Genomic DNA, 57,671 nt, shown 5'->3' with positions numbered 1-57,671 from the left:
GCTACAAAAGGTTCAACAGAAGTAATGAAAGTTACAATGAAATAATTGCAATATAAGAGGAATCCGTTTCGTATGAAATGGATTCCTTATTTTTGTTGCATGTTCAGCATGTATGTTAAAATACTCTAGGCACTTGGAAATAGGGTTTCACATATATGTGGATAAGGCGCATTTTTCTTAGAAAAAATATAAGAGAAATGCGCCTTTTGTATATTCACATTTCTTTTGTTCTATTCTAATGTAAGTTATGATGAATGGTAAGAAATCGAATATAGGGGTGGGTTTGAATGAAACGAGTGTTATTTGTTTGTACTGGCAATACATGTCGTAGTCCAATGGCTGAGGCGTTGCTTCGTCATCACGGAGGAGATAAGTTTGAAGTGCAATCTGCTGGTGTTTTCGCCTATCCTGGGAGCGATGCATCGGTACATGCGAAGGAAGCTTTAGCTGAAAAAGGAATTTTAATTGATCATGCGGCGCAGCAAATAAATGAAACTTTGCTTGATTGGGCTGATATTGTCGTAACGATGACAGAAAACCATAAGCAAATTGTACTTGGGCATTATCCGAGCGTTGAAAAGAAATTAAATACGTTATATGGATTAACTGAAGGTATAGGCAAGGACATTTCAGATCCATTTGGAGGCTCGCTTTCTATTTATAAAGAAACGTTAGATGAGATGGAAAAACTTGTACAAACTTTACTGAAAAAACATTCAGTAGGTTGATGTTTCGTGTATAATACGATATTGGAGATCACTTCTTCCTATGTGAGGTAGCGAGTGTGAAATGAAGATAATTGATTGAAACTTTGGAGGGGTAAAAATGAAAGTAGTAATAGCATCTGATCACGGCGGTATGAATATCCGCAAAGAACTTGTAAGTTTATTAGAAGAGTTAAATATTGAATATATTGATTTAGGTTGTGAATGTGAAGCTGGTTCTGTTGATTACCCTGACTTTGCGTTTCCAGCAGCTGAAATGGTAGCGAATGGTGAAGTAGATCGTGGTATTTTAGTTTGTGGGACAGGCATTGGTATGTCAATCGCAGCAAACAAAGTAAATGGTATCCGTTGTGCGTTAGTTCATGATACTTTCAGCGCGAAAGCAACGAGAGAGCATAATGACACTAATATGCTAGCGATGGGTGAGCGTGTAATTGGTGCTGGTCTAGCGCGTGATATCGCGAAAATCTGGTTAACAACTGACTATGAAGGTGGTCGTCACGAAAACCGCGTAGGAAAAATTAAAACATACGAAACAAAGTAATAGATTCTAACTATCAGTAGTGTGAAATATAATTTGGTGAACCAACCTGTGAAAGGAAGAGGCGTAATGACAGAAATCGTAAAGGTAAGAGAACAGCTACAAATGTCGCTTTCTGATTTCCAAGAACAAGCTTCATTACAAAGCGGTCAAATTTTTGTAGTGGGTTGTAGCACGAGCGAAGTGCTAGGCGAAAGAATTGGAACATCAGGAACGATGGAAGTAGCAGAGGCGATTTTCTCTGAGTTAAAACAATTTCAAGAGCAAACAGGTATTGAATTAGCGTTTCAATGTTGTGAGCATTTAAACCGTGCTTTAGTAGTTGAGAGAGAAGTAGCGATAAAATATCAATTTGAAATTGTAACAGTTACGCCTGTTAGATCAGCAGGTGGTGCATTGGGGACATACGCGTATCACAATTTGAAAGATCCGGTAGTAGTTGAGTTTATTAAAGCTGATGCAGGAATGGATATTGGTGATACATTTATCGGTATGCATTTAAAGCATGTAGCTGTTCCGGTTCGTACAAGTGTGAAGGCAATTGGAAGTGCGCATGTAACGATGGCCAAAACACGTGGAAAACTAATTGGTGGAGCGCGTGCTGTCTATGCGGCAGTGGAAGAGACTATCACTTGCCGTTAAATATGAGAAATTAGGAAGTCATATAGTAACTGTTTATCATAAGATAAAAGGTATGTTGTCTGACTTTATAATAGTAGAAAGAAAAGACCGATTTTCGGTCTTTTTTTTCTTTTATGATATAGAAAGTCATGTTAGAATGTAGTTGAAAACATGAAGGTTCGAAAGAATTACAACCTGAATTTTCGTTTTTTCTGAATAAATAAGAAAAAACTGTTGGGAATCGATGTAATTCGTTCAGAAAAGGGGGATTTTGGTGGATCATTTAAAACGTCAAGATGAAAAGGTATTTGCTGCAATTGAGGCAGAACTAGGAAGACAGCGTTCAAAGATTGAGTTAATTGCTTCGGAAAACTTCGTAAGTGAGGCAGTAATGGAGGCACAAGGTTCTGTTTTAACGAATAAGTATGCTGAAGGATATCCTGGAAAACGTTACTATGGTGGCTGTGAACACGTAGACGTAGTAGAAGATATCGCACGTGATCGCGTGAAAGAAATTTTCGGCGCAGAGCACGTAAATGTTCAACCACACTCTGGTGCACAAGCGAACATGGCAGTATACTTTACGATTTTAGAGCAAGGCGATACAGTACTTGGTATGAACTTATCTCATGGTGGTCACTTAACACACGGAAGCCCTGTTAACTTCAGTGGAGTACAATATAATTTCGTAGAATATGGCGTGGATGCTGACTCTCACCGTATTAATTACGATGATGTATTAGCAAAAGCGAAAGAACATAAACCAAAATTAATCGTTGCAGGTGCAAGTGCATACCCTCGTGTTATCGATTTCAAGCGATTCCGTGAGATTGCAGATGAAGTGGGCGCTTATTTAATGGTTGATATGGCACATATCGCTGGTTTAGTAGCTGCTGGTTTACACCCAAATCCAGTACCACATGCACATTTCGTTACAACGACAACACATAAAACGTTACGTGGTCCGCGTGGTGGTATGATTTTATGTGAAGAGCAATTTGCAAAACAAATTGATAAATCAATCTTCCCTGGTATTCAAGGTGGTCCACTTATGCACGTAATCGCTGCAAAAGCTGTTGCATTTGGTGAAGCACTTCAAGATGATTTCAAAACATATGCACAAAATATCATTAACAATGCGAACCGCTTAGCTGAAGGTCTTCAAAAAGAAGGACTTACACTTGTTTCTGGCGGAACAGACAATCACTTAATCTTGATTGATGTTCGTAACTTAGAAATCACAGGTAAAGTAGCAGAGCACGTATTAGATGAAGTTGGTATTACAGTGAACAAAAATACAATTCCATTTGAAACAGCAAGCCCATTTGTAACAAGTGGTGTACGTATCGGTACAGCAGCTGTAACATCTCGTGGTTTCGGTTTAGAAGAAATGGATGAAATTGCGTCACTTATTGCTTATACATTAAAAAATCATGAAAATGAAGTTGCATTAGAAGAAGTACGTAAGCGTGTAGAAGCGTTAACTAGCAAATTCACAATGTATCCAAATCTATAATAGATTGAAGAAGACTGCCGAGACTTAATTGTTTTGGCGGTCTTTTTTGTGGACATATATTATTTTTAAAGTATGTATACAAATGATGAATAAATTTTGGCGATATAATGAAGGATACAGCTCCCATAATTGGTAAAGATACTAGATAGATTCATCGTAAAATCATGATTTTGCCAAATTTGCCCTTGAATATTAGTAGCGTTTTCTTTACAATCGTAAATAGTGTAAAAAAGCGTGCAAACGCATGAATATCATCTAAAGGAGAGATTCACATGGGAAAACTGTATGTATTTGATCACCCGTTAATTCAACATAAGATTACATATATTCGCGATAAGAATACAGGTACGAAAGATTTTCGTGAATTAGTGGACGAAGTAGCAAGTTTAATGGCTTTCGAAATTACTCGCGACCTTCCACTTAAGGACATTGAAATTGAAACACCTGTAAGCAAAGCGACAACAAAAGTGATCGCTGGTAAAAAACTTGGTTTAATTCCGATTTTACGTGCAGGTTTAGGAATGGTTGATGGAATTCTGAAATTAATTCCAGCAGCAAAAGTAGGACACGTTGGTTTATACCGTGACCCTAAAACATTGCAACCGGTAGAATACTATGTGAAACTTCCAACGGATGTAGAAGAGCGTGACTTTATCGTACTAGATCCGATGCTAGCAACAGGTGGTTCTGCGGCTGAAGCAATTAACTCTCTGAAAAAGCGCGGTGCGAAACAAATTAAATTAATGTGTATCGTTGCAGCTCCAGAAGGGGTAAAAGTAGTACAAGAAGAACATCCTGATGTTGATATTTATGTAGCAGCATTAGATGAGAAATTAAATGACCACGGATATGTAGTACCAGGTCTTGGTGATGCTGGTGACCGTTTATTCGGAACGAAGTAAGACAACTGACGAGCAGGGGAGATTCCCCAGCTCGTCTTTTTTGTTGTAAGCAAGTAGGGGAGGGGGAGAGGATAAATATACATCGTATATACAACATAAGTTGCATACACCTCACATATAATATAGAAGTCTTACGTCTGAGGAACACTATATTATGGAAGAAAAGCGTTATATCTCGAAAATATAATAGTGACAAACTTGTGAACATTTCCTTCTATTATAAAGAGAAAACTGTTAGAAATTGCATATATGTAACCAGTATTTAGAAGGGGAACGTTTTCATTTTTGGGAGGAAATGCCTAATACTCAAATTTTTAGATTTTTTACGATTTCTCGTTGACACTGTTAATACCCTATTGTATGCTAACAACGGGGATAGATGGTAGGGCTTTCAGTGACAAAATTACATCTATTCCGTGACGAAAATGTAAACTTTTTGTTTTGTATAGGATTTATGCAAAAAAATGAGTTATTATTAACACATCGTGAATGAGGGTTACATATTGGAGGGATGAATCCTTGCAAAAAAACGATCGCAGCCATATAAAAGCTTATGCTTTAATGTCAGGTATTCTTGCTCAATTAGTCGGTTCTATTCTTGTTGGAATCTTTGGTGGGCAGTGGATTGATAATAAGGTTGGAACGTTTCCGTTGTTTCTTATTATAGGGTTATTACTCGGACTAGGAACAGGGGTATACGCAATGATTCGACTCATTCGACATTACTATTCGGGAGAGCAATGATGATAGACGTACATGGACTTGTCCAAAGACAAAAGAAATATATGTACTACTTGCTTGCGCTTCTAGTGCTAGGATGGGGATTTACCTCTTACAAGGATGTATTTCTTGGACTGATTATCGGGACGATTTTCAGTTTTCTTAGTTTGCGCATCATTGCACGTAGAACAGACAAGCTGCTAGATCGCGTAACAAATGGAGAAAACGTGAAGTTCAAGGCAACAGCGGTAAGTACATATTCAAGATTCGCCACGATTGGGTTATTAATTTTATTTGCAGCCAAATATCAAGAGTTAATCGCGATGTGGGGCCTAGGTGTAGGATTGCTGACAGGATACCTTGTCATGATCATAGATTTTCTTTATTTAGAGTATAAGAGCAGGGAAGAGAGGTGAATTACTAGTGGAACACGGTAAATTAGTTGAATTTCTAGGTTTAACGTTCGATTTGTCATCAGTTATGATGGTTACTGTAGCAGCAGTTATTGTTTTCTTAATCGCTGTTATCGGAACTCGCAGCTTAGCTCTTCGCCCAACCGGGATGCAAAACTTCATGGAATGGGTGTTTGACTTCGTGAAAGGGATTATCAATAGTACGATGGACTGGAAAACAGGTGGACGTTTCTTAACGCTTGGCGTTACGCTTATCATGTTTATCATCGTATCGAACTTCCTTGGTTTACCATTCATGTATTCAGCAACTGAAGCTGGCGAACATATTGCATGGTGGAGATCACCAACGTCTGATCCAGCAGTTACATTAACATTAGCCGTGATGGTAGTTACCCTCACCCATTATTATGGAATTAAGATGAAGGGTACGAAAGAGTACGTAAAAGGTTATTTCCAACCTATGAAATTCTTATTCCCATTAAAGGTTATTGAGGAGTTTGCTAACACATTAACGTTAGGTCTTCGTTTATTTGGTAACATTTATGCAGGTGAGATCTTGTTAGGATTACTTGCTAAGTTGGGCGGAGCATCAGTCCTTGGGGCATTAGGTGCGCTTGTACCAATGTTAGCATGGATGGGATTCAGTGTATTCGTTGGATCAATCCAAGCATTTATTTTCGTTATGTTAACGATGGTTTATATGGCTCATAAAGTAAGCCATGACCATTAATATAATTTAAGTAAGAAAAAATTTATTTTTTTATAATACAAAGGAGGACAAATTAAATGAGTTTAGGTGTAATCGCAGCTGCAATTGCAATTGGTTTATCAGCATTAGGTGCAGGTATTGGTAACGGTCTTATCGTATCACGTACAATCGAAGGTGTTGCTCGTCAACCAGAATTAAAAGGCGCACTTCAAACAATTATGTTCATCGGGGTTGCTTTAGTTGAGGCACTTCCAATCATCGGTGTAGTTATTGCATTCATCGTAATGAACAAATAAGGGAGACTCCCCTTACATAGATGGCGAAGAGTGTTTTTCCGAACTTTCTTCGCCATTGCTTTATGAATGAAACGTATGTCTTTTTTTTCATATGATCAATTTAGATATTTTGAAGGGAGTGAATCCTTGTGCCAACTTTATTATTAGGTGCTGCCATTCCATTTGGAACGATTGCTTATACATTGTTCATTTTCTTACTTCTATTAGTAATGCTACGCAAATTTGCGTGGGGTCCTTTAATGGGAATTATGAAAGAACGTGAAGAGCATGTTACTAATGAAATCGACGCTGCAGAAAGAAGTAATGCTGAGGCGAAGAAATTAGTAGAAGAACAACGTGAAATGTTAAAACAATCACGTGTTGAAGCACAAGAGTTAATCGAAAGAGCGAAAAAGCAAGCTGTAGATCAAAAAGATGTTATTGTTGCTGCTGCGAAAGAAGAAGCAGAATCAATTAAAGCATCTGCTGTACAAGAAATTCAACGCGAAAAAGAGCAAGCAATTGCTGCTTTACAAGAACAAGTTGCTTCTTTATCTGTTCAAATTGCTTCTAAAGTAATTGAAAAAGAATTAAAAGAAGAAGATCAAGTGAAGTTAATTCGCGATTATATTAAAGAAGTAGGAGAAGCGCGATGAGCAATGGGATTGTAGCAAAACGTTATGCTGTCGCTCTTTTTAAAATTGCTAAAGAAAAACACGTATTAGAAATGTTTGAAGAGGAATTACGCCTTGTACAAAACGTTTATGTAAAGAACGGAGAACTACATAGCTTTTTAACGCAACCGAACATTTCAAAGGAACAAAAGAAAACGTTTCTTGCAAACGTATTCGGATCTGTTTCTGAATCTATTTTAAATACGTTATATATTTTAATTGATAACAAACGCATTGATATCTTACCTGAAATTGCAGATGAATATGTTGTTCTTGCTAATGAAGAACGTAACGTAGCGGACGCAACTGTATATTCTACTCGTCTTCTATCAGAAGAAGAGAAGCTTAACATTGCTGAAGCATTTGCAAAGAGAACGGGAAAAGATGCAATTCGCGTGAAAAATGTTGTAGATGAAGATTTACTAGGCGGAATTAAAGTACGTATTGGAAATCGCATTTATGACGGAAGTTTACAAGGAAAATTAGCACGTATTCAGCGTGAATTAATGAAGAATAGATAGGGGTGAAGCACATGAGCATCAGAGCTGAAGAAATTAGCGCACTGATAAAGCAACAAATCGAGAACTATCAGTCTGAAATCGAAGTTAGTGATGTTGGTACAGTTATCCAAGTTGGTGACGGTATCGCGCGTGCTCATGGTCTTGATAACGTTATGGCTGGTGAACTTGTAGAGTTCTCTAACGGCGTTATGGGACTAGCACAAAACTTAGAGGAAAACAACGTAGGTATTATCATTTTAGGACCTTACACAGAAATTCGTGAAGGTGACGAAGTTCGTCGTACTGGTCGCATCATGCAAGTACCGGTAGGAAAAGAACTAATTGGTCGTGTTGTAAACCCATTAGGTCAACCAGTTGATGGTTTAGGCCCAATCAATACAACAAACACTCGTCCAATCGAAAGTCCAGCACCAGGTGTAATGGATCGTAAATCTGTTCATGAGCCACTTCAAACAGGTATTAAAGCGATCGATGCTCTTGTACCAATTGGCCGTGGTCAACGTGAGTTAATCATTGGTGACCGTCAAACTGGTAAAACAGCAGTTGCACTTGATACAATCATTAACCAAAAAGATGAAGACATGATTTGTATCTACGTAGCAATTGGGCAAAAAGAATCAACTGTACGTAACGTAGTAGAAACACTACGTAAGCACGGTGCATTAGAGTACACAATCGTTGTAACTGCATCTGCTTCTCAACCAGCTCCATTATTATACCTAGCTCCTTACGCTGGTGTAACAATGGGTGAAGAGTTCATGTACAATGGTAAACACGTATTAGTAGTATATGATGACTTATCAAAACAAGCAGCGGCTTACCGTGAGCTGTCATTACTATTACGTCGTCCTCCAGGTCGTGAAGCTTACCCAGGGGATGTATTCTACTTACATTCTCGCTTATTAGAGCGTGCAGCAAAATTAAGTGATGCAAAAGGCGGCGGTTCTTTAACTGCACTACCTTTCATCGAAACACAAGCAGGGGACGTATCAGCATACATCCCAACAAACGTAATTTCTATTACGGATGGACAAATCTTCTTACAATCTGACCTATTCTTCTCTGGCGTACGTCCAGCGATCGATGCGGGTACTTCTGTATCTCGTGTAGGTGGATCTGCTCAGATTAAAGCAATGAGTAAAGTATCAGGTACACTTCGTCTTGACCTTGCATCTTACCGTGAGTTAGAAGCGTTCGCTCAGTTCGGTTCTGACCTTGATAAAGCAACTCAAGCGAAATTAAACCGTGGTGCTCGTACTGTTGAGGTATTAAAACAAGGATTACACAAACCATTACGTGTAGAGAAACAAGTTATCATTCTTTACGCTTTAACACGTGGATTCCTAGATGATATCCCAGTAGTAGATATCACTCGTTTTGAAGAAGAATTCCATGCTTGGTTAGATTCTAATGCGACTGACTTATTAGAAGAAATCCGCACAACTAAGAAACTTGCGGATGACGACAAATTTGCAGCAGCAATCAATGGATTTAAAAAAGTATTTGTAGCTTCTGAATAATAAAAGCGAAAGCGGCTCGTTGTGAATGTGAGGGGGATGGAGCTTCTGACGAAGAGGCGGTGTTTGCCTCGTAGGAAGAAGTGAAGCCACCGAGCATTCAAGCCGCTGGAGCTAGATAGTATATATAAAAGGCATCTCGGGCTCTGAGATTGCTAAAGGTCATGTAAAGGAAAAGAGTAGGTGCACCTATTCTTTTCCTTCAATCATGAGCAAGAATATCTTGCAACGTAGATTAGGAAGAGGATTCTTACTAATCGTGCCAACTTCCGGAAAAAAGGTGGTGAAAACCTGTGGCATCTTTACGCGATATAAAAGCGAAGATTAACTCGACAAAGAAAACGAGTCAAATTACGAAAGCGATGGAGATGGTATCTGCATCTAAATTAAACCGTGCAGAGCAAAATGCTAAATCTTTCGTTCCGTATATGGAAAAGATTCAAGAAGTAGTAGCGAGCATTGCGCAAGGAAGCAAAGGGATTAATCATCCAATGCTAAATGCGCGTCCTGTAAAGCGTACAGGATACATCGTTATTACGTCTGATCGCGGACTAGCAGGTGGTTATAACAGTAACGTATTACGTACAGTAAGTAACGTAATTCGTGAACGTCATAATATGGATTCAAACCAATATTCTATTATTGTGCTTGGACGACTAGGACGTGATTATTTAAAACGTCGCGGCTTTAACATTATTGATGAAGTAGTTGGATTATCTGACCACCCATCATTTACTGATATTAAAGACCTTGCTTCTCGAGCAATTGCGATGTTTGCAGATGGTGCTTATGATGAGCTGTACATTTACTACAACCATTACGTAAGTAAAATTTCACAAGAGGTAACGGAAAATAAAATTTTACCGCTTACTGATGTGGCGTCTGACAAACCGACGACAGCTTATGAATTCGAACCTTCTGAAGAAGAAATTTTAAAAGTACTATTGCCACAATACGCAGAAAGCTTAGTGTACGGTGCATTACTAGACGGTAAAGCAAGTGAACACGCAGCGCGTATGACAGCAATGAAGAGTGCTACAGACAACGCAATGGAAGTTATCGATTCACTTACACTTTCATTCAACCGTGCGCGTCAGGCAGCGATTACGCAAGAAATTACGGAAATCGTTGGTGGAGCAGCAGCGTTAGAATAGTATTAAAAGGCGGAAGCGGTTCGTTCAGAATGAGAGGGGGATGGAGCTTTTGACGTAGAGGCGATTTGTGCCTCGTAGGAAAAAGCGAAGCCACCGAACATTCTAACCGCTGGAGCTAGATTCAATAAAAAGCGGAAGCGGCTCTGTCAAAAGAGTCGCGTAAGCTATAAACCAATAAAAAATTAAAAGCTAGCTGCTCGTAGAAAGTTGGCTAATTAAAAGAAAGCTAGGAGGGAACCCGATGAATAAAGGGCGCGTTACGCAAATCATGGGTCCGGTTGTAGACGTTAAGTTTGATGGCGGAAAGCTACCAGAAATCTACAACGCCCTTACGGTAAAACAAAGCAACGAAAACGGAAGTATTAACTTAACATTTGAAGTTGCACTTCATTTAGGTGATGATACAGTTCGTACAGTTGCGATGTCTTCCACAGATGGACTTGTTCGTGGCACAGAAGTAGAAGATACTGGTAAACCAATCTCTGTACCAGTTGGTGATGTAACACTTGGTCGCGTATTTAACGTATTAGGTGATGCAATTGACTTAGATGGTGAGGTTCCTGCAGATGTACATCGTGATCCAATTCACCGTCAAGCACCTGCATTCGAAGAATTATCTACTAAAGTAGAAATTCTTGAAACTGGTATTAAAGTAGTAGACTTACTTGCTCCTTACATTAAGGGTGGTAAGATCGGCCTATTCGGTGGTGCCGGCGTAGGTAAAACAGTATTAATTCAGGAATTAATTAACAACATCGCACAAGAGCACGGTGGTATCTCTGTATTCGCTGGTGTAGGTGAGCGTACTCGTGAGGGTAATGACTTATACCACGAAATGAGCGATTCTGGCGTAATCAAGAAAACTGCGATGGTATTCGGACAAATGAACGAGCCACCTGGAGCACGTCAACGTGTTGCATTAACAGGTTTAACAATGGCTGAGCATTTCCGTGATGAGCAAGGACAAGACGTACTTCTGTTCATCGATAACATCTTCCGTTTCACGCAAGCGGGTTCTGAAGTATCTGCCCTTCTTGGTCGTATGCCATCTGCGGTAGGTTACCAACCAACACTTGCAACAGAAATGGGTCAATTACAAGAGCGTATTACATCTACAAATAAAGGGTCTATCACGTCTATCCAAGCGGTATATGTACCAGCCGATGACTATACTGACCCAGCACCAGCTACAACGTTCGCTCACTTAGATGCAACAACAAACTTAGAGCGTCGTTTAACGCAAATGGGTATTTACCCAGCCGTAGATCCATTAGCATCTACATCTCGTGCACTTTCTCCAGAAATCGTAGGAGAAGAACATTATGAAGTAGCTCGTCAAGTACAGCAAACTTTACAACGTTATAAAGAGCTTCAAGATATCATTGCTATCTTAGGTATGGATGAGTTATCTGAAGAAGATAAGTTAGTTGTACATCGTGCTCGTCGTATTCAATTCTTCTTATCTCAAAACTTCCACGTAGCTGAGCAGTTTACAGGTCAAAAAGGTTCTTACGTACCTGTAAAGAATACAGTTAGTGGTTTCAAAGAAATTCTAGAAGGAAAATATGATGACCTTCCAGAAGATGCATTCCGCTTAGTAGGTGGCATTGAAGAAGTTATTGAAAACGCGAAGAAAATGATGGCGTAAGGCCTTAGGAGGGACGAAGTATGAAGACATTTCCAGTCAGTATTGTAACTCCTGATGGACCGGTTTACGAAAAAGAAGTAGAAATGGTAAGTGTAAAAGCAGAGAGTGGGGAAATGGGGATCTTACCAGGTCACATTCCAACTGTTGCACCATTAAAAATTAGTGCAGTTCGTCTGAAAAATGGTGGACACACTGATTATGTAGCAGTAAGCGGTGGCTTTATCGAAGTTCGTCCAGATAAAGTGACTGTATTATCATCATCTGCTGAAGAAGCAAACCATATCGATATCCATCGCGCAAATGAAGCGAAGCGTCGCGCTGAGCAACGTCTGCAAGATAAACAAGCACATGTTGACTTTAAACGTGCAGAAATGGCATTACAACGTGCCGTGAACCGTTTAAACGTTTCCGATATGAAGTGAAAAAATCCGTAAGGGCTTTGCCTTTACGGATTTTTTTTTTGTGTATTTTATGGATAATTTTACAAAACTGGTATAATTATATTGATGCTTGTATAAGTAGAAGTGTACAACAATTTATATTTCATAAAGGGGATGAATCAATGATTGGTGAAATGAAGCGAGAAGCATTGTACTCTTTAAAGGGAAAATGGGGACTAGGTGTTGGATCAACAATTTTATATTTTATTTTAAGTTATGTCGTTTCGATGGCTGCAATGCTTATACTATTAATTCCAGGAATTATTATATTTCTCTTATTTGCTGGTCTAGCAGGTTCACTTGAAGGGCAAACAATATCAAATGGAGCAAGTGTTACATTCGGGATTTTTTATTGCATTATGATAATTTTGAGTAGCGCATCGTATGGGATTACATCATACGGTTATACAAATGTATTTTTACAGATCAGTAAACGAGAAGATGCTAAAGTAGATTACTTATTTGAAGGATTTCGTGGCTTTAAAAGAATGATGAAAACAATGTGGGCAATGCTTGCAATTTTATTATATACAGGTACATGGATTCCGATATTGTTAGTAGCCTTATTTGCATTTTTTGGTGAAGAAGGAAATGCGTCGTTTGCTATTGCTATCTGTGTACTACTAGCAATTTCAATTGTTGGTATGATTGTGATGTATTTTTCTTATGCACTGACGTACTATGTGATGATTGAAAATCCAGAATATAGTGTTTCGCAGGCGATGAAGGAAAGTAAGAATCTTATGAAGGGTCATAAGCTAGATTTGTTTCTTTTATGGCTGAGCTTCATAGGATGGGCTATTTTAGCGCTTCTTACTTTTGGAATAGGATTTCTTTGGCTTAGTCCGTATATGAGTACGACGACAGCACACTTTTATCGCTATATTTCAAAAGGTGAATTTCAATAGTAACATGCTATACTAATAGAATTATTGTGTATAGGAGGCGAGGCTACGCATGATTAGTGATTTAAAAGGAGAAGCACTAGATTCATTAGAAGGGAAATGGGGATTAGCTGTTGGAGCTACACTACTCATTTCAATTCTTATCACGGCTTTTAGTTTTAGTGTTGATTGGGGATTTTCTTTAATTTTCGGTTGGCAAAAAACAAATGGTTCACTTTCAACGAATATTCTTACATTTTTTGTTACTGGACCGTTAACTTTAGGTGGATATTACCTTGGTTTAAATATCCTTCGTGAAAAGCAAGCTAGTATTGGTAATATATTCATTTGGTTTTCAGAGGGAAAGAGATTTCTAAAATCATTTTTATTATATTTATTAGTAAATCTTTATCTTTTCTTATGGACGTTATTGTTCATTATTCCAGGTATTATTAAATCTTTTTCTTATGCGATGACATACTTTATTATAAACGATCATCCTGAGTATTCACTGAACCAAGCTATTACAGAAAGTCGTCGTATGATGGATGGACATAAGATGGAGTATTTCATTTTATGTTTAAGTTTTATTGGCTGGTTTATATTAAGTTGTATTACATTAGGAATTGGATTCCTGTGGTTAATTCCATATTTCTATACGACATCTGCAGCTTTTTACGAAGAGATCGCAGAAGAATATTATGAGAAAAATATTTAGCATTATAAAATCCCCAGTATGAATTATTTGTTCATACTGGGGGTTTTTTGTAGAAATTTTATAAACTGATTACTAGTAAGTGGTTTACTGAAATAGTAACCTTGCATATATTTACAGTTATGTTTTTGCAGAAACTTAAGCTGTTTTTCGGTTTCAATTCCTTCGGCAACGACTGAAAGATTTAAAGTATTTGCGAGGGAAAGTATTGTAGAAACGATGGCTCGTTCTTCAGGACGATGATCAGCTAATTGTGTAAATTCTCTCGGTACTTTTAATGTGTCGATTGGAAAAATTGATAAATAAGCAAGAGAAGAATACCCAGTACCGAAGTCATCAATGGAAGTTTGGATACCGTATTCTTTTAATTGCTTCAGTCTTAATAACGTTTCTTTCTCGTCAATCATTGCAATCCTTTCTGTTAACTCAAGGGTTACATATTTTGGATCGACTTGCACGTCGTTTAATATTTGTGAAATGTTTTCGATTAATTGATCTTGCCGGAATTCTTTTGCGGATAAATTAACACTTATTTTTAAATTTTGGTAGCCAAAGGTATGCCATATTTTTAATTGGAGACAAGCTTCTTGTAATACCCAATGTCCAAGTGGGACTACTTGTGGCGTCTCTTCTACAATTGGAATAAACTCACATGGTGAAATGTCACCTAATAGTGGGTGTTTCCAACGTATTAAAGCTTCAGCACCGATAATTTTATTTGTTGTCGTATCAATTTGTGGTTGATAAACGAGATAAAATTCTTTGTTTACTAAAGCGATTGGCAAATCTTTTTCAATTCGAGCTTTTCGTTCCATTTTTTTATATAGTTCTTTCGTGTAAAGAGAGCTACCGTTTTTTCCTTTATTCTTTGCTTCGTACATGGCCATATCAGCATGCTGCAAAATGGATAGCGCATCTTCACCTGCTTCAGGATATATTGCAATTCCGATGCTCGGTGAAATTTGTAAATGTTGATTTTCGATTTCAAATGGCTCATTCATGGCCGCTACAATCCTATCAGCTATTTTTTGGACATCTGGCTTTTTTTGGTAATTCTCGATAAGGATTGTGAACTCATCCCCAGCTAGCCGCGCGAGTTTCATATTTGATGTTGCTATTCTTTCGAGCCTTTTTGCTACTGCGATGAGCAATAGGTCTCCTACTCGATGACCGAGGGTATCATTAATAACTTTAAAACGGTCTAGGTCGAGAAACATAACAGCAAAAGGCTTTTTCGATATTTTTGCTCGTGCAATTGCCTGTTCTAAATGTTGATGAAATGCACGTCGATTTGCAAGCTCTGTTAAAGTATCATGGTATGCTAGGAAATTAATTTGTTCTTGTTGTTGTTTGCTTTCCGTAATATCTTTAATCATTAAATAAACCCCAGAAATTTTCTCCTTTAAAAAGATCGGTACGGCGGTAACGTGCAAGTAGTAAATATCTCTGTTTTTATGGTACGCCCGTATTTCTAAAGAGATAGAATACCCCTTTTTCACGCGATGAAAGGCGTTAATCATTTCTTCTAAATCTTCTTCGTATATGAGTGAATAGTAAGGCTGGTTTAATAATTCATTCGTTTGATAACCGAGTAAAGTAGTACCAGCGTTATTTACTTTGAGAAAATTACCGTACAAATCTAATGTGAAGATTGGATCTGGATGATGCTCGTATAAAGATTTAAACATTTGTTGATTATGATAGAGTTCATTTTTCTGTTCTACTAAATCTTCTGTACGTAGTTTAATTTGTTTCTCGAGTTCTGAGTTGAATTGCATTTGAGCTAGCAATAAGATTTTATTTTGTTTTCGAACTAAACTATGACGTATGAGAACGAAAGAGAAAGTTATTATAAGTCCGATTACTATAATAGGCGCAAAAACGGATTCAACTAATATGAAAACAATAAGCATTACTACCGAAATATACGGTAATGATAATCGGATTGATTCACCAATTTTAGGTGTTAGTAGTACTTGTTCTTGTTTTTCAGGCTTTTTTGTATGGAGAATACAGGCGATTGCTACTAGTACTAAGGTTACTTGATAGAAAGGAGTAACTGTAAACATAGAATACTCTGGTATGAAGTATTTTATATACGCATAAATCGCATCTGTAGTAGCATATAAAATTAAAGCACTGCCAAGAAGTGCACCGACCTTTTTAGGTAATAAGGATAGTGGTTTGAATAAAAGGTTGATTCCTATTAAGAGAAAGAGTAAATCAGCCATTGGATAGGTAAGTTGAACAAATATGTCGATATAGGATGTTGTAAAGATATGAATAGTTCGTTCAATAAGTAAGTAGTAACTTAAAGTAAATTGGGCTGTAACGATAATACAAATATCACATAGCATAAAAAGTTTTTCTAATAAATCTCGGTTATAAATGATTTCGTATAGAAAGGCAAACGTAAAGCTAAATAAAAAAAGTAAGTAAAAAAAGTCAGATGGATCAACGAACGTATAGAAGTCCTTTACAATTAAACGCTGATAGGCAACGACTATATCACCGATAAAATAAGAGAGAGCTCCAACAGATAATATGATCCAAAATAAACGAGATAGCCCTTCTTTCATGTTTGAAAAATAAAGTATATAACTACAAGCGATAATATCAATTAATAGGGTACTCGTTCCGATTAATAGCTGAAAAGAAAATGAGTATTCATATAGAAAAGGCATCGCTACATAGTGAAGCGTTATAGACAGCAATACAATGCTTATAAGAATACTTACATGTGTTTGTTTTTTCATTTATATCACCTACGGTTTCTTGAAAAGCATATATAAGTTTATATTTATTTTGCACAATTATAGCAAGTTGTAAAGATAGATTTTAATAATTCTTGTTTCTGCCTCCCAACATATCGACATAGGAATTTGAAGTTTGCTATAATGGTTAGAATAGTTGCATTATTTAGAAAAATTTAAAAATAATAATTACTGCAACTAGGACATATTGTTTACTATGTGAACTTGTTCTTAATTTAGGGGGGAGGGTTTCACAATGGCAAGTGTATATGAAAATAGTTATATGATCGTTTTGATTTTCTTGCTATTAGGTATATTGCTGCCGGTAGTGGCTCTTACATTAGGAAGGATGCTGCGCCCAAATAAACCAAGTGCAACAAAGGCGACGACGTATGAGAGTGGAATTGAGCCTTTTCATGATGCAAATATTCGGTTTCATGCTCGTTATTATATTTTCGCTTTATTGTTTGTGATCTTTGATGTAGAAACTTTATTTTTATATCCTTGGGCTGTTGCGTATGACAAGCTAGGTTTATTTGCATTAATTGAAATGCTCATCTTTGTTGTAATGTTGCTAGTTGGATTAGCGTATGCTTGGAAAAAGAAGGTGTTACAATGGTTATAAATTTTGAGGAATTACATCCAAATGAGCGAGCAGAATTAGAACGAAATATCTTTTTTTCTACATTGGAACAGTTGAAAGGATGGGCGAGGAGCAATTCTTTATGGCCGATGACATTCGGACTGGCGTGCTGTGCAATTGAAATGATGGGAGTAGGCTCATCACATTATGATTTAGATCGATTTGGGTCATTTTTTCGGACTTCACCAAGGCAATCGGACGTCATGATTGTATCGGGAACGGTAACGAAGAAGATGGCTCCTATTGTTCGGCGTTTATATGATCAAATGCCCGAACCGAAATGGGTTATTGCGATGGGATCTTGTGCAACAGCAGGTGGTCCGTATGTAAATTCATATGCTGTTGTGAAAGGTGTAGACCAAATTGTACCAGTTGATGTGTATATTCCTGGTTGTCCCCCAAATCCAGCTGCTTTAATTTATGGAATTAATAAATTAAAAGAAAAAATTCGTTACGAAGCAAAGACCGGGAAGCAGGTGACGAATAAATGAGCAATCCAAATAAAGATTTAGAGGAGCTGAAAAAAGAAGCAGCTAGGCGTGCAAAAGAAGAAGCGAGAAAACGCCTTGTAGCGAAACACGAGGCGGAAATAAGTGAGCTTGAGGAAGAAGATCAAGAAAAAGAGAAAGCGCTACCAAAAAACGATGATATTACTATAGAAGAAGCAAAAGCGGCAGCGTTAGCGAAGCAGAAAAGAGAAGGAACCGAAGAAGTGACGGAAGAAGAAAAAGCGAAAGCCAAGGCGAAGGCAGCAGCAACTGCAAAAGCAAAAGCGGCAGCGTTAGCGAAGCAGAAAAGAGAAGGAACCGAAGAAGTGACGGAAGAAGAAAAAGCGAAAGCCAAGGCGAAGGCAGCAGCAGCTGCCAAGGCAAAAGCGGCGGCGTTAGCGAAGCAGAAAAGAGAAGGAACCGAAGAAGTAACGGAAGAAGAAAAAGCGAAAGCCAAGGCGAAGGCAGCGGCAGCTGCCAAGGCAAAAGCGGCGGCGTTAGCGAAGCAGAAAAGAGAAGGGACAGAAGAAGTAACGGAAGAAGAAAAAGCGAAAGCCAAGGCGAAGGCGGTGGCAGCTGCCAAGGCAAAAGCGGCAGCATTGGCGAAGCAGAAAGCCTCGCAAGGTGATGGGGATTCGGGAGATGAAAAGGCAAAGGCAATTGCAGCGGCAAAAGCGAAAGCAGCAGCGGCTGCAAGAGCGAAGACAAAGGGGGCTGAAGGTAAGAAAGAGGATGAGCCGAAGCAGGAAGAACTGTCCGTAAATCAGCCGTATTTAAATCAGTATGTTGAGGCTATTAGGGAGAAGTTAGGAGAGGGTGTATTAGTAGATTCCTACATTAATAAACTGTCAAAGGATGTGCCAACTCTTGTGGTGGATCCCGAAAAATATTATGAAGTGATGGAGTCACTGCGATTCCATGAGGGACTTGCTTTTGATTATATGTCAGAGCTACATGCGACGGATTTTGTGACACATATGGAAGTGTATGTTCATTTGTTTTCATATAGTAAGAAACAATCGGTAGCGGTGAAGGTAAAGCTAGACCGAGAAACGCCGCAAGTCGAATCTGTGACAGCGCTTTGGAAAGGGGCTGACTGGCCGGAGCGAGAAGCATACGATTTGCTCGGCATTATATTTAAAGGGCATCCGAATTTAACACGTATTTTAATGCCAGAGGATTGGGTAGGATATCCGCTTAGAAAAGACTATGAACCGTATGATGTGGAGGTGTAGCTATGATCCGCACGGAAGAGATGCTTTTGAATGTAGGACCTCAGCATCCGAGTACACATGGTGTGTTCAGGCTCGTAATTAAGATTGACGGGGAAATTATTAAAGAAGCTACACCTGTTATTGGGTATTTACATCGCGGGACGGAAAAGATCGCTGAGAGCTTACAGTATACGCAAATTATCCCTTATACAGATCGAATGGACTATTTATCAGCTATGACGAATAATTACGTCATTTGCCATGCTGTAGAGACGATGATGGGGCTTGAAATTCCAGAGCGTGCCGAATACTTGCGAGTACTTGCGATGGAGCTAGGAAGAATTGCGAGCCATCTCGTTTGGTGGGGGACAAATCTTCTTGATATAGGAGCGGTTAGCCCGTTTTTGTACGCTTTTCGTGAACGAGAGATGATTATAAATTTATTAAATGAATTATGCGGGGCACGGCTTACTTTTAACTATATGAGAGTTGGTGGTGTGAAGTGGGATGCGCCAGATGGTTGGATTGAAAAGGTGGAAGAGTTTGTTCCGTATATGAGGGAGCAACTGGCAGGTTATCATGATCTTGTTAGCGGTAATGAGATTTTCTTAAATCGTGTGAAAGGCGTTGGTATATATAGCGCGGAAGAAGCGATTTCGTATTCTTTAAGCGGAGCAAATTTGCGGTGCACTGGAGTAAACTGGGATCTTCGCAAAGATGAGCCGTATTCGATTTATGATCGTTTTGATTTTGATATTCCTGTTGGAAGCGTGGGAGATGCTTGGGATCGCTACGTTTGCCGAATGCAAGAAATCGAGGAGTCTTTAAAGATTGTTGAGCAAGCGGTTCAGCAGTTCCCGAAAGATGGAGCTGTGCTGGCAAAAGTACCAAAAATTATTAAGGCACCTAAGGGAGAAGCATTTGTACGTATCGAATCGCCGCGCGGAGAGATTGGGTGTTATATCGCTAGTGACGGAAAGAAAGAGCCGTACCGTTTGAAGTTTCGTAGGCCATCTTTTTATAACTTGCAAATTTTACCAAAGTTATTGAAAGGTGAAAACATCGCTAATTTAATTACGATTTTAGGTGGAGTTGATATTGTACTTGGGGAGGTTGATGGCTAATGATTGAGACGCTCTTACAATCACCTTCAAGCTGGACGAATTTCTTCATTTTTTTCGGATTAGCGGTACTTCTACTATTTGCAGTCCTTGGCTTCGTTACATATGGAATCTTGGCAGAACGGAAAGTGATGGGGTTTATGCAAGGGCGGATTGGCCCAAACCAGGTTGGAGGCCGATTTGGTTTACTGCAAACGGTAGCTGATGTTTTAAAACTATTATTGAAAGAAGATAGTATTCCGAAAGCAGCAGATAAACCGCTGTTTATATTAGCACCTGTCATTGCATTTGCACCAGCATTTATGGTGCTTGCAGTTATCCCGTTCACTGATAAATTTCAATTTGCAGATATTGGAGTCGGGTTACTTTATTATATCGCTGTTTCCGGTATTACGACGATAGGTGTTGTAACTGGGGGATGGGCATCGAATAATAAATATTCCCTTTTAGGAGGGATGCGTGCGGCGGCGCAAATGATTTCTTATGAGATTCCGCTCGTAATGAGTGTAATTGGTATCGTTTTGCTAGCTGGTAGCCTGAATTTAAATGAGATTGTAGCGGCGCAGGAGAAGGTTTGGTACATTTTCGTACAGCCAATTGGCTTCGTCGTTTTCTTAATCGCAGCAGTTGCAGAGTTAAATAGAACGCCATTCGATTTGCCAGAAGCGGAGTCAGAACTTGTTTCTGGATATCATACGGAATACTCAGGGTTTCGCTGGGCGTTTTTCATGCTTTCAGAGTACGTATATTTCTTCGGGATGGCATCGTTAATTACAGTGCTCTTTTTAGGCGGATGGAATCCAGTCATGTTTCTTGGATTTATCCCAGGTGCCGTATGGTTTGCTTTGAAATTTAGCAGTGTAGTCTTTCTATTAATTTGGTTCCGCGTTACGTTCCCGCGTATAAGAGGTGACCAGTTAATGGAGTTTGGTTGGAAAGTATTATTGCCGATTGCACTTGCAAATATTTTCTTAACGGCATTGATTAAGGAGTTATTCTTCTAATCTATGAGGGGGGTGCCAGTAAGAGATGAAAGGACTATTTAAAGGATTAAAATATACATTAAGTAATTTGAGCAAGAAGAAGGTAACGTATGATTATCCAAATCAACCGTTGCCGTTGCCAGACCGTTTTCGAGGAATTCAAAAATTTTATCCGGAAAAATGTATTGTTTGTAATCAGTGCTCTAACATTTGTCCGACAGACTGTATTCAGTTAACAGGAAAGAAACATCCGGATCCTACGAAAAAAGGAAAAATTATCGACACGTATGATATTAATTTTGAAATTTGTATTCTTTGTGATTTATGTACAGAAGTTTGTCCGACAGAGGCAATTGTCATGACAAATAACTTTGAACTCGCGGAATATTCACGTGATGACTTATTTAAAACTTTGCAGTGGCTTGACGAAAACGACGAAAACGTCAGGAAGGAGAATAAGGCATGAATGGCGAGTTTGTAGCATTCTTTATACTATCCTTGTCTGCAATTATCGGCGGTGTTCTTATGTTGAACTTAACGAAAGTTATGCACATGATGCTAGCTCTCGTTCTGACATTTCTCAGCATTGCAGGTTTGTATTTTCTTTTATCAGCTGAATTTATAGGCGTTGCACAAATTTTACTTTATTCTGGTGCAATCACAATTATTATGATTTTCGGCATTATGTTAACGAAACATAACGCGGAAAATGAATCGCGTCTTACTCTTCGAAAATGGATTATCTTCTTTGCAGTTGTAGCATTTGGAGCGGTTATGTATTTCGCTGTTAATAATGTTGATTTTGCAAATGAAAGCACACAAGGAAGTTTACCTCTCCATGAAAACAACACACTTCAAATCGGTACGCTTCTCTATTCAAAATATATTATCCCATTTGAACTAACTTCAGTTATTTTACTTGTAGCACTCGTTGGCGCGATTGTACTTGCGAAAAAGGATGAGAAAGAGGAGGATTCCAATGAGTAGCGTTCCAGCTTCTGCATATTTAACACTTGCGATTATTTTGTTTTGCATCGGTCTATTTGGAGCTTTAACAAAGCGGAATACAGTAATCGTATTAGTTTGTATCGAATTAATGCTGAATGCTGCCAATTTAAACTTAGTGGCGTTTAGCAAATTAGGCTTATTTCCGAATTTAACAGGTCAAATTTTCTCACTGTTTACGATGGCTGTAGCGGCAGCGGAAGCGGCGGTAGGACTCGCTATTTTAATTGCTTTATATCGTAATCGTACAACAGTTCAGGTGGATGAAATGGATACGCTTAAAGGATAGCATTGTGACCGAAAAAGGGGGAAGGAAACAATGATCGATTATGCATGGCTCATACCGCTTTTCCCACTCGTTTCGTTTTTGTTACTTATTATATTCGGGAAGAAAATTAGAGAAGGAAGCAGCGTACTTAGTATTTTTTTCGTCTTTCTCTCCTTTATACTTGCGGTACTTGTGTTAATAGAAAGGTTTTCAGAAGCAAGCGTGAAGCATAAGTGGGTGTGGCTTAGAGCTGGAGATGTGGATATATCATTCGGCTTTGAAGTGACTGCATTAGGAGCTTTAATGTTATTTATCGTAACGCTTGTGAGTCTACTTGTACATGTGTATTCGAAAGGTTATATGAAAGGTGATGAACGATTACCAACCTTTTACGCATATTTAGGACTCTTTACATTTGCGATGTTAGGGCTTGTTATATCAACGAATTTATTACAGCTTTATATATTTTGGGAATTAGTTGGCCTTGGTTCATTTTTACTTATCGGTTTTTATTTCTTTAAAGAAGAAGCGAAGGCTGCTGCAAAAAAGGCTTTTATTATGACCCGTATTGGGGATGTTGGTTTATTTATCGGGATGATTTTAATTTTTTGGTACGCAGGTAGTTTTGAATATGACGCAATATTTAGGGCGATTTATACAGGGGATCTACCTCCTTACATGATTACAATAACAGCGATATTAATTTTTATCGGGGCGATGGGAAAATCAGGTCAGTTCCCGCTTCATACGTGGTTGCCAGATGCAATGGAAGGGCCAACGCCCGTTTCGGCACTTATTCACGCGGCGACGATGGTCGCAGCTGGCGTATATTTAGTAGCGACGATGTTTCCTCTATTTTCAGCAAGTACAGTGGCGATGCAGACAGTGGCAATCGTTGGAGCTTTCACTGCAATCTTTGCGGCCTCTATCGGTCTTGTGCAAACAGATATAAAGAGGGTGCTTGCTTATTCTACAGTTAGCCAGCTCGGGTACATGATGCTCGCGTTAGGTTCTGCCGGTTATGTAGCTGGTATATTCCATTTAACGACACACGCTTTTTTTAAAGCACTACTATTTTTGGCAGCAGGAAGTGTAATTCATGCTGTGCATACGCAAAACATTAATAAAATGGGCGGTTTACAGAAGAAGATGAAAGTAACTGGTACGCTATTTTTAATAGGTACCCTTGCCATTAGCGGTGTTCCGCTGCTTTCCGGTTTTTTCAGCAAAGATGAAATTTTAGCGGCGACGTGGATGAATGGCAATTACGTTTTATTTACTTTAGCAGTAATTGCGGCGTTTTTAACAGCATTTTATATGTTCCGCCTATACTTTCTTGTCTTTACTGGAGAAACGAAGACGAAGGAAGAAGTGCATGAATCGCCTCGCGTTATGACGTATCCAATGATTGTTCTCGGCGTTCTTGCGGTAGTGGCAGGATATATAAATACACCATGGTTTGGGACATTTCTCGGAGATTGGTTGACGAAAGATGTAGGGTTTAAGGTTGAAGAAGCGCATGGACCAGTTTGGATTATGATTGTTGCGACACTCGTTTCATTTGCGGGAATCGCTCTTGCATATTTCATATATTGCAAGAAATCAATTTCTAGAGATTGGGCTGGGGGTACGGAAACATCTCTTTATAATCTTTTGAAAGAAAAATATTATGTGGATGAACTATACAACATGACGGTGATCCCTATTACGAAAGGAATCGCTCATGTGCTTCGCTTATTTGAAATGTATGTAGTCGAAGGAATTGCAGTTTTAATTGGAAGTGTAGTTAAAGGCACAAGTAATCTTGGATCGAAACTTCAAAACGGGAATGTACAAGTGTACGGTACTGTAACGGCGGTTTCGCTCGCTGTACTCGTCATTATTTTGCTCTATACGGGAGGGGATTTACGATGAATGATTTGTTGTTAACGTTCTTCATTTTTTCCCCGCTTTTAGGAATTTTATTGCTTGTATTAACACCGAAAAAGGAATTGCGTACAGTGCGGGCGCTTGGCTTATTTGGGACGGCACTTCCATTTGGAATCGCTATCGTCCTCGCTTGTACATATGCTTCTGGAAAGAATTTGTCCCTATTTGATGAAAAGGTGAAATGGATTAAGTTTGGAGATTTTACAGCGGTGGATAAAAGGTGGTTTTCTATTTATTACGAGCTCGGTATTGATGGTTTGTCGCTTGTCATGATGGTACTGACGGCTCTTCTAGCGATGCTTGCAGCAATTGCAGCCTTTTCTATTAAAAGAAACTTAAAAGCATTTTATATGCTGTTACTTATGCTAGAAATAGGAATGCTCGGCGTCTTTGCTGCTCAAAATTTAATGTTGTTTTTTATCTTCTTTGAAATTACGTTGCCACCAATGTTCTTATTAATTGGAAAGTGGGGAAAATTGTCGAGTGAAAAGGCTGCGTATAGTTATTTAATATATAACGGTATTGGCTCAGCTATTTTGCTCATTGTTTTCTCAATTTTGTTTGCGAAAACAGGTACAACAAATATTGTGGAGCTGAAAGAGATATTAAGAAGCATAAACGCAGAGGGAGCACTCGTCATCCCAAGTAGCTTGCAGCTTAGTGTATTTATTGCCATAATGATTGCTTTTGCAATTAAACTACCTGTTTTTCCGTTGCACCGCTGGATGGTCAATGTACACATAGAAGCGCATCCAGCTGTAGTTATGCTTCATGCGGGTGTTTTGCTAAAGATTGGAGCGTACGGTATTATTCGCTTCGGGAAAGGGCTATTCCCGGAATATTTTCACGATGTTGCAACGCTAATTGCGATATTAGGCGTAATTAATCTACTATACGGTGCCTTTTTAGCGCTCATCCAAACGGACTTTAGGAAAGTACTGGCTTACTCTAGTATTTCGCATATGGGAATTGTGTTAATGGGACTTACGTCACTTAATGCACTTGGTACACAAGGAGCGCTATTCCAAGTTGTATCACATGGTTTAATTGCAGCCTTGCTCTTCTTTCTACTGGGTGTTATAGAACAACGATTTGGAACTTCGGATATTACGGTGCTAGGCGGACTTGCGAAAAGTGTACCGATACTTAGCGGATTCTTTTTAGCAGGAGGAATGGCCTCGCTTGGATTACCAGGGATGTCTGGGTTTGTTAGTGAATTTCTTGCCTTTCTCGGTTTATTTCAAGGAGAGCCCGTCATTGCTGCAGTCGGTGTGATTGGCATCATTTTAACCGCTGTATATGTATTAAGGGCGACACTTCAAGTGACATTTGGAAAGAAAGAGTGGGAAGCAAAAACTGATATACACGGATGGGAGTATGTCCCTGTTTTACTACTTATCTTTTGTATTATTGCAATTGGAGTTATGCCAGAAATACTAGGGGATCCGCTTCAAAATACATTGAAAACATTGGGGGTGAAGTAGGATGGATATGAATACGTTACTTAGTTTATCGTGGCATCTAATGGTGCCAGAATTTATTATTCTCGGCGCCGCCATCCTTCTTTCCATATGTGATTTGTTTTTTAAGCTGAACCATAGATATGTAGCTTTTGGTGCGATTGCTGCTATCGTATTAGCAATCGTGTCATTAATTACGCTATATAGCGAACCAGCTGGAGATATTTTAAACGGATCGTTTGTGTTAGATGGATTTTCAAAAGGGTTTAAAACATTGCTATTAGGTGCCTCAGCTCTTATTTTATGCACCGCAATGAGCGATGATAAGAAGAATCCAATTGAAGATAAGGGTGAATATTATTACTTATTTTTAATGGCACTTCTTGGTGCGATGTTCATGGCTTCTAGTGTTGATTTCATTACCCTTTTCGTTGGTTTGGAGTTACTTTCACTTTCTTCTTATATTTTAGTAGGAATACGAAAAAAGAGCCGTGCATCAAATGAAGGGGCAATGAAATACGTCATTAGCGGAGGAATTGGAACGGCGATTACGCTCTTCGGAATGAGTTATTTATACGGTATTACAGGTTCAACTAACATTGTAGATATGCAAAAGGTACTCACTGGGGAACTCGCTAGTGGTATTCAGTTATTGTTAGCTCTCGCATTTCTTTTATTGCTAGTCGGTCTCTCATTTAAAATTGCCACAGTGCCGTTTCATATGTGGGCACCTGATGTATATGAAGGAGCGGCTACACCAGTTACTGCTTTTCTTGGAACGATTTCTAAAATTGCTGGTTTCCTACTCATTATTCGTTTGTTCCTTATGGTTTTTGCAAGTGTATTAATACAAGGAGATATGCAATCTTTATATGGGCATATGAGTATATATATTGCGGTGCTAGCAAGTATTACGATGATTGTTGGGAATGTAGTCGCGTTAAAACAATACAATATAAAGCGTTTATTTGCTTATTCGGGCATTGCTCATGCAGGGTATTTACTCGTTCCACTTGTGGCATTATCACCATTTACGATGGATAGCATGTGGTTTTATATGCTGGCATACATGCTTATGAATATAGGTGCATTTGCTATCATCCACGGCTTAATCTTACAAAATGATGAGGAAAATATAACGATTTTCACAGGTTTATATAAAAGGTCACCATTTGCAGCGATTATGATGACAATCTTTATTTTATCGCTGGCTGGGATACCAGGAACGGCTGGCTTCATTGGAAAGATTAACATCTTTTTAGGCGCGCTTCATGTAGAGCCAGCACATTACGTACTAGCTTCGATTATGATGGGTACGACAGTTGTTTCATTCGTATATTATTTCCGTATTTTACAACAAATGTTTTTCCGCACAGGAGAGACAGAAGAGAGGATACGGTTACCGTTAAATATAAAGGTTGTTATGAGTCTTTGTGCAATTTCGATTGTAATACTAGGGATTATGCCGATGATTGGGTACAATTTCTTTTATGAATATTTTCCATTAATGAAAGATTTCTTCTTCTTAGGGAACGTGGTACAATAGTGAAAATAAAAGGTGTGGAGTCAGTACTCTGCGCTTTTTATTTTGTGTTAACTTGTAATGTAGATATACGTTTTTGGAAAGAAAATCACGATGTAAAATGTAAGATGTCTATGTGCATTTGAAAAAGTGTAGCTCCTACTTATTATGGTATCGTTTTTATATTCTTTCATAAGTAGTAGCTGAGTAAAAAGGGGTCGATTTTTTGGCACAACTTTTAGGGCAACAAGCACTGATTGCCATTGTTTCGCATTTATTGTTTATTACCATTACGTGGTGGGCCTTACAAGGCATTCACATTGAGCGTTTAATGAAGTCCGGAAAAGTGCTGCAGACGCGAGTATTACTCATCTTAATTACAATTGCAATTGGGACATCTGTAAGTAACTTTTTCCTTGATTATTTAGGCTATTCGAAGAGTTTAACGTATTTAGTAAAGTAAGTGTATAGAACCTCAAATCTCCGTTAACAATGGGGATAGGAGGGGATGAAATTGAAGCTTAAAGCCATTCTTATTGTTGCACTTAGTGTTGTTTTATTTTTGGTTGGATATAGAGAGATGAAACCGATAAGCGATGAACAGAAAATGGAGAGCATGATCAAGGCTTTAGAGAAAAATGATGCTAAAGTAGAAAAATGGTCATGGTTAGCGAGAGAAACAAAAACAATTTCTAACATACATACGTTTCAAAAGTTGTTAAACGATGTGAAGGAAAAGGCAAATATTCAAAAGTGGGAAGTAGAGCAATCTCCAGATGGATATAAAGCTACATCCTATAAAAAGCTTTCTTCTTATGAAGAACGAGTAGTAGTAACTTGGAGTAAAGAAAATACTAAAGAAAACACTTTCATTATCTTTGAAGTAAGTGGGGCGAAATGGGACCCGAAGTATGTTCAAAACATGAATAAAATTTTTAGTGAAAAACCTATAATTTACACTTGTGTTCAAGGTGTACTGAATGATAAGATTGAAGGTGTTTTGCAAAATAAAACCAATCAGGTTTTGAAAGATCTTTCAGCAAGAGCGATCGAACAAGTAGAAGAAAGAGCATTTGTGTCAGTCTCCGCATACAATAAAAAGTGGGATGACGCTCTTTCAACAAATAGAGAGAAAATAAATGTGCAAATAGCAATACGTTCTACAGACAACAAAGATACAATTGTGGTTGGCACACCGATCATAACTTCTGAGTATTGAGTGAATAGATACTGAAAAAAGGACACGGAGGGGAATAATTTGGAAAAGATCATCGTCCGTGGCGGAAAGCGGTTAAACGGCACAGTGCGTGTTGAGGGCGCAAAAAATGCTGTATTACCTATAATCGCTGCAGCCCTATTAGCGAGTGATGGAAAGAATGTACTATCTGAAGTACCAGTTTTGTCTGATGTATACACAATTAATGAGGTATTACGTCATTTAAATGCTGAAGTCGTATTTGAAAATAATCAAGTAACAATCGATTCTTCTAAAGAACTAAACATTGAAGCACCATTTGAATATGTACGTAAAATGCGTGCATCTGTTCAAGTAATGGGACCATTATTAGCACGTAACGGTCGTGCTCGTATTGCACTTCCTGGTGGATGTGCAATTGGTTCACGTCCAATTGACCAACATTTAAAAGGCTTCGAAGCAATGGGAGCAAAAGTACAGGTTGGTAACGGTTTTGTTGAGGCATATGTTGAGGGAGAACTAAAAGGAGCTAAAATCTACTTAGACTTCCCAAGCGTAGGCGCGACAGAAAACATTATGTCTGCAGCTACATTAGCAAAAGGGACAACAATTCTTGAAAACGCAGCGAAAGAACCAGAAATCGTTGACTTAGCTAACTTCTTAAATGCGATGGGAGCGAAAGTACGCGGAGCTGGAACTGGAACGATTCGTATCGAAGGCGTTGATAAATTATATGGTGCAAACCACTCTATTATTCCTGACCGTATTGAAGCGGGAACATTCATGGTTGCAGCAGCAATTACTGGTGGAGACATCTTAATTGAAAATGCTGTACCTGAACATTTACGCTCAATTACAGCGAAAATGGAAGAAATGGGTGTTAAAATTATTGAGGAAAACGAAGGTGTACGTGTTATCGGCCCAGATAAGTTAAAAGCGGTTGATATTAAAACTATGCCTCACCCAGGTTTCCCAACAGACATGCAATCACAAATGATGGCATTATTACTACAAGCTGATGGAACAAGCATGATTACAGAAACGGTATTCGAAAACCGCTTTATGCACGTTGAAGAATTCCGTCGTATGAATGCTGATATTAAAATTGAAGGTCGTTCTGTTATTATGAACGGTCCAAACAGCTTACAAGGTGCTGAAGTAGCAGCAACTGACTTACGTGCTGCAGCTGCATTAATCTTAGCTGGTTTAGTATCAGAAGGTTATACTCGTGTAACTGAGTTAAAACATCTTGACCGTGGCTATGTAAACTTCCATAAGAAATTAGCTGCATTAGGTGCAACTATTGAACGTGTAAACGAAAAAGTAGAAGAAGTGAAAGAACAAGAAGTTTCTGATCTTCACGCTTAATTGAAATAGTCTCTATGTCTTTTGACATAGGGGCTATTTTTTTGGGTTATTACTGTTATAGTCAATAAATTCTATACTTATGCACGTACCAGTAAAAATATTTAGAAAATTTCTGTTTTATACTCTTCCCCTTAAGTATGTTCTAAAAGAAAGAGTTGTTCCATAAGAATGAATGGAGTAAAGCTTTTATATTGGGGGAAAATAGGATGAAATTTTCAAAGCCACTTTTTATTACAGTAGCGCTCTTAATAGCGCTCGTTATCATTGTACCTGCAGCCCTTGTTATTCCATTTGCGAAAGCAAAAGTAGGGGAAGAAACGGCCTCTAAAACTCCTCCAGCGATAGAAAGCATACCAGCTCCAGGAAAAGTAGATACAGCTGTTCAAGTTGCTGTATATCGCGAAAAACAGAAGAAGGTAGAAACATTACCAGTGGAGGAGTATGTGACAGGTGTAGTAGCTTCTGAGATGAATGCCAGTTTTGAAATAGAGGCACTAAAGGCGCAGGCATTAGCAGCGAGAACATTTGTAGTACAACGTATGCTAAGCGGAGGAAAGAAAAATAATGCGGACGTGACAGATACGGTGAAAGATCAAGTGTACAAAAGCAAAGATGAATTGAAGAAGCAATGGGGTAATAACTACGAAAATAATTTGAAGAAAATCGAAGAAGCCGTTTCGAAAACAGCAGGACAAGTTTTAACGTATGATGGAAAACCAATTTCAGCATCCTTCTTTTCAACGAGTAATGGCCGAACAGAAAATGCAGCTGACTATTGGGGAAATGATTATCCGTACTTGAAAAGTGTAGATAGTCCGTGGGATCAAGCCTCTCCAAAGTTTACGAGCGAGCAAACATTTACAGTAGCTGATTTTCAAAAACGTCTCGGTGTGAAAGTGCTAGCAGACGGGAAGGTTGGAAATATTAAAGACCTTACGGAAGGAAAGCGCGTAAAGGATGTAGCTTTTCAAGGAAAAACATTAACAGGAAAAGAAGTTCGTGAAAAGTTAGATTTACGTTCTTCTGATTTCACGTGGAAACAACAAGGAGATAAAATCATCGTTACAACGAAAGGCTTCGGTCACGGCGTTGGTATGAGTCAATACGGGGCGAACGGCATGGCAGCGGAAGGAAAGAAATATACAGATATCGTCGCTCATTACTATAAAGGCGTTGAAATAAAGACGATGAATGATTATGAAGGAAAACTGATGGTGAAGAAATAGGTGCAGAACTCTGGCACCTATTTTTTTCTGTTTAAAATATCATAATTTTCCATTAATTGTTTGATATAATAGGATAAAAAGGCATTTGGGGGAGATGAAATGGCGTTACTAGAGTTGAAACAGTTAGGGAAGACGAACCAGTTACCAGAAATTGAGCTAAAGGTTGAAAAAGGACAATGTATTGTTTTGCAATGCAATAATCATACAGCTAAAGTGTTACACCGCATTATTATTGGTGAAGAAGAAGCTTCAACTGGCAACGTACTGTTTGAAGGGGAAGCAATTGGAAAGAAAAATTATTTCCGCATCGGCTTTTGTTTTTTGAAAGATGAAGCATATGATCGTTTGAAGGTGAAGGAATACTTTAAGTTTCTATTAGGACTTTATGAATCAAAGGTAAGTATAGAAGAAGTCGTACAGTATGTTGGTCTCCTAGATAAACTAAACGTTAAAATAGAAAAATTGTCATTTTCAGAGAAGCGCCGTCTTCATATAGGACGAATTATGATTCATAATCCGGATTTAATCATTTTGGAAGAACCAGAGCAAAATGTAGATATAGAGAGTACGGTTATTATTCGAAAAGCAATTATGAAAATGAAAGAACAAGGAAAGGCAATTTTTATTACGTCATCTTTCCTATCGGATGCCCTTTCGTTAACAGAGGATGTATACATATTAAACAACGATGGTGTGAAAAAAGTAGAAATTGAACAAGAGGAAGTGGAAGAAGTCGATGAAGAGAAGGTCGTTCAAATAATTCCGCAAATGAAGTTAGAAAGAATACCTGCGAAGGTGAACGATAAAATCATTTTACTTGATCCGATGGAAATCCATTTCATTGAAACACAAAACGGAGTAACACATATTCACGTTCGTGAAGGAGATTTCGTATGCGCTTTAACATTAGGTGAACTAGAAGCAAGGTTAACAGGTTTTGGTTTCTTTAGATGTCATCGCTCGTACCTTGTGAATTTACAAAGAGTGCGAGAAGTGATTACTTGGACTCGTAACAGTTTTAGCTTAATTTTAGACGACGAAAGAAAAAGTTCAATCCCGCTTTCAAAAGGACGAATGGATGAATTAAAAGGTGTTATTGGACTATAAAAGTGCTCCAATAAGCTCAACATGCGATTCATTCACCGGTAAAAATACTCCTTTTACCGGTATTTTAATGCGCCTACCCTTTGTTTTTCATATGATTGAGTCAAGAAAGCGAAACAAACGAACGAAAAGCGCTAAAGCGACTTTCATCTATAAAGAAGAAAAACAAAGGGGATGAAGAAATGACATTGGCAATTGAAATGAAAGATGTAATGAAAAGTTTCAGTGGAAAAACGGCACTTCGAAATGTAAATATTGAGGTGAAGCAAGGAGAGATATTCGGATTCCTTGGACCGAGTGGATCTGGTAAGACGACAACAGTAAAAATTTTAACTTCTCAATTGCTTCATAGTGTTGGAACGGTAAGAGTATTAGGGAAAGATATTACAGGACCAAGTTGCATCGATTACAAACGAATTGGTATTTTAACAGATAACAGCGGCTTATATGAAAGACTTAGCATTTATGATAACTTACTATTATTTTGTGACTTATATGATTGCAAAAAAGAACGAATCGATGAAGTACTAGCACAAGTGAATTTATTAGATGATAAAAAAACACCAGTAAAAAAATTATCAAAGGGAATGAAGCAACGCGTCACACTAGCAAGAGCAATCCTTCATAAACCAGATATCCTCTTCTTAGACGAACCAACATCTGCACTTGATCCAGTAAACGTACAAAATATTCATAAAATCTTAAAAGACTTAAATAAAGAAGGAACGACGATTTTCTTAACGACTCACAACATGGACGAAGCAGAAACGCTTTGTAACCGCATTGCCTTCCTGTGTGGCGGAGAGATTGTAGCACTTGATACACCGGAGAACCTTCGCTTACAATACGCGAAAGATCAAATACAAGTCGTGTTAAAGGATAAGAAGAAAGAAACGGTACAAAAAGATGAATTAGGTGCAAAACGTATTTCAGAATGGATGAACAAAGGAGAATTACTATCCATTCATTCACACGAACCAACTTTAGGCGATATCTTTATTGAAGTTACTGGGAGGGGATTATAATGACATTTTCAATGAGACGTGTATCAGCTATTTTTAGAAAAGAAGTACAAGATTTTAAGACAAATTCACAAGTGCTGTTAATGGCATTTTTACCAATTATACTTTCATTTTTGTTTAGCAGATTTGGAGCGGGAAAGGAAATGTTAGGCATTACTACTATAACGGCCTTCCTATTTGTCGCAGGCTTTGTTCAATCTATGGTAATTGCAGAAGAAAAAGAAAAACATACATTGCGTGTATTAATGCTATCACCGGCATCTTCGGTTGAAGTTCTACTTGGAAAAAGTATATTAACAGCATGTTTGACATTGGGCATTTGTATTGTGAACTTATTTATTTTGGATCAATTCAGTGGAAATCTATTATTGCTAGGATTTATTTTCTTATGTGGAACAATTCTATTTATTGTGATTGGAACAATGATTGGATTGTTAGCTGCATCTGTACCACAAACATCAATAATTGGAATGCCGATATTAATGACGATGTATTTGGCTGTACAGTTTGAGCCAATGGTTGAAAATAAAGTAATTAAGACGATGATTGGATATCTTCCAACATCCCATATTGTGAAAGCACTTAACAGCTTAGTAGGTGGGGCGGGATTTAGTAGTATTAGTGGGCATGTATTAAATGTTGCAGTTTGGCTTATTATATCGCTCTTTGTATGTTTAATCGTATATAAAAAGAAACAATTAGACTAAAAACTGAGCCGAAACGCTCAGTTTTTTCTTTTTTCTATCATTTCCTCGGAAATTTTACAATTCTTATACATATTTTTACAGATTTTGTCGAAAAGTAATTAGTTATACGTTGTATAGGATACGTGAATATTGTTCAAAATGATTGCTGAGGTGATGATGGAATGCGAGGAAGAAATAATAAAAAGTCGCAAAAGGTAGTACATTTATTTCAAAAAAGATGGGTGTTTCCGGCACTATACATTGCTTGTGCAGCGGTAATCTTAATGGTTGCGCTATGGTTCCAAGGAGCTAATCCGAAGAAGACTCCAAACCACGATCAAGCAACACCGTATACACAATCGGAAGATCCAGCAGTACCAGTAACAAAATCTTCAGAAGTAGTGAAAATGCCAGCTGCCGCGAATGCGGAAGTAGTCATACAGAAGAAATTCTATGAAGATGCAGCAACTGAGGCGGAACAAGAAAAAGCACTTGTCTTTTATAACAACACATATTCCCCGAACAAAGGAATTGACATTGCTGCGAAGAATGGAAAAGAATTCAATGTTGCTGCTGCTTTAAGTGGTACAGTAACGAAAGCTGAAAAAGATTCACTTCTTGGTTATGTTGTAACAGTTGATAGTGGAAATGGTGTAGCGGTATCTTATCAAAGCTTAGGCAGTGTGAAAGTAGAAAAAGGTGCAAGAGTTGCACAAGGTGAAGTATTAGGAACATCCGGTTTAAGTGCAATGAATAAAGAGGCAGGTTCTCACGTTCACTTTGAAGTACGTAAAGACAATGTGGCTGTGAACCCTGAACGTTACTTAAATAAATCAGTAACAGAAATTAAAGCTGATGCAGGTGCTGCAAAGGCTACGAATGCTTCTGGTAAAAAAGCTGATGACAAATCTCAAAAAGAAGAGAAGTCAACGAGCACGAAACCAGAAAGTAAAACAGAAGACAAGTCTCAAAAAGAAGAGAAATCAACAAGCGGTTCAACTAGTGACAAAAAAGAAGAACCGAAGAAAGAAGAAAAATCAACAAATGGTTCTACAGAATCATCTAACGATTCTTCTTCACAAGAATAATAAAGTGAAAAAATCAGTTCCCACTAGGGGAGCTGATTTTTTTATTTTTATATAAAAATACTCAATTTCGAGAAAAAAGTTGCAATAACAAGGAAAAATGACGAGATTCTCGAATATATATTACAAAAGGGAGGGGATACTGTGTCATTTTTGTTTGTTCTGTCGACTGCTATTATTTTATTGTTTGTTTTATTCACTTTATATTATTACATTGCCGGTAAGAAAGAGGTTCCCCACCATCAATTGTTAGAAGAAGAATTGGAACGAGAAGAATGACACCTTATATATAAGGTGTCATTTTTTTTCGCTATAATAGTCAGTTTTAACGTATTTCTCACAAAAAAACGTAATTTTTCTTAACTTAGTCCGCAAAAATAGTGAACATGTAGCATATATCAGTAGTGCGGGCAATACAATGGTATAAACCAAAGCAAAGAGAGTGTTTGAGGTGAGAAATCGTGAATCATTTCATTATAAATCCAAGAATGTTTAACGCTTACAAACAGCACTCACACTTACTTCTTAGTCGTATGCAGCGAGGCTCATTTCACCCTTCTCACATCCAAATTAGGGAGGCGAGTGGTGTGCACGATTACATCAAAGAGAGAACTATCAAGATTGGTAAGTATATCGTGGAGACAAGAAAGACAGTGCGTGTCATTGCAAAGGAATTTGGGGTATCAAAGAGTACAGTCCATAAAGATTTAACAGAACGTCTACCAGAAATTAATCCAGAGCTCGCAAATGAAGTGAAAGAAATTCTTGATTATCATAAGTCTATTCGCCATTTAAGAGGGGGAGAAGCAACAAAACAAAAGTATAGAAAAGAAGATGTAGAGAAGCCTGTACGTCAATAATGTTACAGTAGCAAACATTCCGTTCACATTCGGTAATATTTTTCAGAAGAATTCTTTTTGCGAATATTACGTTTCTGTTAAATTTATGATAAAATCAGAAATTAGGTGAAAAGAATTCGGGTGTAACCTGATTTTGAATATCGAGGAGGAAAAAACGGGAATGTTTGCGCGAGATATCGGAATTGACCTAGGTACGGCTAACGTATTAATTCATGTTAAAGGTAAGGGTATTGTATTAAATGAGCCATCTGTTGTGGCGATTGATCGTAATAGTGGTAAAGTATTAGCAGTAGGTGAAGAAGCGAGAAGCATGGTGGGACGTACGCCTGGTAATATTGTAGCAATTCGTCCACTTAAAGATGGTGTAATCGCAGACTTCGAAATTACAGAAGCAATGTTAAAGTATTTCATTAACAAATTGGACGTAAAGAGCTTCTTTTCAAAACCTCGTATTTTAATTTGTTGTCCAACAAATATTACATCAGTAGAACAAAAAGCAATTCGTGAAGCTGCTGAACGTTCAGGTGGTAAAACAGTATTTTTAGAAGAAGAACCAAAAGTAGCCGCAGTTGGTGCTGGTATGGAAATCTTCCAACCAAGCGGTAACATGGTTGTTGATATTGGTGGAGGTACAACAGATATCGCTGTACTATCTATGGGTGATATTGTTACCTCTTCCTCTATCAAAATGGCTGGCGATAAGTTTGATATGGAGATCTTAAACTATATTAAACGTAAGTATAAGCTATTAATCGGAGAACGTACTTCAGAAGATATTAAAATTAAAGTTGGTACAGTATTCCCAGGTGCACGTAGCGAAGAACTTGAAATTCGCGGACGTGACATGGTAACAGGCTTACCACGTACAATTACAGTATGCTCTGAAGAAATTACAGAAGCATTAAAAGAAAATGCAGCTGTTATTGTACAAGCTGCAAAAGGCGTATTAGAGCGCACACCACCAGAATTATCCGCAGACATTATCGACCGCGGTGTTATTCTAACAGGCGGTGGAGCTTTACTACACGGTATCGACATGCTTCTAGCAGAAGAACTAAAAGTACCAGTATTAATTGCTGAAAACCCAATGCACTGCGTTGCGGTTGGTACAGGTATTATGTTAGAGAATATCGACAGATTACCAAAGCGTGCTTTGAGATAATTTGAAAGAACTAAGGCTAATGCTTTAGTTCTTTTTTTGTTTTTATATTTTTTTATTTTGTTTTTTTGCGAAAATGGAAGGAAAATAGAGAAATATGAAGGAAACAGGTAAAATATTCATATATATGGTTAAATTTAATATTTCCTTAATTGAAAACGTTTATAATATAATGAGTCGAATACGACATTAAGGCAAATAATGTTTCAATACATATTGCCTTTCCCTAATTTGGGCATACACTCTTTTCCACCTCCGTGTCAGTTGCAAAAATGTGCAACTATTTTAATGGAATAGAGTGTGTGCATTTTTTTTAGGAAGTTGTACTAAATATAAAATGTTACTTTGTAATGACAAACAATAAACAAAATGGGATAATAGCAATATGTCCAAGTGGTAAGACCAATATTACAAAAGGGGCGATTGTTACATGCTAAATATAGAACAAATTAAAGAAATCATTCCTCACCGCTATCCATTTTTACTCGTTGATAAAATATTAGAAGTAGATGAAGGCAAAAGAGCGGTTGGGATTAAAAATGTATCCGCAAACGAAGAATTCTTTAACGGACACTTCCCTGACTATGCAGTTATGCCTGGTGTACTTATTGTAGAAGCATTAGCGCAAGTAGGAGCAGTTGCAGTATTAAAGAAAGAAGAAAACCGCGGAAGACTTGCTTTCTTTGCAGGTATTGACAATTGCCGTTTCAAAAAACAAGTACGCCCAGGTGATCAGCTTCGTCTAGAAGTAGAAATGACACGCGTACGCGGCCCAATTGGAAAAGGAAAAGCAATCGCAACAGTAGATGGTGAAGTTGCATGTGAGGCAGAAATTACATTTGCGATTGGTGATAAAAAAGAATAGATAGTACTGAAAAATCCTTCTACATGTGCAGAAGGATTTTTTTATTACTGTTTTATTAGAAGTTTTAAAATTAATAATAACCAGAATTTTAACTATAAGTAAATGGAAATTTGTATATGATGACGCTATAAATATCTTGGAATTAAGATAAATGATAACGCGATAAAAATAGAGATATCATTGTCACATTATAGAAGGTATAAGATAGGACAAAGGTTATTCTGATTAGTTATGATGGATTACAGAGACAAGAAATGGAGAAATTTAACGGTAGAAGTAAATAAAAAATTGGCGTAGCATATCGGGCATAAAAGAAAAAAGGGGAAAATGTTGTATTTTGAAAAAAAGGAGATCATAACATGTTCGGGAGAAAAAAAAGAAAGCCATTAAGACAACTAATTACTCATAAAGAGCCTAAATCACGCATTGCGGAACAATACCGTAATATCCGTACAAATATTGAATTTACATCTGTAGATAACCATATTCGTTCTATCATTGTTACTTCAGTAGATCCTGGTGACGGAAAAACAACGACAATCGCAAACTTAGCGGTTGTTTTTGGCCAACAAGGAAAAAAAGTATTGTTAATTGGAGCAGACTTACGTAAGCCGACATTGCAAAATTTATTCGCTGCATATAGTCCAAATGGATTAACGAATTTATTATCAGGACAGACTTCGTTTGTGCAATGTATTCAAAAAACGGATATAGAGAACGTATATATTATGTCAGCAGGTCCAATCCCACCAAATCCAGCAGAGCTACTTGGATATCGTAAAATGGATGAAGTGCTTCTAGAGGCATATAAGATGTTTGACATTGTTCTAATTGATACACCACCCGTAATGGCCGTTACGGATGCACAAATACTCGCTAATAAATGCGATGGTGTTGTATTAGTAGCACGAAGTGAAAAAACTGAAAAGGATAAACTAATAAAAGTGAAACAAATATTAGATAAAGCGTCAGGAAAGCTACTTGGTGTTATATTAAACGATAAAAGAGAAGAACAAGAATCGTATGGATATTATTAGAAAATAATGTATGAAATAGTATTTTTTAAAAGTTAGCAATTTTTCGCTAACTTTTTTTTGGGTTTTTAAAAATTTATTATTAAAATATAAGGAAACAAAATGCAATAGAATTTTTGGCGAATTGATGGAATGTGTTGTCATATTTAAGATTATTTTGTAAGATTATATATGTTTTTAAATAACAATCGTACATAGATATTACTAAAATAAAAAAATGTAAGATTATATGTTATAATTTTTCCTATGTGTAAATTTTAGAAAGTTGGAGGAACTTATGGAAGAAACAATTAGTTTAAAAGAGTTATTTCATATCTTAAAAAAACGTTTAGCAATGATCCTCGTAATCGCATTTGGTGCAGCTATAGTAAGTGCTATCATTAGCTTCTTCTTTATGACACCAATCTATCAATCTTCGACGCAGATTCTTGTTAACCAGAAGAAGCAAGAAGGTGCAGCTATTCAATACAATGAGGTACAAACAAATATTCAATTAACAAATACATACAAGGTTATTATTAAAAGCCCAGTTATTTTGGATCAAGTGAAAGAAAAGCTAGGTTTAAATATAACAGTACAAGAGCTAAACAATAAAATTGAAGTAGCTAATGAGAAAGACTCACAAGTAGTGGCGGTAACTGCGCAAGATAAAGACCCAAAATTAGCTCGTGATATTGCTAATACAACTGCAGAAGTGTTTAAAGGTGAAGTTGCTAAAATTATGAGTGTTGATAACGTAACAGTGTTATCAAAAGCAGAAGTTGCAGAAAATCTATCTCCAATTAAACCACGTCCAATGCTAAATGTAGCAATTGCTTTCGTTATTGGTTTAATGGCTTCAATTGGTCTTGCATTCTTACTAGAATACTTAGATAACACAGTGAAAAAAGAAGAAGATGTAGAAAGCTTACTTGGCTTACCAGTGTTAGGTATTGTCGCTCGTATGGATGAAGAAACATTGAACGTAAAATCACACGCTCCATCATCAAGAAAAGTGAGGGGACAAACAATTGGCTCTTAATTTATTTAAAAAGAAAAAGAATCATCGTCAACGTCGTCAATTAATTGCTCATCAACAACCGAAATCACCAATTTCAGAACAATATCGTAATATTCGAACGAATATTGAATTTGCAGCTGTTGATTTGAATTTACATTCATTAATGGTAACATCTGCGAATCCAAGTGAAGGGAAAACGACAACGACAGCTAATATGGCAGTTGTGTTTGCTCAACAAGGAAAGAAAGTATTATTAATTGATGCTGATATGCGTAAGCCGGCGATGCATCAAATGTTCCAAGTAGATAATATTTTTGGACTAACGAATGTATTAACATATAGTGAACGTTTAGAGAAATGTGTACAAACGACATCTATAGATAACCTCAGCTTTTTAGCATGTGGTCCAATCCCACCAAATCCAGCTGAATTGTTAGGGTCAAAATCAATGAAAGAACTTCTTGGACAAGCATACAGCATGTACGACTTAGTTATTTTTGATATGCCACCTATTTTAGCTGTTACCGATGCGCAAATTATGGCAAATGTATGTGATGCTTCTATTCTTGTTGTTCGTAGTGAATCAACAGAGAAAGAAACAGCAGTAAAAGCAAAGGGATTGTTAGAATCGGCTAAAGGTAAATTATTAGGTGTTGTTCTAAACGATCGTGAACGTGAAGAAGGCTTATATTATTATTACGGTGCAAACTAATTAAAAGAGTGAGATATGGTTGAAACATATCTCCTTTTTTCCCTTGAACATGAGAAATCTCTCATATTCAAGGGAAAAAAGATTTTTATATGAGAGAGGGAGGATGAAACAAATGATAGATTTACATTGTCACATTTTACCTGGTATCGATGACGGTGCACAGACAGTAACAGATAGTTTGGCAATGGCACAACAAGCCGTTTCAGAAGGAATACATACCATTGTCGCAACGCCACATCATCAAAATGGAAAATATGTAAATGAACGTACCTCAATTATTCATGGAGTAAAACAACTGAATGATGAACTACAAAAACATAATATCCCGCTTACTATTTTACCGGGGCAAGAGATCAGATTATATGGTGATTTATTAGAAGACTATGAAACTGGTAAAATTGTTACTTTAAATGAAACAAATAAATATATATTCATTGAATTTCCATCGAATCACGTACCTCGTTATGCTGAACAACTATTATATGAACTGCGCGTTAAGGGAATGATTCCAATTATCGTTCATCCGGAACGTAATGCCGAGTTAATCGAGCGGCCAGATAAGTTATATAACCTTGTAAATAAAGGGACATTAACGCAAGTAACAGCAGGTAGTTTACTTGGGAAGTTTGGCAAAAAAATCAAAAAATTCTCACTACAGCTTGTGGAACATAATTTAACACATATGGTCGCTTCAGATGCACATAATACAACTTCAAGAGGATTTCATTTAGCGGAAAGCTATGAATTAATTGAGAAAGAATTCGGGATGAATGTTATGAGTGATTTGAAAGAAAATCCGTACTTATTAATTAGCGGCAAGGCAATTTATAAAGAAGATCCAGAACAAATTCGTCGCAAAAAATTATTCGGTATTTTTTAAATAAAGAATTGGTGATGTCTCCTAACCGTTATCAACGGGGGCACTCGGTCGTGCTGTGGGTAGAAATTTTATTTCATGCCTACCTTAGACGCTTGTCGTCGGGAGTATGGCGTGAGGATGGGTTAGATGCCCATAATTTATTTGTAATAGAAACTCTACCTATGGAGTTATAAAAATGACTCTATAGGTAGGGTTTTTGTTATTGTTACATGCAAATAAATAGATTTATAGGGGGAGTATAATTGAAAAAAGTAAGAAAAGCAATTATTCCAGCTGCTGGTCTTGGGACAAGATTTTTACCAGCAACGAAAGCGATGCCGAAAGAAATGTTACCGATCGTTGATAAACCAACAATTCAATACATAATAGAAGAAGCGATTGAATCAGGAATTGAAGATATTATTATTGTTACTGGAAAAGGTAAACGTGCTATTGAAGATCATTTTGATCATTCATTTGAACTAGAACAAAACCTTTTAGAAAAAGGGAAGTATGAAATGCTTGAAAAAGTACAAGCTTCTTCAAAAATTAACATTCATTACATAAGACAAAAAGAACCGAAGGGTTTAGGGCATGCAGTATGGTGTGCACGTAAATTTATTGGAAATGAACCATTTGCGGTATTACTTGGTGATGATATTGTGCAAGCAGAAACGCCATGTTTGCGTCAATTAATGGATCAATATGAAGAAACACAATCATCTGTTATAGGTGTACAAACAGTACCAGAAAATGAAACGCATCGTTACGGTATTATCGATCCAGTTGAACAAAATGATCGTCGTTATCAAGTACGTCAATTTGTAGAGAAGCCAGAGCAAGGAACAGCACCATCAAACTTAGCTATTATGGGTCGTTACGTATTAACACCAGAAATTTTTATGTTTCTAGAGAATCAACAAACAGGTGCAGGCGGCGAAATTCAATTAACAGATGCGATTCAACGATTAAATGAAATTCAGCGTGTGTTTGCTTATGACTTTGAAGGGATTCGTTATGATGTTGGGGAGAAGTTTGGATTTATTAAGACGACAATTGAGATGGCACTCCAACATAAATCCTTAAGGGAAGAGTTAATAAGTTATATGAATGAACTTGTAAAAAAAGAAAATGTACATATTTAAAGTGAGGTGAAAAGGCATTGGCCTTAACTAAAGTATCAAGTGGAGTTGTAAAAGAACAAAGAATGCTTGTTGCTGAAGAGATAAATCAGAGTGTGTTTTATTTATTTATGAAGCGTGTAATAGATATATTAGGTTCATTATGCGGTCTTATTTTTCTTTTTCCTGTTTTACTTGTTATAGCGTTACTTATTAAGTTAGAAGATCCTAAGGGTTCCATTCTTTTTAAGCAGGTTCGTGTTGGGAAAAATGAAAAGGAGTTTGGAATGTATAAATTTCGTTCCATGGTGACAGATGCAGAAGAGCGATTAAAGGATTTATTAGAACATAATGAAGTATCAGGGGCAATGTTTAAAATGAAAGAAGACCCCCGTGTCACGAAAATTGGCAAGTTTATTCGGAAAACGAGTATCGATGAATTACCACAATTATTAAATGTACTAAAAGGTGAAATGAGTTTAGTTGGACCGCGTCCACCGCTTCCAAGAGAGGTAAAAGAATATACTTTGTATGATAAACAGAGATTGCTTGTTACACCAGGTTGTACAGGACTATGGCAAGTTACAGAGAGAAATAGTGTTGGTTTTGCAGAGATGGTGGAATTAGATTTAACTTATATTAAAAAGCGTAATATTAGGTTTGATTGTAAGTTAATATTAAAGACGGTATTAGTTTTAGTTGGTTCAAAAGATGCCTATTGATGAATAGTTCAATTAATAGGTCAGATTTAAAAAGTGGTAGTTGGTACACTAACTTGTATTTAAGTATAAAATGTCTGCAAGGGAGATTTTTAATATGAATATAGCGGTAGTAGGGACTGGATACGTAGGTCTAGTGACAGGTGTAGGTTTATCAGAAGTAGGACATAGTGTTACTTGTATTGATATGGATGAAAAAAAAGTGGAGAAAATGCAAGATGGACAATCACCAATTTATGAGCCTGGTTTAGATGAGTTAATGCTGAAAAACATCGAGGCTGGACGCTTAAATTTTACTACAGACCATCTAACAGCATTTAAGGAAGCTCAAGTCATTTATATAGCGGTAGGTACTCCTGAAAATGAAGATGGAACAGCAAACTTAACTTATGTTAATCAAGTTATAGAACAAATTGCTCAAAATGTAAAACGAGATATTATAGTAGTAACAAAAAGTACAGTACCTGTAGGAACTAATCATTATATTAAAGGTAGATTAAAAGAGTTATTAGTGGAAGGTATTAAAATTGAGGTAGTATCAAATCCAGAGTTCCTTCGAGAAGGATCTGCCGTTTATGATATATTCAACGGTGATCGTATTGTAATTGGTGCTGAATGTGATGAAGCATTAGAAGTAATGCGTAAGGTTAATAAACCTTTTGGTATTCCTATATATGAAACCGATATTTGTAGTGCTGAAATGATTAAATACGCCTCTAATGCATTTTTAGCTACAAAAATTAGTTTTATTAATGAAATTGCTAACGTATGTGAAAAAGTAGGTGCTGATGTAGAGAAGGTAGCCCTTGGAATGGGATTAGATAGCCGTGTTGGTAATCAATTCTTAAAAGCTGGAATTGGTTATGGGGGCTCTTGTTTCCCAAAAGATACAAAGGCACTTAAAAAAATCGCAGAAAATGTAGACTATGATTTTAGCTTGTTAAGTTCGGTTATTCAATTTAACAATAAGCAACAAAGGAAGTTACTTGATCAGGCTATAAAGGATTTTGGGACATTAGAAGGAAAAAAAGTAGGTATATTAGGACTAACTTTTAAGCCTAATACAGATGATATGCGAGAAGCAGCTTCATTAGTTATTATCCCAGAACTTATAGAAATGGGTGCGCATGTAAAAGCTTATGATCCAATAGCAATTGATAATGCAAAGAAAATCTTACCTAGTACAATAGAATATGTGAATGAAGTAATAGAAGCGATTAAAGATACAGAAATTGTATTTATTTTAACGGAATGGGATGAAATTAAATCTATACCATTAGAAAAATTTGGAATGGAAATGAAAGATCCAAATATATATGATGGCAGAAATTGTTTTGGAATTGAAGCTGTGAAGAATAGTGATATAAACTATTTTTCAGTAGGAAGAGAAGCTATTAAAAGAAGCAGTGTAAGGGTTTAGTTTAAATTGTAATTTTTAACTAGAGATTTGTAAAAAAGTTAGTAGTAATTATATAAGGTATATGAAGGAGGGGGAATATTGAAAATATGTTTTGCTGCTTCATCAGGGGGACATCTAGAGCAATTAATGATGCTACATCCAATGATGAAAGATCATGATAGTTTTATTTTGACAGAGAAGACAAATTACCAATTTAATTCAAAAGGCATTAAGTCTTATGATGTCATTCAAATTAATAGAAGGGAATTCTCCTTCTTTTTTAAATTTATTATTTTAGTTTTTCAGTCTATATTTATTTTATTGAAAGAGAAACCGGATGTTGTTATCTCTACTGGAGCATTAGCGACAGTGCCCATGTGTTTATTAGCTAAGTTGTTTAAGAAGAAATTAATTTTTATAGAATCCTTCTCTAAAATCACTTCACCGACTATTACAGGTAAATTGATGTATAAGTATGCAGATTTATTCTTAGTGCAATGGGAAGATATGAAACAATTTTATCCAGATGCAACTTATGGAGGCGGAATATATTGATTTTTGTAACAGTAGGTTCCCAAAAATTCCAATTTAATAGATTGTTAGAAGAAGTTGATCGTTTAGTTGAAGAAAAAAAAATAAAACCAGATGAAGTGTTTGCTCAAATTGGTTATTCAACATACGAACCACGTTATTACTCATACAAGAAATTTTTAAATAAAGAAGAATTTTTGGATTTAATGTTTAAAAGTGAAATAGTGATTACTCATGGAGGAACAGGTTCTATTATAAACGGGGTAAAACAAGAAAAGAAAGTAATAGGTGTTCCTCGAACTGTAGAATATGGTGAACATGTAGACAATCACCAATTTGAAATAATTGAGCAATTCACAAATTCAAACTTAATATATGGAATTTCAGATGTTAAAGAACTAGAAAAATCATTAGATGTTGTGAAAGAAATGAATTTCAAAAAATATCAATCTAATACTAGTAATATTATTGATATACTTGAGACGTTTTTAAAAAAGACTCTATGATGCATATAACTAAAAATATATAGAAATAGGTGAGCGAATGAAAGTTATCATGATTGGATCTCACATACGTGTAACAGGTGGGATTACCAGAGTGGTAAAGAACTATATACAAGCGGGCCTTAATGAGAAAACTGATTTAGAATATTTTCCAACTTATTATGGTAGTAATCATTTTGTAAATATAGTTTATTTTATCATTCAATATGTAAAGTTGTTCTTTAAACTTAATATACTAAAAAGGAAATATGATATAGCTCATATTCATATGTCGTATAGAGGAAGTTTTATTCGAAAAAGTAAAATTATAAAGATGTTGCATAAGAATGGTATTCCAATTGTATTACATATGCATGGCTCTCAATTTAAAGATTTTTATAATGAGAGTTCGGATAAAAGAAAGAAAGATATTGTGGATGCATTAAACAAGGTAACCGTGATATTAGCTTTAGGAGAGCAGTGGAAAGAATACTATAAATCAATTAGTACAGCGAAAGTGGTTTCTTTAGATAATGCAGTTTTTCCGAAAAACGTCAGCAGCAATTCCCAGGATGCAGTTTATATCACAACAATGGGAGTGCTTTCTCAAAGAAAAGGTACATATGATTTGATTGAGGTAGGCGCTAAATTAAAAGGAAAAATAGATAACAAATATAAATTTGTTTTAGCCGGTGATGGAGAAATCGATAAGGTCAAAAAGAAAATTGCTGAAATGGAATTAGAAGATTTGTTTGTTGTTCCAGGTTGGATATCAGATGAGACTAAGATAGAAGAAATTTATCGAAAAAGTGCCATTTATGTACTACCATCTTATAATGAAGGCATGCCGATGTCTATATTAGAAGCAATGAGTTACGGTTTACCTGTTATATCTACCGATGTTGGTTCTATTGCTTCTGTTGTAGAAGAAGATAATGGATTTGTGATAAAACCGGGAGATATAAGCACATTGGCTAATAATATTATTTATTTGTTAAATAATAAGTCACATATAGAAAAAATAGGCGAAAATAATGCAGAAAAAATACGTACAAAATATAATGTCTACAACTCATTAGATAAGATGTGTGGTTTGTATGAAGATATTGTAAAAAAAAAATATAAATAAAATTTTGATTAAAGTGAGTTGAAAATGATGCCAGGATTCTTTGGTTTTATTTCAAATAATAAAAGTGTTTTAAATAATGAGCTGGATATGTATGAAATTGTAGATAAAAGCAGTGATTTAATACAAGAAGAAATTGAAATTCAGGGTTCTGGAATATATGGGAAAATTTTTAGGAATGCTGTGAATAAGTTTAGTTTCGATAAAGCTTTTTATAGTGATCAGAAGAATCTTATTGCCATTGATGGAGTAGTTTTAAACAAGCATGATTTATGTGAAAAGTATGATGTTAGTGAAAATGAAATATTAAACTTAATTAAAAAGATGTCAATTGAAGATTCTGAAACTTTCTTCCGACAATTCAGGGGGACTTTTGCAGGAGTTTTTTGGGATAAGGAGACGAATAAATTAAACGTATTTACAAATCATATTGGTGATAAGGAAGTTTTTTATTACCTATGTAAGGAAAGCCAAGTTTTCTATTTCTCAACTGATTTTAAATCTCTTATAAAGATGGTTCATGAACAAACAAGTAGACAGTTTAAGATTAATAATAATGCAGCTTATAGTTTAATGGTACATTCTCATGTACTATGTAATGAAACGTTATTTGAAGATGTATATAGGTTAACACCAGGGCACTATATTCAATATTCTAATGGTACTATCGAAAAGGAGTGTTATTATGCCATTGATAATACTCCTATTAGTATTTCAAAAGAAGAGGCTTTAGCTAGGCTGGATACTTTGTTTAGAAATGCTGTGAAAAGGGTTTTTGAGAAAGATTTGGAATATGGATATAAACATCTAGTTGCTCTAAGTGGTGGCTTAGATTCTCGAATGACTGCTTGGGTGGGGCATAATATGGGATACACCAATATGTTGAATTACACGTTTTCACAAACTGATTATTTAGACGAGACGGTGCCCAAAGAAATTACTGATACGCTAAAAAGTGAATGGATGTTTAAAGCTTTAGATAATGGTACATATCTTTACAAGTATTTTGATGAATCAGTTAAGATATCCGGTGCTAGAAGCCAGTCATGTACCATTTCTCATACACTTAGTATGCTTAGTAATCTTAATTTAAAAGAATATGGCCTTGTTCATACAGGACAACTTGGAGATGTAGTAATTGGTACTTTTTATGATCAGGGAAGGAAACAAAATTTCAAACCTGGATCTGGAGCATATTCCACTAAACTGCTGGATAGGGTTCAATACACTGAAGAGAAAGCTGTACATTTAGAGGATCAAGAGATATTTAAATTTTATAATAGAGGTTTTACAGGAGTAAATATAGGACTAAAACCTATGTTTCTCTATACAGAAACAACATCGCCATTTTTAGATGTAGATTTTCTAGATTTTTGTTTATCTTTGCCATTAGAGTATAGAAGCGGACATAAGATTTACATTGAGTGGATAAATAAGTTTTATCCTGAAGCAGCAGATTTCATTTATGAAAAGGTAAAAGGGAAAATTAATCGAAAGACGATTACAGTTCAAGGCATACCAGTTCCATGGACGAGCGTTCCGGCGGCGGCAGTAAAATTAATTAAGAATAAATTAGGCTTAAAGTTAAGTTCAAAAAAACATATGCATCCGATGGATTATTGGTATCAAAATAATAAAAATCTAAGAGATTTTTATGAGGAAAAATATAATGAAAATATTAACTTATTAACTGAAGAAAGCCTAAGAAAAGATTGTGAGTTTTTATTTAGAGAAGGAAATACTCTCGAAAAAGATCAAGTAGTTACATTATTAGGTTTTTTAAAACAAATGGATATTTATATTAAATAGTAATGGTAATTTTGTTATTAGAAACAGAATAATGTATTTAGAAATAAAGGTGTATTACTGAAGTATATGGTTAACTATTAGATAAGGAATAATGAAAAAGATTTTTCACTTTGAAAATCGTTTATAAAGTAGAATTATTTATTGTTTTTAACAAGGAAACAATATGAGTATAATTTATACGCAATTAAAATAGTTCAAGGAAAATAAAATGGATAGGATATAGTAATGAATAAATTAATTATATACGGTGTGTTTTTATCCTCGTTTTTCTTTATAGTAGGTAATAGATTTAATAACACATATATATACCCTTCTGGTATATTATGCTTTATGTATATTGCATATACTTTGTTAAATTTATTAAAGGTAGGAAGTTTAAGAGTTAATTTACCCAAAAGGGAATTGACTCTGATACTATTTCTAATAACATATATGTTATTTACCTTTTTTATAGGTTTATACATAGGATTAGAAAATAAGTCAATATATAAGGTGTTTTTTGATAATTTATATATATTTACTTTTATACTTATGCTTACTACCTTCTCATGGACGGATGATTTTTCTATTAAATTGTCTAAGATGGTGAGTTATTCATTTATAGCTATGGGATTAATAGGTATTTTTCTATATATAAAAGGAATCTATGGGCTGGGCATCAGATTCAGTTCACCATATTTTACTGTTTTTGACGAAAATACAATGATGCACTATTTTAGTGAGGTTAGATTTCAATCAGTTTTTTCGCAAAAAACGAAATATGCATTTTATTGTTTAACAGGAATGTTTATACTTAAAACTAATTCTCATCTAGATGTAAAAATACGTTGGATAGGGATAATAATATTAGCTATTAACGTTGTTTTGACAAATTCAATAATGTCCATTGGAGCGATGGTTGTATTAATGGTAACATTTATTGAGTATAAAAAAATTAATAAATATTTTAGATACCTTATTGTTCTTGTTACGATTTTAGGAGCAATTATATGTAGTTTCATAGTATTTAATTATACTGCAGACGTGCGGGATTTAAGTAGCTGGGGATCTAGGAAGTATATTTGGGAAGGTGCATTGGATTTACTAAGACAACATCCTAATGGTGTAATAGATAACTGGTATTTATACAAAATAAATATTTATTTCCAAGGTGCACACAATGTATTTTTAAATGAATTTCTTGATTATGGAATTATAGGAGGAGGATTATTCTTAATAATCTATTGTCTTATTTTCTATAATTTATTTAAGATTAGCAAAGAAACAATTGGATTCTTTTTAGTCACTACAATATTATTTATGGTTGACAATATATTATATTGGGAAATTGTTCCTGTGTTTTGGTTATCTTATTTGATAGTCAAAATTAATTTAACAAATAATCGCTCGCATCAAATATAGGGATTTTAGAAATTTAATCATGATTTTTATACAAAAAGGTAGCAAAAATAATTCATTGCTACCTTTTTGTATAATTAAAAATTTTTAAGGAATTTCAAGAGGTATATAAATATGAAAAAAATGTTACTTATTCCAAAGGGGCAGTATGGATATAATACGGACTATTTAAAAATGGTGAATTATTTATCGAAACATAACGTCCATGTTGATATTTTATGTTTTGATAATAACCGTTTGAGAGTAAATCTCCCGGAAAATGTTAATGTTAAGTACATTAACATTAGTAAAAATAGAATAATAAATTATCTAAAATATAATATAGAGATAATTAAATTCATTTTAAAGAATAGAAAAGAATATAATTGGATTATCGTTAGTGGGACAATAGAATACTGTGGGTGTATTCCTCTGTTATTGAGAAAATTCACCTCAAAAGCAAATTGGATTATGGATATTCGAACTGGAGCGGTGTTTTCCAGTGAAAAGAAAAGGCATTTTTATGATAATGCTATGAAATGGTCTACGAAGTTCTTTGACCATATAACAGTTATTTCAGATTTATTGGCGAAAAAATTACAGATATCTAAATATACATTATTACCCTTAGGCGCAGATCGTATTGTGGATATTAGGGAGAAAAAAGTGAATACAGAGAAAATAAAATTTCTTTATGTAGGGACTTTTGAAAATAGAAATCTTGAAAATGTTATTAAAGCATATGATATTTTTTGTACAAAAAACGACAATCAAATTCAAACTAGCTTGGATGTAGTTGGTTCTGCATACACGGAAAAGTATCAGCAAAGAGTTATGGAAGCAATAGAGAACGTTAAAAATAAGGGGAATATTCAATATCACGGTAGAAAAAATCATGATGAAATAATAAACCTTTTTAAGGAAGCTGCGGTAGGTTTCTCTTATGTCCCCATTACGGATTATTATGATGTACAACCTCCTACTAAAACATATGAATATATTATTAATGGAATAGTATGTATAGGAACTAATACAAAAGCCAATGCAGAAATTATTAATGATAGGAATGGGATACTGATTAATGAGGACATTAATAGTATTGTTGAAGGAATAGAAAAAGTGTCTAAAGAAATTTGTAAATATGATATTTTACAGTTGTCGCAAACAGTGGAAAATTATGAGTGGGACAAAATAGAGTATCGATTTCATGAGTTTTTAAAAGAAATAGATATAAAATAATAGATTGAAAATAGAAGTTTACGTAGATGTGGTAATCTATTGAATAATTTATTATAGTTTGCATAGGTAGTTTCCGAAAAATAGAAATTAATTCTATAAGGTTGGTTGAAGACAATGAAAAATATATTATTTGTAATCCCTTATTTAGGTGGAGGGGGAGCAGAGAGAGTACTAATAGATTTAATAAATACATTAAATAAAAAAAATATATATAATATAACAATTTTTACAATTGGTAGTGGTATATTAGATGATCAATTAGATAAAGAAATAAGACATGTGAAATTATTTAATGTAGATTTAGCTAACCAAGATATAATATCAAAAATTAAAATAAGATTAATTCTTAAATTGCTTAAGATTTTAAGTCCATCTAAAATGAGAAAGTTTATTAGTATTTTTTTAAAAGAATCATTTGATATTGAAGTAGCTTTTTTAGAAGGATTCCCTATAAAATTTGTGTCACAAAGCTCTGCAATGAAAATAGGTTGGATTCATACAGATTTGAAGAGGTTTAATTATTGTAGAGCGTATTTTAAAAATAAAATTAATGAATTGGATACTTATTCAAGTATGAATAAATTAATTTTTGTTTCGGAAACATCTAAGGTGGGTTACTTGGAGTATTTCGAAGGAATTAGAAATCAAGATAATTTATATGTATTAAAAAATATATTAAATATAGAAAGGATTATGTCTTTATCTAAAGAGGAAATTGAATTTGATTTTAAATATATTTGTAGTGTAGGTAGATTGAGTGAGGAAAAAGGATTCGACCGTTTAATTGAAAGTTATTATAAATTAAAAAAGGAAGGAGAAATTGGAGACCTTAAACTGCTAATCATAGGTAGTGGAAAAGATAAAAATAAGCTAAATGAACTTGTTAGAAAGTTAAAATTAGAAGAATATATTATATTTGTACCATTTAGTAAAAATCCATATAAGTATATTAAAAATAGTGAATTTTTCGTTTCATCTTCTAGGGTGGAGGGCTATCCTACAGTTGTTCTAGAAGCATTGGTACTAAAAAAGATAGTTGTTGCTACGGATACAGGGGCTTCTAGTATTTTGAATAACGGAGAGTTTGGATTAGTAGTTTCAAATAATACAGATGGAATAATAAAAGGAATTAAAGAAGTAATGGATAGGAATTCTGTATATGCTAGGAAGGCGTTGTTGGGAGAAAAGATGGTGTTAAATGAAAATAAGGAAAAATTAGAAAGAATTATAGAAGTAATTAATGGTTATAAAATGTAATAGTAGTAAATATAAGTAGGGTGGAAAAAACTTTATAGGGAAAGTCTAATATAAATTTAAAGAAAAAATGAAAAATTAAAAGAAAATTAGATTTTAGAAGTAGTTATGAAGTGTTTATAAGAATATCTCATCTAATACAATGATTGCTGGGAATTCTGCTAAAGCAATTAGTAAAACAAGTAAATTCATTATTAAACAGAAAAGGAATGTAAGAAAATCATTTGTTTCATGAAAGTTATACTTTAGGTGGTAATATTACTAACGAAAAAAGAAATGAGAAAAACATTACAAAATGGGATTTTTAAAATGAAAATTAATTTAGTATGTTGGAATTATAGGAGGAAAATTCTTGAAAAAGATTTTATTTGTTATTGGACAACTAGGAGCAGGTGGAGCTGAGAGGGTTCTTATAGATGTTGCAAATAACTTATCAAATAATAAAGAGTATTCCATAACAATTTTTACATTTTGTAAAAATAAACTAGATAATCAGCTCTCCAGAAGGGTGAATCATATTAGTTTATTCAATATAAATGCACAATCGAGAAAAATTAGTGATAGAATTCTAAATCGTATTGTGGTCACTAATTTATTTAGATTACTTGAAAAAATTAGTGCAAATTATATAAGGAAAATTATAGGTACACGTGTGAAAGGAACATATGATATCGAAATAGGATTTGTTGAGGGATTACCAATAAAAATAGTATCTTCTTCAAAATATATCAAATCTTCAAAACGCATTGGCTGGATTCATACAGATTTAAGTAGGCATAATCATGCCGAAAAATTTTTTGAAAGCCATTCAAAGGAAACTGAAACGTATAATAATGTAAACAGTATGGTTTTTGTTTCGGAGCAATCAAAAGATGGATACAAAAACTACTTTAAGGAATATCATAAAAATAGCTTTGTTATTCCAAACTTTATAGATTGTGATCGTATTAGAAAGTTATCTGAAGAGAAATGTGAATTGAATTTTAAATATATTTGTTCTGTGGGACGGTTGGTTAAGGAAAAAGGTTTTGATAGGTTAATTACAGCATACACATTACTCCGTAAAGAAGGGAAATTGAAAGATATAAAGTTGGTAATTATTGGGAGTGGTTATGAAGAGAACAATTTAAAAAATTTAGCTACTGATTTAGGTATTGTAAATGATGTTGTATTTATTCCCTTTACGGAAAACCCATATAAGTATATTAAAAATAGTGAGTTTTTTATATCTTCATCGAGAGTTGAAGGGTATTCCTTAGTTGTAGCAGAAGCAATTCTTTTAGAGGTTCCAGTGGTGTCAACAAGGACTGGAACGGTTAGCATACTTGGTGAAAGTGAGTATGGTTTGATTGTAGATAACACAACAGAAGGTATTATCGAAGGGGTAAAGCAGTTAACTAGCGATATTCATTCCTTTAAATGTAGGGCAAGTAAAGGAAGTATAGAGGTTGAAACAATTAATCGAGAAAATATGAAAAAAGTAATTTCTTTAATTGAGAACTAAGTGCAGAAAATATTAAACATGAGAGATGTGTCATAAATCATGAGTAGTTTAACCAGAAATACAATTTATAGTTTTATAAATCAAATAGTATTATTAATTATACCTTTTATAACTTTTCCTTATATTTCGAGAGTATTAGGACCAGGAAACTATGGAACTATTAATTATGCAACTAGTATAGTAACTATTTTTGCCGTATTTGCGGGAACAGGATTAATTGGATATGCAACACGTGAAATAGCTATAGTTAGTAATGATAAAGAAAAACTAAGTTTGAAATTTCAAGAATTATTTATTATACAACTAGTATTGACAATTATTATGTTGTGTTTATACGGAGCGTTTTTATTTAATAATACAGAAATGAGAAGTGAATTTCTCATCTTCTTTATTACGGGATTAACAATGTTAACTAATTTATTTACTTTTCAATGGTTTTTTGTGGGTATAGAAAAATTCAAATATATTACAACACGTGATCTTGTGGTGAAAATTATTTTTGTTCTTTGTGTATTTATATTCATCAAAGAAAAAAATGATTACCTATTATATGTTGTATTAAATTTGGGGAGTTTTATGCTGACGGCCTCTTTAAACAGTTGGTATTTATTAAAGTTTGTTAAACTGAAAAAAGGAAAATTATCTTTAAAAAACCACCTAAAACCAGTGCTTTTAGCATTAGTCATTTCGTTTATAAGTACAGTTACATTACAATTAAATTCAGTTCTCTTAGGAACCATTGCTGTAAAGGCAAAACTAGGAGTTTATAATGTGGGTATAAAAATGACAACAATGTTAGTAGCTATTGTTTCAAATGCGTTTGCTGTATTATTACCAAGGCTTAGTTATTTGAATAGCAATGATGACCATAGCTCACAGCAGAAAATCTTAAATAAGAGTGGACATTTTTTAGGCATTGTTTCAATACCAGCGTGCATTGGTTTTATTTTATATTCGGATTTAATAATAAATACTCTCTTTGGGCAATCTTATTCAGGCGCTATAATAGTATCACAAATTACATCAGTATGTTTAGTAATAATGCCACTGGTAGCAATTTATGCATATTATTTGTATTCTGCTAGCAAAGAACATATATCCATATATGCCATGATAATAGCCTTAGTTATTAATGTTATTGCAAATATTATTTTGACAACAAAGTATTTTGTCGTTGGTGCAGCAATTACATTTGTATTAACAGAGTTCTCTAAGTTAGTGGTTTATTATTTCTTTTTAAGAAGATTGGGTATGAATTCTAGGTTGTTTTCAAAGAATTACTTATCATATTGCTTTATATCTATTATAACAATTGTAGTACCGTATATAATATTTAGCCCTAAAGGGATATTTTCATCTGTATTTACTATAATAGGTAGTGTTATTTTTTATTTTATTTCATTGGGAATACTTAAGGATAAGTATTTTATGGATTGTGTCCAGATTATAAAAAATATGTTGGTCCGTAGAGGAAGTAAATAAATTTTGACAATATAAGATTGACTACTTTAATGGATAACTGATAAATTAAGATATGAAATGGATTATAAGAATATAAAGAAGGTATAAAATATGAAAAAGAAAATTATATTTTGGATTCTAGGTATTGTTGGTGTTCTTATCGTTGCAGGTGGTGCATATGCATATAGCGTTTATTCTAATGTATCTAATACTTTAGATGCGGTGCATAAACCGCTAGAACGTGATAAGTCTGAAAAACGTGATCAAAAAGTAGATGTTGCAGATAAAAAGCCTATTTCTATTTTATTAATGGGAACAGATCAAAGAGAAAGTGAAACATCAAGATCTGATTCATTGATGTTATTTACTTTGAATCCTCAAAAGAAATCAATGAAGATTACAAGTATTCCCCGTGATACTTATACAGAAATCATTGGTAAAGGTAAAAAAGATAAGATTAACCATGCTTATGCTTTTGGTGGTATTGATATGGCTGTAAAAACAATGGAGAATTTTCTTAATGTACCAGTCGATCATTACATTGAAGTGAATATGGCTGGTTTTAAAGATATTGTGGATGCTGTTGGTGGCGTTGATGTAAATAACGATTTAGATTTTACATCAAGGGATACACACTTTGCTAAAGGGGAAATTCATTTAGATGGTGAAAAAGCTTTAAAATATACTCGTATGCGTTATGAAGATCCACGCGGTGACTTCGGTCGTCAAATGCGCCAACGTCAAGTTATTCAAGCTGTAATTAAAAAGGGCGCAAGTGTATCTTCTCTAGCAAGTTACGGTGATGTATTAAAAGCAATTGAGAAAAACGTAAAAACAAGTTTAACGCAAGATCAAATGTTTGATATTCAAAAGAATTATAAAGATTGCATGCAGAATAGTGAAGAGATTCAAATCCCAGGTGACGGCCACAAAGCCGCCGATGGTATTTGGTACTATTATGTTCCAGATGCAGCAAAACAAGATTTAACGAATAAATTAAAAGCGCATCTTGAATTAACTAAGTAATATGTAACAACCCAACTCCTTTGGAAGGAGTTGGGTTTATTTTTGCGTGAATTTATATTAGTATTATATATTGTGAGATTAATAGATGAGGTGAATCGATGAATAAGAAAGCGGTACTTGTCCTTGTTATTTTTGTATTGTTTGTCGCTTCGATTGTGAGCGGTAAATTGTACTGGAATCAGAAGATTGCGAATGCAACAGGACAAACGAGTGAAGTAACGAAAACAAAGGATGAAGTGAAAGATAGCGGAGCGAAGAAAGAAGAGAAAAAAGAAGAGAAAAAACAAGATGCGAAATCATCTTTTAATGAGGCATACGCGAAGAACTTGCCAGATGCAGTGAAAGAGAAGTTAAAGAAAGCCGCTGAGGATAAAAAGGCAGTAAACCTTGTTATTGTTGGTGACGAAGCTTCTTCATCTGAAAAAAGTGCTTGGGCAGCTAAGTTAACTGCGAATTTAGAAACTGCTTATGGTAAAGGTTTATGGAATGTGACTGTAAAGGAATATAAGGGTGAAAGCACAGAAGAGTTAATTACGAATAAACGTGATAAAGAGATTGGGAAAGAGAATCCAGATGTGATTTTATTTGAACCGCCGTTTATTACTGATAATGGTAAAACTGGTAATGGGAACTCTGTTGTGAATACACAGAAGTTCGTTCAAGCACTTTCTACTAGTGCAAAGGGTGCTACGATTATGATTCAACCATCAAATCCAGTGTATGGTGCGAAGAATTATCCGAAATCGATTGAAGCATTAAAACAATTTGCGACGCAAAATAATTATACATATATTGATCATTGGGGAGCATGGCCGGATGCAACAACAAAGGCTATTTTACCGTACTTACAAGAAGAATTTGGTTTCCCAAATGCTAAAGGTCATGATGTTTGGGCTCAATATGTAACGGATTATTTCATAGCTAAATAAAATCTGTGAGAAGAAAATCATTTGTTTTAATAAAGGATAAATGGTTTTCTTTTTTATTAAGGTTTAATAATATTGGAGGTTTAATTATGGCAATACTTGTAACAGGTGGAGCAGGATATATTGGTAGTCATACATGTGTAGAATTACTAAATAGCGGT

General features: G+C 35.5%; 62 protein-coding genes (1 of these 62 running past the window's edge). 61 read left to right on the top strand and 1 reads right to left on the bottom strand.

The features are described from left to right. The 19 genes from ES895_RS15965 to ES895_RS15875 form a co-directional block, all read left to right on the top strand. A protein-coding gene (locus ES895_RS15965; protein WP_000473665.1) for a PTS sugar transporter subunit IIA crosses the window boundary here: on the top strand, positions 1–45 show its final stretch. 453 nt of this gene lie to the left of the window's left edge; only the last 45 of its 498 coding nucleotides appear in the window; the start codon falls outside the window, past its left edge; its stop codon occupies positions 43–45. A 242-nt stretch (positions 46–287) separates the two neighbouring features. Further along, complete coding sequence (locus ES895_RS15960) at positions 288–728, top strand: low molecular weight protein arginine phosphatase (RefSeq protein WP_000832368.1); 441 nt, start codon at positions 288–290, stop codon at positions 726–728. Between the two features lie 97 nt (positions 729–825). Next, a complete protein-coding gene (gene rpiB, locus ES895_RS15955) occupies positions 826–1,269 on the top strand; it encodes a ribose 5-phosphate isomerase B (protein ID WP_000869542.1) in 444 nt (147 codons plus the stop codon). A gap of 66 nt (positions 1,270–1,335) precedes the next feature. Continuing rightward, positions 1,336–1,908: a TIGR01440 family protein gene (locus ES895_RS15950; protein ID WP_000136375.1), complete on the top strand. Its 573-nt coding sequence runs from the start codon at positions 1,336–1,338 to the stop codon at positions 1,906–1,908. Between the two features lie 253 nt (positions 1,909–2,161). Continuing rightward, positions 2,162–3,403 (top strand): serine hydroxymethyltransferase, encoded by a 1,242-nt coding sequence (gene glyA, locus ES895_RS15945; RefSeq protein WP_000349809.1) that lies wholly within the window; start codon positions 2,162–2,164, stop codon positions 3,401–3,403. Between the two features lie 272 nt (positions 3,404–3,675). Further along, a complete protein-coding gene (gene upp, locus ES895_RS15940; protein WP_000517539.1) occupies positions 3,676–4,305 on the top strand; it encodes a uracil phosphoribosyltransferase in 630 nt (209 codons plus the stop codon). Positions 4,306–4,684: 379 nt separating this feature from the next. Beyond that, entirely contained in the window at positions 4,685–4,798 is a 114-nt protein-coding gene (locus ES895_RS15935; protein ID WP_000232962.1) for a DUF4024 domain-containing protein, read from the top strand. Positions 4,799–4,824: 26 nt separating this feature from the next. Further along, positions 4,825–5,049: an AtpZ/AtpI family protein gene (locus tag ES895_RS15930; RefSeq protein ID WP_001171223.1), complete on the top strand. Its 225-nt coding sequence runs from the start codon at positions 4,825–4,827 to the stop codon at positions 5,047–5,049. After that, positions 5,049–5,441: an ATP synthase subunit I gene (locus ES895_RS15925; RefSeq protein ID WP_000567600.1), complete on the top strand. Its 393-nt coding sequence runs from the start codon at positions 5,049–5,051 to the stop codon at positions 5,439–5,441. The genes ES895_RS15930 and ES895_RS15925 overlap by 1 nt, the downstream gene beginning before the upstream one ends. 7 nt (positions 5,442–5,448) lie before the next feature. Next, the gene (gene atpB, locus ES895_RS15920) at positions 5,449–6,168 is read left to right on the top strand and encodes a F0F1 ATP synthase subunit A (RefSeq protein ID WP_000399871.1); all 720 of its coding nucleotides are present in this window, start codon (positions 5,449–5,451) and stop codon (positions 6,166–6,168) included. Positions 6,169–6,224: 56 nt separating this feature from the next. After that, entirely contained in the window at positions 6,225–6,443 is a 219-nt protein-coding gene (gene atpE, locus ES895_RS15915) for a F0F1 ATP synthase subunit C (RefSeq protein ID WP_000052064.1), read from the top strand. A 128-nt stretch (positions 6,444–6,571) separates the two neighbouring features. Continuing rightward, positions 6,572–7,078: a F0F1 ATP synthase subunit B gene (gene atpF, locus ES895_RS15910; RefSeq protein ID WP_001142618.1), complete on the top strand. Its 507-nt coding sequence runs from the start codon at positions 6,572–6,574 to the stop codon at positions 7,076–7,078. After that, positions 7,075–7,617: a F0F1 ATP synthase subunit delta gene (atpH, locus tag ES895_RS15905; RefSeq protein WP_000064683.1), complete on the top strand. Its 543-nt coding sequence runs from the start codon at positions 7,075–7,077 to the stop codon at positions 7,615–7,617. The genes atpF and atpH overlap by 4 nt, the downstream gene beginning before the upstream one ends. Positions 7,618–7,628: 11 nt before the next feature. Next, positions 7,629–9,137, top strand: coding sequence for a F0F1 ATP synthase subunit alpha (atpA, locus tag ES895_RS15900; protein ID WP_000027518.1), 1,509 nt, complete (start codon positions 7,629–7,631; stop codon positions 9,135–9,137). 290 nt (positions 9,138–9,427) lie between these two features. Beyond that, a complete protein-coding gene (gene atpG / locus ES895_RS15895; RefSeq protein ID WP_000157696.1) occupies positions 9,428–10,288 on the top strand; it encodes a F0F1 ATP synthase subunit gamma in 861 nt (286 codons plus the stop codon). A 241-nt stretch (positions 10,289–10,529) separates the two neighbouring features. Beyond that, positions 10,530–11,936 carry a F0F1 ATP synthase subunit beta gene (gene atpD / locus ES895_RS15890; RefSeq protein ID WP_001032593.1) on the top strand — a complete coding sequence of 469 codons (1,407 nt, stop codon included), beginning with the start codon at positions 10,530–10,532 and terminating at the stop codon, positions 11,934–11,936. A 20-nt stretch (positions 11,937–11,956) separates the two neighbouring features. Then, a complete protein-coding gene (gene atpC, locus ES895_RS15885; RefSeq protein ID WP_000847211.1) occupies positions 11,957–12,358 on the top strand; it encodes a F0F1 ATP synthase subunit epsilon in 402 nt (133 codons plus the stop codon). Positions 12,359–12,396: 38 nt separating this feature from the next. Continuing rightward, complete coding sequence (locus ES895_RS15880; protein ID WP_002097917.1) at positions 12,397–13,284, top strand: DUF975 family protein; 888 nt, start codon at positions 12,397–12,399, stop codon at positions 13,282–13,284. A gap of 49 nt (positions 13,285–13,333) precedes the next feature. Next, positions 13,334–13,978: a DUF975 family protein gene (locus ES895_RS15875; protein WP_000622463.1), complete on the top strand. Its 645-nt coding sequence runs from the start codon at positions 13,334–13,336 to the stop codon at positions 13,976–13,978. A 23-nt stretch (positions 13,979–14,001) separates the two neighbouring features. Here the strand turns inward: ES895_RS15875 and ES895_RS15870 are convergent, their stop codons facing one another. Next, the gene (locus ES895_RS15870; RefSeq protein ID WP_135238478.1) at positions 14,002–16,731 is read right to left on the bottom strand and encodes a putative bifunctional diguanylate cyclase/phosphodiesterase; all 2,730 of its coding nucleotides are present in this window, start codon (positions 16,729–16,731) and stop codon (positions 14,002–14,004) included. A 253-nt stretch (positions 16,732–16,984) separates the two neighbouring features. On the opposite strand from ES895_RS15870, the gene nuoA reads away from it, so the two are divergent. The 42 genes from nuoA to ES895_RS15660 all read left to right on the top strand — a co-directional run. After that, entirely contained in the window at positions 16,985–17,353 is a 369-nt protein-coding gene (gene nuoA / locus ES895_RS15865) for an NADH-quinone oxidoreductase subunit NuoA (RefSeq protein ID WP_135238477.1), read from the top strand. Beyond that, positions 17,344–17,862 (top strand): NADH-quinone oxidoreductase subunit NuoB, encoded by a 519-nt coding sequence (gene nuoB, locus ES895_RS15860; RefSeq protein WP_000236331.1) that lies wholly within the window; start codon positions 17,344–17,346, stop codon positions 17,860–17,862. The genes nuoA and nuoB overlap by 10 nt, the downstream gene beginning before the upstream one ends. Beyond that, a complete protein-coding gene (locus ES895_RS15855) occupies positions 17,859–19,094 on the top strand; it encodes an NADH-quinone oxidoreductase subunit C (RefSeq protein WP_135238476.1) in 1,236 nt (411 codons plus the stop codon). The genes nuoB and ES895_RS15855 overlap by 4 nt, the downstream gene beginning before the upstream one ends. A 2-nt stretch (positions 19,095–19,096) precedes the next feature. Then, positions 19,097–20,197 (top strand): NADH-quinone oxidoreductase subunit NuoD, encoded by a 1,101-nt coding sequence (gene nuoD / locus ES895_RS15850; RefSeq protein WP_000621434.1) that lies wholly within the window; start codon positions 19,097–19,099, stop codon positions 20,195–20,197. Continuing rightward, a complete protein-coding gene (nuoH, locus tag ES895_RS15845; protein WP_000573426.1) occupies positions 20,197–21,198 on the top strand; it encodes an NADH-quinone oxidoreductase subunit NuoH in 1,002 nt (333 codons plus the stop codon). Before nuoD ends, nuoH begins: the two co-directional genes overlap by 1 nt. Before the next feature lie 25 nt (positions 21,199–21,223). Continuing rightward, entirely contained in the window at positions 21,224–21,643 is a 420-nt protein-coding gene (nuoI, locus tag ES895_RS15840; RefSeq protein ID WP_098581226.1) for an NADH-quinone oxidoreductase subunit NuoI, read from the top strand. Next, the gene (locus ES895_RS15835; RefSeq protein WP_001012814.1) at positions 21,640–22,164 is read left to right on the top strand and encodes an NADH-quinone oxidoreductase subunit J; all 525 of its coding nucleotides are present in this window, start codon (positions 21,640–21,642) and stop codon (positions 22,162–22,164) included. Before nuoI ends, ES895_RS15835 begins: the two co-directional genes overlap by 4 nt. Further along, complete coding sequence (nuoK, locus tag ES895_RS15830) at positions 22,157–22,471, top strand: NADH-quinone oxidoreductase subunit NuoK (RefSeq protein WP_000100079.1); 315 nt, start codon at positions 22,157–22,159, stop codon at positions 22,469–22,471. The genes ES895_RS15835 and nuoK overlap by 8 nt, the downstream gene beginning before the upstream one ends. Before the next feature lie 30 nt (positions 22,472–22,501). Further along, on the top strand, positions 22,502–24,364 hold the full coding sequence (gene nuoL / locus ES895_RS15825) for an NADH-quinone oxidoreductase subunit L (protein WP_000568221.1): 1,863 nt from the start codon (positions 22,502–22,504) through the stop codon (positions 24,362–24,364). Continuing rightward, complete coding sequence (locus ES895_RS15820) at positions 24,361–25,863, top strand: NADH-quinone oxidoreductase subunit M (RefSeq protein ID WP_135238475.1); 1,503 nt, start codon at positions 24,361–24,363, stop codon at positions 25,861–25,863. The genes nuoL and ES895_RS15820 overlap by 4 nt, the downstream gene beginning before the upstream one ends. A 7-nt stretch (positions 25,864–25,870) precedes the next feature. Beyond that, a complete protein-coding gene (gene nuoN, locus ES895_RS15815) occupies positions 25,871–27,385 on the top strand; it encodes an NADH-quinone oxidoreductase subunit NuoN (RefSeq protein ID WP_058840289.1) in 1,515 nt (504 codons plus the stop codon). Between the two features lie 202 nt (positions 27,386–27,587). Next, positions 27,588–27,824 (top strand): DUF1146 family protein, encoded by a 237-nt coding sequence (locus ES895_RS15810; RefSeq protein WP_000057889.1) that lies wholly within the window; start codon positions 27,588–27,590, stop codon positions 27,822–27,824. 51 nt (positions 27,825–27,875) lie between these two features. Then, positions 27,876–28,580, top strand: a complete 705-nt coding sequence (locus ES895_RS15805) for a YwmB family TATA-box binding protein (RefSeq protein ID WP_000767916.1) — start codon at positions 27,876–27,878, stop codon at positions 28,578–28,580. Positions 28,581–28,619: 39 nt separating this feature from the next. Beyond that, complete coding sequence (gene murA, locus ES895_RS15800; RefSeq protein ID WP_000411274.1) at positions 28,620–29,924, top strand: UDP-N-acetylglucosamine 1-carboxyvinyltransferase; 1,305 nt, start codon at positions 28,620–28,622, stop codon at positions 29,922–29,924. Positions 29,925–30,130: 206 nt separating this feature from the next. Continuing rightward, a complete protein-coding gene (spoIID, locus tag ES895_RS15795) occupies positions 30,131–31,150 on the top strand; it encodes a stage II sporulation protein D (RefSeq protein WP_000672663.1) in 1,020 nt (339 codons plus the stop codon). 99 nt (positions 31,151–31,249) lie between these two features. Continuing rightward, complete coding sequence (locus tag ES895_RS15790; RefSeq protein WP_053513724.1) at positions 31,250–32,257, top strand: LytTR family transcriptional regulator DNA-binding domain-containing protein; 1,008 nt, start codon at positions 31,250–31,252, stop codon at positions 32,255–32,257. Positions 32,258–32,436: 179 nt separating this feature from the next. Beyond that, the gene (locus tag ES895_RS15785; RefSeq protein ID WP_135238474.1) at positions 32,437–33,279 is read left to right on the top strand and encodes an ABC transporter ATP-binding protein; all 843 of its coding nucleotides are present in this window, start codon (positions 32,437–32,439) and stop codon (positions 33,277–33,279) included. Next, the gene (locus tag ES895_RS15780) at positions 33,279–33,983 is read left to right on the top strand and encodes an ABC transporter permease (RefSeq protein ID WP_000144442.1); all 705 of its coding nucleotides are present in this window, start codon (positions 33,279–33,281) and stop codon (positions 33,981–33,983) included. The genes ES895_RS15785 and ES895_RS15780 overlap by 1 nt, the downstream gene beginning before the upstream one ends. 161 nt (positions 33,984–34,144) lie before the next feature. After that, entirely contained in the window at positions 34,145–35,050 is a 906-nt protein-coding gene (spoIIQ, locus tag ES895_RS15775; protein WP_058840280.1) for a stage II sporulation protein SpoIIQ, read from the top strand. A gap of 141 nt (positions 35,051–35,191) precedes the next feature. Then, positions 35,192–35,326, top strand: a complete 135-nt coding sequence (locus ES895_RS15770; RefSeq protein WP_000008903.1) for a hypothetical protein — start codon at positions 35,192–35,194, stop codon at positions 35,324–35,326. A gap of 308 nt (positions 35,327–35,634) precedes the next feature. Next, on the top strand, positions 35,635–35,907 hold the full coding sequence (gene spoIIID, locus ES895_RS15765; RefSeq protein ID WP_000544012.1) for a sporulation transcriptional regulator SpoIIID: 273 nt from the start codon (positions 35,635–35,637) through the stop codon (positions 35,905–35,907). A gap of 160 nt (positions 35,908–36,067) precedes the next feature. Then, on the top strand, positions 36,068–37,069 hold the full coding sequence (gene mreB / locus ES895_RS15760; RefSeq protein ID WP_000457978.1) for a rod shape-determining protein: 1,002 nt from the start codon (positions 36,068–36,070) through the stop codon (positions 37,067–37,069). 427 nt (positions 37,070–37,496) lie between these two features. Continuing rightward, a complete protein-coding gene (fabZ, locus tag ES895_RS15755; protein ID WP_000931959.1) occupies positions 37,497–37,931 on the top strand; it encodes a 3-hydroxyacyl-ACP dehydratase FabZ in 435 nt (144 codons plus the stop codon). Positions 37,932–38,290: 359 nt separating this feature from the next. After that, positions 38,291–38,968 carry a CpsD/CapB family tyrosine-protein kinase gene (locus tag ES895_RS15750; protein ID WP_016111011.1) on the top strand — a complete coding sequence of 226 codons (678 nt, stop codon included), beginning with the start codon at positions 38,291–38,293 and terminating at the stop codon, positions 38,966–38,968. 274 nt (positions 38,969–39,242) lie between these two features. Beyond that, the gene (locus ES895_RS15745) at positions 39,243–39,986 is read left to right on the top strand and encodes a YveK family protein (protein WP_016111010.1); all 744 of its coding nucleotides are present in this window, start codon (positions 39,243–39,245) and stop codon (positions 39,984–39,986) included. Beyond that, a complete protein-coding gene (locus ES895_RS15740; protein WP_016111009.1) occupies positions 39,976–40,677 on the top strand; it encodes a CpsD/CapB family tyrosine-protein kinase in 702 nt (233 codons plus the stop codon). Before ES895_RS15745 ends, ES895_RS15740 begins: the two co-directional genes overlap by 11 nt. Before the next feature lie 112 nt (positions 40,678–40,789). After that, complete coding sequence (locus tag ES895_RS15735; RefSeq protein ID WP_135238473.1) at positions 40,790–41,557, top strand: tyrosine-protein phosphatase; 768 nt, start codon at positions 40,790–40,792, stop codon at positions 41,555–41,557. Between the two features lie 242 nt (positions 41,558–41,799). Then, positions 41,800–42,681 (top strand): UTP--glucose-1-phosphate uridylyltransferase BpsC, encoded by an 882-nt coding sequence (bpsC, locus tag ES895_RS15730; RefSeq protein WP_135238472.1) that lies wholly within the window; start codon positions 41,800–41,802, stop codon positions 42,679–42,681. A 17-nt stretch (positions 42,682–42,698) separates the two neighbouring features. Further along, entirely contained in the window at positions 42,699–43,379 is a 681-nt protein-coding gene (locus ES895_RS15725) for a sugar transferase (RefSeq protein WP_016111006.1), read from the top strand. Between the two features lie 94 nt (positions 43,380–43,473). Continuing rightward, positions 43,474–44,796: a UDP-glucose dehydrogenase family protein gene (locus tag ES895_RS15720; RefSeq protein ID WP_016111005.1), complete on the top strand. Its 1,323-nt coding sequence runs from the start codon at positions 43,474–43,476 to the stop codon at positions 44,794–44,796. Between the two features lie 78 nt (positions 44,797–44,874). Beyond that, positions 44,875–45,330: a PssD/Cps14F family polysaccharide biosynthesis glycosyltransferase gene (gene pssD / locus ES895_RS15715; protein WP_000686464.1), complete on the top strand. Its 456-nt coding sequence runs from the start codon at positions 44,875–44,877 to the stop codon at positions 45,328–45,330. After that, positions 45,327–45,812 (top strand): PssE/Cps14G family polysaccharide biosynthesis glycosyltransferase, encoded by a 486-nt coding sequence (gene pssE / locus ES895_RS15710; RefSeq protein ID WP_000578429.1) that lies wholly within the window; start codon positions 45,327–45,329, stop codon positions 45,810–45,812. Before pssD ends, pssE begins: the two co-directional genes overlap by 4 nt. 37 nt (positions 45,813–45,849) lie before the next feature. Beyond that, positions 45,850–46,917, top strand: a complete 1,068-nt coding sequence (locus ES895_RS15705) for a glycosyltransferase family 4 protein (protein WP_016111004.1) — start codon at positions 45,850–45,852, stop codon at positions 46,915–46,917. Between the two features lie 24 nt (positions 46,918–46,941). Further along, a complete protein-coding gene (locus ES895_RS15700) occupies positions 46,942–48,723 on the top strand; it encodes an asparagine synthetase B family protein (protein WP_053513712.1) in 1,782 nt (593 codons plus the stop codon). Positions 48,724–48,948: 225 nt separating this feature from the next. After that, positions 48,949–50,124 (top strand): O-antigen ligase family protein, encoded by a 1,176-nt coding sequence (locus tag ES895_RS15695; protein ID WP_080495950.1) that lies wholly within the window; start codon positions 48,949–48,951, stop codon positions 50,122–50,124. Between the two features lie 111 nt (positions 50,125–50,235). Then, positions 50,236–51,339, top strand: a complete 1,104-nt coding sequence (locus tag ES895_RS15690; protein WP_053513708.1) for a glycosyltransferase — start codon at positions 50,236–50,238, stop codon at positions 51,337–51,339. 114 nt (positions 51,340–51,453) lie between these two features. Then, complete coding sequence (locus tag ES895_RS15685; protein WP_053513706.1) at positions 51,454–52,596, top strand: glycosyltransferase; 1,143 nt, start codon at positions 51,454–51,456, stop codon at positions 52,594–52,596. Positions 52,597–52,945: 349 nt separating this feature from the next. Beyond that, the gene (locus ES895_RS15680) at positions 52,946–54,097 is read left to right on the top strand and encodes a glycosyltransferase (protein WP_135238471.1); all 1,152 of its coding nucleotides are present in this window, start codon (positions 52,946–52,948) and stop codon (positions 54,095–54,097) included. A 39-nt stretch (positions 54,098–54,136) separates the two neighbouring features. Further along, the gene (locus ES895_RS15675) at positions 54,137–55,579 is read left to right on the top strand and encodes a flippase (protein ID WP_053513702.1); all 1,443 of its coding nucleotides are present in this window, start codon (positions 54,137–54,139) and stop codon (positions 55,577–55,579) included. 90 nt (positions 55,580–55,669) lie between these two features. Next, positions 55,670–56,584: a polyisoprenyl-teichoic acid--peptidoglycan teichoic acid transferase TagU gene (tagU, locus tag ES895_RS15670; protein ID WP_016110997.1), complete on the top strand. Its 915-nt coding sequence runs from the start codon at positions 55,670–55,672 to the stop codon at positions 56,582–56,584. A 98-nt stretch (positions 56,585–56,682) separates the two neighbouring features. Next, positions 56,683–57,513 (top strand): SGNH/GDSL hydrolase family protein, encoded by an 831-nt coding sequence (locus tag ES895_RS15665; RefSeq protein WP_053513700.1) that lies wholly within the window; start codon positions 56,683–56,685, stop codon positions 57,511–57,513. A gap of 86 nt (positions 57,514–57,599) precedes the next feature. Beyond that, positions 57,600–57,671, top strand: a 72-nt coding sequence (locus ES895_RS15660; protein WP_135238493.1) for an NAD-dependent epimerase/dehydratase family protein, incomplete at its 3' end; no start/stop codon positions are given.

The organism is Bacillus sp. 007/AIA-02/001 (genome assembly GCF_004634455.1).
GTDB classification, from domain to species: domain Bacteria; phylum Bacillota; class Bacilli; order Bacillales; family Bacillaceae_G; genus Bacillus_A; species Bacillus_A cereus.
This window is presented reverse-complemented; position numbering and strand designations above follow the sequence as displayed.

Bases quoted from the DNA above. Each gene is read 5' to 3' on its own strand.
- ES895_RS15960 (WP_000832368.1), top strand. From the start codon at position 288: ATGAAACGAGTGTTATTTGTTTGTACTGGCAATACATGTCGTAGTCCA.
- rpiB (WP_000869542.1), top strand. From the start codon at position 826: ATGAAAGTAGTAATAGCATCTGATCACGGCGGTATGAATATCCGCAAA.
- ES895_RS15950 (WP_000136375.1), top strand. From the start codon at position 1,336: ATGACAGAAATCGTAAAGGTAAGAGAACAGCTACAAATGTCGCTTTCT.
- upp (WP_000517539.1), top strand. From the start codon at position 3,676: ATGGGAAAACTGTATGTATTTGATCACCCGTTAATTCAACATAAGATT.
- ES895_RS15935 (WP_000232962.1), top strand. From the start codon at position 4,685: ATGGTAGGGCTTTCAGTGACAAAATTACATCTATTCCGTGACGAAAAT.
- ES895_RS15925 (WP_000567600.1), top strand. From the start codon at position 5,049: ATGATAGACGTACATGGACTTGTCCAAAGACAAAAGAAATATATGTAC.
- atpE (WP_000052064.1), top strand. From the start codon at position 6,225: ATGAGTTTAGGTGTAATCGCAGCTGCAATTGCAATTGGTTTATCAGCA.
- atpH (WP_000064683.1), top strand. From the start codon at position 7,075: ATGAGCAATGGGATTGTAGCAAAACGTTATGCTGTCGCTCTTTTTAAA.
- atpA (WP_000027518.1), top strand. From the start codon at position 7,629: ATGAGCATCAGAGCTGAAGAAATTAGCGCACTGATAAAGCAACAAATC.
- atpD (WP_001032593.1), top strand. From the start codon at position 10,530: ATGAATAAAGGGCGCGTTACGCAAATCATGGGTCCGGTTGTAGACGTT.
- atpC (WP_000847211.1), top strand. From the start codon at position 11,957: ATGAAGACATTTCCAGTCAGTATTGTAACTCCTGATGGACCGGTTTAC.
- ES895_RS15875 (WP_000622463.1), top strand. From the start codon at position 13,334: ATGATTAGTGATTTAAAAGGAGAAGCACTAGATTCATTAGAAGGGAAA.
- ES895_RS15870 (WP_135238478.1), bottom strand. From the start codon at position 16,731: ATGAAAAAACAAACACATGTAAGTATTCTTATAAGCATTGTATTGCTG.
- nuoA (WP_135238477.1), top strand. From the start codon at position 16,985: ATGGCAAGTGTATATGAAAATAGTTATATGATCGTTTTGATTTTCTTG.
- nuoB (WP_000236331.1), top strand. From the start codon at position 17,344: ATGGTTATAAATTTTGAGGAATTACATCCAAATGAGCGAGCAGAATTA.
- ES895_RS15855 (WP_135238476.1), top strand. From the start codon at position 17,859: ATGAGCAATCCAAATAAAGATTTAGAGGAGCTGAAAAAAGAAGCAGCT.
- nuoD (WP_000621434.1), top strand. From the start codon at position 19,097: ATGATCCGCACGGAAGAGATGCTTTTGAATGTAGGACCTCAGCATCCG.
- nuoH (WP_000573426.1), top strand. From the start codon at position 20,197: ATGATTGAGACGCTCTTACAATCACCTTCAAGCTGGACGAATTTCTTC.
- nuoI (WP_098581226.1), top strand. From the start codon at position 21,224: ATGAAAGGACTATTTAAAGGATTAAAATATACATTAAGTAATTTGAGC.
- ES895_RS15835 (WP_001012814.1), top strand. From the start codon at position 21,640: ATGAATGGCGAGTTTGTAGCATTCTTTATACTATCCTTGTCTGCAATT.
- nuoK (WP_000100079.1), top strand. From the start codon at position 22,157: ATGAGTAGCGTTCCAGCTTCTGCATATTTAACACTTGCGATTATTTTG.
- nuoL (WP_000568221.1), top strand. From the start codon at position 22,502: ATGATCGATTATGCATGGCTCATACCGCTTTTCCCACTCGTTTCGTTT.
- ES895_RS15820 (WP_135238475.1), top strand. From the start codon at position 24,361: ATGAATGATTTGTTGTTAACGTTCTTCATTTTTTCCCCGCTTTTAGGA.
- nuoN (WP_058840289.1), top strand. From the start codon at position 25,871: ATGAATACGTTACTTAGTTTATCGTGGCATCTAATGGTGCCAGAATTT.
- spoIID (WP_000672663.1), top strand. From the start codon at position 30,131: ATGAAATTTTCAAAGCCACTTTTTATTACAGTAGCGCTCTTAATAGCG.
- ES895_RS15790 (WP_053513724.1), top strand. From the start codon at position 31,250: ATGGCGTTACTAGAGTTGAAACAGTTAGGGAAGACGAACCAGTTACCA.
- ES895_RS15785 (WP_135238474.1), top strand. From the start codon at position 32,437: ATGACATTGGCAATTGAAATGAAAGATGTAATGAAAAGTTTCAGTGGA.
- ES895_RS15780 (WP_000144442.1), top strand. From the start codon at position 33,279: ATGACATTTTCAATGAGACGTGTATCAGCTATTTTTAGAAAAGAAGTA.
- spoIIQ (WP_058840280.1), top strand. From the start codon at position 34,145: ATGCGAGGAAGAAATAATAAAAAGTCGCAAAAGGTAGTACATTTATTT.
- mreB (WP_000457978.1), top strand. From the start codon at position 36,068: ATGTTTGCGCGAGATATCGGAATTGACCTAGGTACGGCTAACGTATTA.
- fabZ (WP_000931959.1), top strand. From the start codon at position 37,497: ATGCTAAATATAGAACAAATTAAAGAAATCATTCCTCACCGCTATCCA.
- ES895_RS15750 (WP_016111011.1), top strand. From the start codon at position 38,291: ATGTTCGGGAGAAAAAAAAGAAAGCCATTAAGACAACTAATTACTCAT.
- ES895_RS15745 (WP_016111010.1), top strand. From the start codon at position 39,243: ATGGAAGAAACAATTAGTTTAAAAGAGTTATTTCATATCTTAAAAAAA.
- ES895_RS15735 (WP_135238473.1), top strand. From the start codon at position 40,790: ATGATAGATTTACATTGTCACATTTTACCTGGTATCGATGACGGTGCA.
- ES895_RS15720 (WP_016111005.1), top strand. From the start codon at position 43,474: ATGAATATAGCGGTAGTAGGGACTGGATACGTAGGTCTAGTGACAGGT.
- ES895_RS15705 (WP_016111004.1), top strand. From the start codon at position 45,850: ATGAAAGTTATCATGATTGGATCTCACATACGTGTAACAGGTGGGATT.
- ES895_RS15700 (WP_053513712.1), top strand. From the start codon at position 46,942: ATGATGCCAGGATTCTTTGGTTTTATTTCAAATAATAAAAGTGTTTTA.
- ES895_RS15695 (WP_080495950.1), top strand. From the start codon at position 48,949: ATGAATAAATTAATTATATACGGTGTGTTTTTATCCTCGTTTTTCTTT.
- ES895_RS15690 (WP_053513708.1), top strand. From the start codon at position 50,236: ATGAAAAAAATGTTACTTATTCCAAAGGGGCAGTATGGATATAATACG.
- ES895_RS15685 (WP_053513706.1), top strand. From the start codon at position 51,454: ATGAAAAATATATTATTTGTAATCCCTTATTTAGGTGGAGGGGGAGCA.
- ES895_RS15675 (WP_053513702.1), top strand. From the start codon at position 54,137: ATGAGTAGTTTAACCAGAAATACAATTTATAGTTTTATAAATCAAATA.
- tagU (WP_016110997.1), top strand. From the start codon at position 55,670: ATGAAAAAGAAAATTATATTTTGGATTCTAGGTATTGTTGGTGTTCTT.
- ES895_RS15665 (WP_053513700.1), top strand. From the start codon at position 56,683: ATGAATAAGAAAGCGGTACTTGTCCTTGTTATTTTTGTATTGTTTGTC.